The sequence below is a fragment of the Bacteroides sp. AM07-18 genome (assembly GCF_003602695.1).
In the GTDB taxonomy this organism is placed as follows: domain Bacteria; phylum Bacteroidota; class Bacteroidia; order Bacteroidales; family Bacteroidaceae; genus Bacteroides; species Bacteroides uniformis.
In genome coordinates, this window is record NZ_QTLM01000014.1 from 1 (window position 1) to 57,671 (window position 57,671).

Genomic DNA, 57,671 nt, shown 5'->3' on the forward strand with positions numbered 1-57,671 from the left:
GCAAGAAGGACGCTGAAGAGCTTAGTTGCGGATTTGAGGATAACGAGACTTCCCGCAATAAAATGTTGGCTCAAGCTTATACAATGAGGGCTTTCATGTATTTTGTGATGACTCGTACATGGGGGGATTTGATAATCCATACAGATCCTATTGAAAACACAAATTCAGAAGTCCTTTATAAAGAAAGAAGACCCCAAACGGAAGTTTTCCAACTGATAAAAGATGATTTGGAGAAAGCTTTGTCTTTATATCCGGATGACAATTTCGGTGATCAAAGAGCTATGTGGTCAAAACCGGCAACATTGGCTTTGAAAGCTGAAGTATATCTTTGGAGTGGAAAAAAAATGAATGGTGGAAGCAGTGATATTGAAACTGCATTAAATGCTTTGAATTCAATTAAAACGGATAAGCTTCGTTTACAGCCGGATTTTGCTGATGTATTTGCTTATGATAATAAGGGTAATGATGAAATCTTGATGAGTGTTAGATTTCAGGATTTGGAATCTGGTATTAACTATTTCAGATATATGTGGATACATGCGAGTGCTGTTCCTGGAGATGCTCCTCAAGAGGTAAAGGATATAGTTTATCCGATAGGGCCGGGACAAGGTATTATAGTAGCTTCGGACGAGTATAGAAAGCAATATACAGAAGATGATACTCGAAAAAATGCTTCTTTTCTTGAGATTTATTCTAAAGATCAGGAAACTGGAGAAAATAAATTTTATGTTAGTGTAGTATTAAAAGGTAAAGGCTTGGTGCGAGATGGTGATCGTATTTTTGCAGATGATATCATATTGTACCGTTATGCTGATATTTTATTAATGAAGGCTGAGGCTAAAAATGCTTTGGGACAAGATCCTTCTGCAGAAATTAATGAGGTCAGGAAACGTGCATATAAAGACAAGTATGAAGAGCATATTTATGTGAATAGCACAAAAGAGGCGAATGATGCAGCTATCTTGAAAGAAAGACTTTTAGAATTGGCTTTTGAAGGTAAAAGGTGGTGGGATTTGGTACGTTTTGACAAAGCCTTTGATTTGGTTCCTTCTTTGAGAGAGCATAAGGGGGAAGATTATATGATGCTGTTCCCCATTCCTTTGTCAACAATAAGCGTGGAGCCGAAAGTTACTCAAAATCCTGGTTGGGATAAATAAAGTATATTATTGAAATCTTTCCAATATGTTGTAACTTTACAGCATATTGGAAAGATTGATAAACGAACATAATAAAATTATATATGAAAAAGTCTATATTTCTCTTTTATTGTCTGCTTGTCCACTTGTGTTCTGCGACAACATTGTTTGCTCAACAGAATGACGTTTTGATACCAGGTGTCAAGAAAATAAAGGATGTAATAATATATAAGGATACCATGTTTTACTCCGCTTTTCCTTCAGCTGTAAAATTATCGAATGGAGAGATACTGGTATCGTTCAGAAGAGCTCCAGACCGTAAAGTCTTTAAGGAGAAGAAGAATAATCATTTGGACCCGAATAGTTATCTGGTAGTAGTGAGATCCAAAGATGGCGAACATTGGACCAAGGAACCGGAACTGCTTTATGCCCATCCGTTTGGAGGCTCACAAGATCCATGTTTGTTGAAGTTGAAAGATGGAACACTGCTATGTGCTAGTTATTTGTGGACATTTATTCGTCCGGATGGTTTAGCTGTTCTTAAGAAACCGTTCGTACAGAATACAGACGCTGTTTTTGCAGGAGGATATTTGCTCCGTTCTTATGATGATGGTAGAACTTGGAATGATTTGATTATACCTTGTAGCGTTCCGTCTGAAATAAATTATAGTGGATTGGGAGGTAAATTGCCGGCTTATAATCGTGGCGCTTTGTATGAAGGAAAAGATGGACGTATTTTTTGGGCAGTAGTAGCTTCTGATACAGAAGCTTTAAGAAATACGTCGGTCTATTTGCTTATATCCAAAGATAAAGGAAAAACATGGGAATACGGTACGAAAATTGCTAAAGATAAAAAGGTCTCGTTTAATGAGACTTCCATGTATGAAACGCCTAATGGGGATTTGATTGCTTTTATGCGTTCGGAAGCGTTTGGTGACCAAGCTTGTATTGCACGGTCCATAGATGGTGGGAAAACATTTGGTGAATGGAAAAGTATGGGGTTCAAAGGACATCCTCTCCAGGCAATGAGGCTGCCAGACAATAGAGTTTTGTTGACATATGGTTATCGTCATGAACCTTGTGGAGTTAGAGCCAGAATTCTTAATGCAGAATGTACAGATTATGCCACGGCTCCTGAGATTATCATAAGAGATGATGCGGATGATGGAGATGTCGGATATACATGGGCTGTACAGCTGGATGAGAAGAGGGTATTGGTGGTATACTATATAAACTTTGACAGAGCCAAAGGTACTAGACATATACAAGGCTCTATTTTAGAGATTGAACCGCAAGGATAATTGTTAATACATAATATGATGAAGAGAAAACAAATTCCGGGCAATATGGATTCCAGCCCTCAAAAGATGTCTCGTCGTAAAGCATTGGCTACTATGGCAGGGGCCGTAGGATTGGCAGCATTACCTGGTGTAGGGCATGCATTGAATCCCATCAAGAAAGAACGGAGAGACATTCAAACCTCTGCTTTTACATCTATCCATACTATGCGTAACGCTGTATCTCGTCAGTTTACGACTTTTGACTTGAATACTAAGATTAAAGCCCATTTGGTTGGACCGGGTGAGAAATCTGTACTGGTAGATCACACTTCTCCTGGTGTAATTACCCGTATGTGGTTTACTATTAATGGTTGGTTTTGGGAAAATTGGGATTTAAGTAAGGAGCGGTGGCCTGATCCTACTATTTTGAAAATGCTGATTTTGCGTATTTATTGGGATGGTGAGGACTATCCTTCTGTAGAATGTCCGATTGGTGACTTCTTTGGTATAGGGCATTGTGAATATAAGCATTATATGTCCAAATATATAGGTATGTCCAGTGGAGGTTTCTATTGTTATTTTCCGATGCCATTTAAAAAGGTAAGGATAGAAGTGGAAAATCTTCATCACCGTTTGACTACAAGCGTTTTCTTAAATGCCAATTATGATCAATTGGAGAGTTTACCTGAGGGTATGGGACGATTCCATTGTTTATATAATGCTGGTACCAATCCTGGTTATGAACCATTAACCATATTGCAGACTAAAGGACATGGACATTTTATTGGCTGTTCCTTGTCCATGCAGAGTTGGCTTCCAAACTACTTGGGATATTTGGAAGCACCCGAGTTTATTTATATCGATACGGAAGACAAAAGTGTACCGACTATAGTTGGTTCTGGACTTGAAGATTATTTTAATGGTGGCTGGTATTTTAGGGAAGGTGAATTCTGTGGAGAGTTGCATGGAGTTCCTATAAAGGATCCGCTCCGTTCGATGGTGAGTATGTATCGTTATCATGAGCAAGATGCAATCTGTTTCAATGAAAGTTTTATTTTTGATTTTATAAATCCCCGTAAACCGGAGCAGACCCGGCCCTTTAAATTCTCTTCGGCGGCTTTCTGGTATCAAGACAAAGCTGTACCTCTGGCGTTCAAATTACCAGAGAAAGAAAAGTTGGTTGATTGGTATAGAATGCGTGATACAGACCATCAAGCTATACCATAAGATTGATATTTATATTTACTTTTTGAATTACTGAAATATGTTACTTGAAGATAGGATTTTGAAAAAATGGTTATTACCTTTTATATTGTCGGTTCTTATTGCCGTAGATTCCATGGCTCAATGCATTCCGGTGTACAAGGATTCTAGTATGTCTGTTGAACGACGGGTTACAGATTTATTGGGCAGAATGACATTACGAGAAAAAATAGCACAATTAAGTCATTTGCATGGTTATCAATTATACAATGGTCAAGAGGTGGATTACCAAAAATTAAGAGATGCAGCTGGTGATATTAGTTACGGCTGTATTGAGGGATTCAATCTTACTGGTGAAAATGTGCGGAAAGCATTTCATGCAATTCAGAAATATATGGTTGAAGAGACACGCTTGGGAATCCCAGTTTTTACAGTAACTGAGTCTTTACATGGCTCGGTACATGATGGTTCTACCATTTTTCCTCAATCTGTAGCCGTTGGTAGTACTTTTAATTTAGATTTGGCTTATCAGATGACTAAAGCAATTGCTACAGAATTAAGGTCCCAAGGGGTAATTCAGACTCTTTCACCAGGATTGGATGTTGTTCGGGATTTGCGATGGGGGCGTGTTGAGGAATCGTTTGGTGAAGATCCTTGGCTAGTGGGACAGATGGGGATTGCACAAGTGAAAGGTTATATTGACGGAGGAATATCTCCAATGTTGAAACCTTTTGGACCGGGAGGAGCTCCTTTGGGAGGGCTGAACTTGGCTTCAGTTGAGAGTGGAGAACGGGATATACGTAATATCCATATCAAGCCGTATGAGATGGCTGTTCGGAATACGGAAGTGAAGGCGGTGATGACCTCCTATAATTCTTGGAATGGCATCCCTAATTCTGCTTCTTCTTATTTACTGACGAATATTTTACGCAATGAATGGGGATTCAAAGGATATGTATATTCCGATTGGGGGGCAGTGGCTATGTTGAAGGATTTTCAGCATACAGCTAAGGATGATAGTGAAGCGGCTATCCAAGCCTTGACTGCGGGGGTGGACTTGGAAGCTTCCAGTAATTGCTATTGGGCTTTGGAGCAATCGATAGAGCAAGGCAGGTTTGATGAAAAATATGTGGATTTGGCTGTTGGACGTATCTTACGTGTTAAATTTGAATTAGGATTGTTCGAGAATCCATATCAGGGCGCTGACATGCCGGGAGTAGCCATGCGTACTAAAGAAGCGGTGGAGCTATCGCGCAGAGTGGCTGATGAATCGATTGTTTTATTGAAGAATGAAAATACTCTTTTACCCTTAAATTTGAATAAAATAAAATCATTAGCAGTGATTGGGCCGAATGCTAATCAAGTACAGTTCGGGGATTATACATGGAGCCGGAGTAATAAAGATGGGGTTACTCCACTTGAAGGCCTAAAGAAACGGGTTGGAAATAAGATAAAAATAAATTATGCGGCAGGATGTGATCTTATTACAGATAATAAATCCGGATTTGATGAAGCTGTAGCTGCTGTAAAAGCGAGTGACATGGCTGTTGTATTTGTTGGTTCTTCTAGTGCTTCACTGGCACGTGACTATTCAGATGCTACATGTGGGGAGGGGTTTGACCTCTCTTCTCTGGATCTGACAGGTGTACAAGAAGAATTGGTGGAAGAAATCTATGCAATAGGAAAACCTGTTATAGTTGTATTGGTTACAGGTAAGCCTTTTTCTATTTCTTGGATAAAAGAACATATTCCAGCCATAGTTGTACAATGGTACGGTGGTGAGAAAGCTGGAGATGCAATAGCTGATATGTTATTGGGAAATATTAATCCTTCAGCCAAACTTCCATTCTCGTTTCCGCAGAGCGTAGGACATTTACCGGTTTTTTATAATCATTTGCCAACGGACAAAGGATTCTATCGTCGTCCTGGTAGACCAAATGAACCTGGACGTGATTATGTTTTTTCTTCACCAGCTCCGTTATGGTCTTTTGGGCATGGATTGAGTTATACTACATTTGAGTATTTGAATGCTCATTATTCTGCAGAGTTATTACATCCATCTGATACCTTGATTGTCAGTGTATCTTTGAAGAATACGGGTAGTGTAGCGGGAAAGGAGGTAGTACAGCTTTATGTTCGAGATGTGGTCAGTTCGGTTGTGACTCCAGTCAAGCAACTGAAGGCATTCTCAAAACCATTCTTACAACCAGGCGAAATGCAGACAGTTGTTTTGAAGCTACCAATACAAGAATTGGCCTTATATGATTTGAGCATGAAAAAAGTAGTAGAAGAAGGGGAGTATGAAATACAGATAGGAACAGCCTCAGATGATATCAGATTACGAAGGACAATCTTTGTTGGCAGACAGCCGGTGACTAGTAATAGTCTTGGTCATAACGACTTCTGCATGGATGAAATTGTGAAGAATCCAGGAAGAAAGATAAAGGTTGCTGGTTGTGTCAGAGATGTACAAGCAACCCCTATAAGTGGAATTGAAATCAAATCTAATTATTCTGGTAGAACGGTTATAAGTAAGGAAGGCGGAAGATATTCCATTCTGACTGTAGAAAACGATGTGCTAACGATTTCTGCCAAAGGATTCGAGACAGTAAATATCAAGGTGAATAAACAAAAGGATATAGATATAAAATTGAATTACAGTCATGATTAAACACGAAATCAGATGGGAATACATATTGGTAATATGTATTATTCTCGGTACGTTACCTTGTAATGCACAGTCAGTAATTCCTATGCCAAAAGAAATGGTGATGGGAGAAGGTTCTTGGGATGTATCTGCCGATACACGTATAAATTACAGTAATGATGCGCTTACCAAAACAGTCAGTCTCTTTAATAATTATTTAGATGGACGGTTTGGGGTGACTTTGAAGAAAGGATCGAAAGGAAAGAATGCCATTCATTTGCAGATAGACAAGAAAATGCCTTTAGAGGCATATTCATTAGTTGTGGATGATAAGGGAGTAACAATCAAGGGAAGTGAAGCTGGAATATTTTATGGAATTCAGACATTGCAGCAGTTACTTGTTGATAAGGGAAATGGATGCATACAGCTTCCGTATATTATGATAAATGATGAACCCCGTTTTGGTTATCGTGGTTTGATGTTGGATGTTGCACGTTATTTTTACTCAGTGGAATATGTAAAAGAGTATATAGATTTAATGGCTCGTTATAAAATAAATAGATTCCATTGGCATTTGACAGAAGATGCCGGGTGGCGTATTGAAATAAAAAAGTATCCAGAATTGACCAAAATTGGGGCATGGCGTAATAGTACTCAGTGGGGGCATAATCCGACAGAACAAGATCGTATTCCACATGGAGGATTCTATACTCAGGAGCAGATTAAGGAGATTATCCAATATGCGGCAGATAGGTACATCACTATTGTTCCGGAGATCGATTTACCAGGACATACAATGTCTGTTTTAGCTACATATCCGGAGCTGTCTTGCACGGGCGGACCATTTCGGATACCGGAAACTTGGGGTATTAAGGAGGAAGTTCTTTGTCTCGGTAATGATAAAACCTATCGGTTTGTAGAAGATGTTTTATCTGAGGTGATAGATTTGTTTCCCGGTGAGTATATTCATATAGGCGGTGATGAGGCACCTAAAAGACGTTGGAAAGAATGTCCGAAGTGTCAACGACGCATTAAGGAAAATAAATTGAAAGATGAACATGAATTACAAAGTTACTTCATCCATCATTTGGATGAATTTGTAACGGGGAAGGGGCGAAAAATCATTGGTTGGGATGAAATCTTAGAAGGTGGTCTGGCACCGAATGCTGCTGTAATGAGCTGGAGAGGAGAAAACGGTGGAATTGCTGCAGCGGGAATGGGGCATAAAGTGGTGATGGCTCCCAATAACTATATGTATATTGATTATTATCAGAGTGAGGATTATACTAATGAGCCTTTAAATATAGGAGGACTGGTTACGTTGGAACATATCTACAGCTATGAACCTTATACGCCTAAGCTTACAAAAGAGCAATGCGGTTATATAATGGGGGTACAAGCTAATGTTTGGGGAGAATTTATACATCATCCTGATAAAGTGAACTATATGGCATATCCTCGGGCTATGGCCCTTTCAGAAATAGGTTGGTCACCTGCGGAAAAGAAGAATTATGCAGATTTCCGTGAAAGATTAGCGGGATGTTTGGCTGAACTGGATAGACAAGGGGTTACTTTCCGTATTCCCGAACCGATTGGTTGGGATAAAGCTATTGTTAGAGGCGGTAACGCGATAGTGGATTTGAAGCCGTCAGTAGAGGGTGCTGATATATATTATACCACAGATGGTACCGATCCTCGTTTATATGGAAAACTCTATACGGATACATTGCAGTTACCTTTATCTTTCAGTGGAGTAAATATAAAATGTTATCTCCGCCTTTCTTCCGGTAGAAGTAGTGCTGTTTATACAGTTGTAGCTCCTGATACAAAATAAAAAAATGATAATAAATACAGTATTTATGACGAAATATTTATTAATATGTCTGGTAGTTTGTGCACTGATTTTTCAAGGGTGCTGGCATCATGAGAGTGCGGTTGAACGTGGCTATAATGAGAAGTATATAGGTGAATATACGCGTAAAATAGCTTTCCCTATAGGAGGTATAGGCACGGGCATGTTCTGTATTGAAGGAACAGGAGCATTGAGTAATATGTCTATACGTCATAGACCGAATGTTTTCAATGAACCAACGATGTTTGCTGCAATTCATGTGAAAGGTTATGAGTATGGTACACGCATTCTGGAAGGGCCGGTTCCAGAATGGAAAAAATTTGGTGCTCCTAATTCCAGCCGTGGAGACGGCGGCTCATGGGGAATGCCCCGGTTTAAGGAGTATAGTTTCCAGTCACGTTTCCCTTTTGCGGAGGTAGAGTTGGCAGATCAGAATGTCCCTATAGATGTGAAACTGGTTGCCTGGAATCCATTTATACCAACGGATGAAGATAATTCAAGTCTACCGGTTGCTGGGTTTGAATATGAGTTTCATAATACCAGTAATGAGGAAGTACAAGCCGTCTTTTCATATAATAGTATGAATTTTATGCAAACTCCGGGTAGAGGTAAAGCGTATATAGATGCAGCAAAGAATGGATTCATTCTAAGACAGACAGGCACAGAGAATGAACCTTTCTGTCAAGGTGATTTTATGATTTATACTGACAATCCCCAGACGGTAGTTAATCATAACTGGTTTCGTGGAGGTTGGTTCGACCCATTGAGCATTTGTTGGGATAACTTGGAAGAGGGCAGAATGGAAGAGAATCCAGCAGGCTTGGAAGGAGCAGTGGGAGCTTCGTTATATGTGCCGTTTACTTTAGCACCTGGTGAGACTCGTAATATAAGGTTGTACATGGCTTGGCATGTCCCTTATTCACAAGAACGAATAGGTGGAATCCCACGTACAGATACTGATATCCCTGATGCACCAGTTTGTCCAGATGAATTGAGTAACTGTTATACTTATGAGAATAATTTTGAAGGGAATTACCGCCCTTGGTATAGCAGTAGGTTTGGCAGTATACAAGATGTTGCAAACTACTGGTTGGATAATTATGATGCATTGAAAAAGAATACTCAGTTGTTCACTGATGCTTTCTATGATTCTACTCTTCCACCTGAAGTTAAGGAGGCTGTTGCTGCTAATTTGAGTATATTGAAATCTACTACAGTACTTCGCCAATACGATGGGCGTATGTGGAATTGGGAGGGAAGTCATGATAATTGGGGCTCTTGTCATGGTTCATGCACGCATGTTTGGAATTATGCGCAAGCTGTATCTCATCTTTTCCCAAAATTAGAACGTACATTACGTGAAACAGAATTTTTTGTGAGCCAGGATAAAAGGGGACATCAAGTGTTCCGTACGAATCTGCCTATCAGTCCTACTGTCCATGATTTTCATTCGGCGGCAGATGGGCAATTAGGAGGTATAATGAAGGTATATCGTGAATGGAGAATTATGGGTGATATAAATTGGCTGAAGATGATGTATCCAGCTGTGAAGAAAAGTATGGATTATTGTATCCGTACTTGGGATCCGAGAGAGGTTGGAGCTGTTGAAGAACCTCACCATAATACGTATGATATAGAGTTTTGGGGCGCGAATGGGATGATTACCAGTTTTTATGTAGGAGCATTACAAGCTATTTGCTTGATGGGTAAAACGGTAGGCGATGATATTTCCCGTTATGAAGAATTGATGAATAAAAGTAAAGCATATTTGGAGAGCAAACTTTTTGATGGAGAGTATTTTATTCAGAACATTCAATGGACTGGATTGGACGCTCCAGACCCAGTTGATGCCCAATCGTTTGTGACCCATTATACGCCAGAAGCTTTAAAAATCCTACAAGAAGAAGGTCCGAAATATCAGTATGGTAAAGGTTGTTTGTCTGACGGAATATTGGGCTCTTGGATGACATTGGTATGTGGAATGCCGGAGGTGGTCGATCGTCTGAAAGTAAAAAGTCATTTGATTTCTGTCCATAAGTATAACTTTAAAAAGAGCTTAAGTAACCATGTCAACCCTCAACGTTCCACCTTTGCATTGGGAGAGGATGGGGGATTATTACTTTGTACCTGGCCGAAAGGTGGTAAGCTAAAATTGCCTTTTGTATACAGTAACGAAGTGTGGACTGGAATTGAATATCAAGTGGCTGCTCATCTTATGTTTGAAGGAGAAGTGGAAAAAGGGCTTGAAATAGTGAGAACTTGCCGTGATCGTTATAATGGTCGTGTTCGTAATCCGTTTAATGAATATGAGTGTGGAGCATGGTATGCTCGTGCAATGGCCAGTTATGCTATGCTAGAAGGCCTTACGGGAATACGCTATGATGCAGTAGACAAAATTTTGTATATAGATTCGCGGATTGGAGATGATTTCACTTCATTCTTGTCTACGGAAACGGGTTTTGGTAATGTTGGACTTAAGGAAGGAAAGCCGTTTATAGATGTGAAATATGGGGTAATAGATGTACAGAAATGTATCGTTTCCGGTAAGGAAATTCAATTATAGTTTGGATAAGGTTCTTGATTATATACAAATTGTGAAATTTGTAGTATTGTAAGATTTACATGTATAGATTAGATGGTTTTATGAGAGTTCTGTGGGGCTGTGATTGTTCCACAGAACTATTTTTATGTTATTTGCAGATTTTTGCAACCAAACTTCATCTTTCTGCGTCTAATAAATAAAAAGAGGAGATTATGAATATGAAAATGAATTTTTCTATGGACGAGATTCGTCTTAAAGTAGAGGAGTATATAAAGAAAGGTAGTCGGGCAGCTGGTCGTCCCGTACTGACAGCTTATTATGTCCTGACTGCTGATTCTACTCCAGAGAGTGAAAGGACAAATATCATGATTGCTTTGGTGGCCATTGTGTTTCCTGCCGGTATAGAAGACCTCTTGGGACAAGTCTTTATGGTAGGGAAGGGATTTGCTGCAATCTATGCTTATAAGAAAATGAAGAAATACATCACTCCACAGATAAAGGATAAGGTAGAGGCAAAATTGGATGAGTGGTTCCATGAGAATGTGATGGAAGTAGTGGAACCGCTTTATCTGGAATAACAGTTCGCCACAAAGATCATACTGATTTGCGCAGATTGAATTTATATCGGGAATTTGTATCTGTGCGAATCAGCATAATCTCCGTGACGGACTGTTTATTGTTTTTTGCTCAAGAAGCGTCTGGCCAGATATTTCCGTACCGGTTCATCATAGAATTTTAAGCATAGATAAGCCAATAATATGTTCCATGCGTAAACACACAAGGCAACCTGCCAAGTCTGCTCCAACGTGAAGAGCTGGTTCTTGATGAGCCATGCATAGAACAAGTACATAAATGGATAATGTATCACATAGACTGGATAGGATATATCTCCCAGGAACTTGCATATCTGGGTCGATTTTTTATCCGTTGTGGTACCGGAAGCTCCTAACCAGACGAGAACCGGAAAAGCGATGATTACACAGAACGCTTCATAAATGCCATTTGTACAGACCGGTGTTGCACCTTCCAAGTAGGGCACTGAAAACAAGGTAACCAATGCAATGGCACATATCCAGAAAGCACCTTTCACCTTGATAGGCTTGAAGTTGCGCGACAAAAGCATGCCCATGGAGAAAGGAAAAAGCATCCTCAGCAATCCGCCGCCAAAGTTTATTCCGTCCAGTGTCCAGCCTACCCCCATATTTCCGTATCCGGAGATGTCGAAAATGGCGAATGATGCCAATGCCACTCCCAGCAATATTGTCAGTACGGCAAGGGCTTTGTTTGATAAGCGGTGGATAAACAAGGCATAAAGGATGTTGCCTAAATATTCAAAAAACAAGGACCAGCATGGACCATTCAAAGGAAACATTTCGCCATTACCACGGACTTCATAACCTGCACCTGGCATTGCGGGAATAAAAAATATAGTGCAAAGAAGGGACAGCATAATCATGGAGAGGGCAATATGTGTTCCGTCCCATTGTACGCATCCTTGAAGACAGAAAGTAATGGCACCCAGGACAGCTCCCATAATGACCATCGGATGGAGACGTATCAGGCGCCGTTTAAAGAAGTTTTTCATTGTGAGGTTCCTGCCCCAACGGTCGTCATAAGCATACCCGATAACGAATCCCGATAGTATAAAGAAGAAATCTACAGCTAAATAGCCGTGGTTGAAGGTTTCGATAATGCTACCACCGGCAAAAGCATAGCCTTCGAATATATGATACCATATAACCATCAAGGCTGCTACGCCACGGAGCCCGTCGAGAAGGTCATAATGTGCTTTGGTGTCTGAAAAGGCAGAAGATGAAATGTGCGACATCTGTTTTTTTTCTGTTGTTTGGTTAATGTTTTCGGATCTCAAAGATACGCCATGCGAAGCGAAGTTCTTTTGCTTAAAAGCAAAAAAGAACGGCAATCTTCTATTTTTTTGCGCGTACCCGGCTGAGAGTATAGATGGAAATACCCAGGAAGGCTGCCACATATTTTAGCTTCACCCGATTTATCAGTCTGGGGTAACGGCGGTTAAATTGTTCATACCGCTCTTTGGGAGGCAGTTGGAGCCTTTCCACAAACATATGACTGAGCTCTTTGTTTACGTTCTGATGCAGTATTCTGCCCCAGTTGGCTATATCAATATATGTTTCGTAGAGAGCATTTAACTTGTCTATGTGGATGACGTAGATTTTGCAGTCCGAAAGAGTTTCAATGCTTTCTACTGACGGCTGCTGATAGTACAGTGAATCCATTCCGAAGGTTACATCACCTTCCTGGCTGAACCAAGTGGTGGTATCTTGTCCGTCGTGATGAAATACGGAACGGGTGACCCCTTCCTCAATGAAATAAACCAAACGGTCTGTCACTCCTGCTTGTACTATATAAGTTCCTTTAGGGTAGTGTCTTACCTGCATATTCATCAGCAATGCCTGAAGAGCTTCTTCGGAAACCGGATAAATCTGCCTGATTTTATGAATGATGTTGTTCATTGGAGGGGAGCTTTTTATTCGTTTACAAACTTACATAATTTTATTAACTAAAACTGAACTTTGATATACAAATGTGTGCGTTGCCTTATAAGCGTTTATGGTATAATGGAATTTTTCTTGTAAAAGAGATGTTTGTTCTTTGAATATTGTATCTTTGTAGAAAACGGTAGCCTATGAATAAAATATTGGTAACATTATTGGCTCTAATCGGAGGCAGCTGCATTTCATTCGCACAGATGGAGACTGGAAGAGTTTCCGATACAGCTGAGGATACATTGAGAATAGAAAATGAAATTGTCGCTGTTGATACCGGATTTTACCAGTCAGTAGTCCGCTATGATACGGTGCGCTATAATTTGAAAATGCAGAGTGTTTACAAAAAGGCTTTTCAACTAAAGAATGATGTTTTTGTGGAAAAGATGAAAGAGCCGTGGTTAGATGATATTCTCAGAAATATCTTATTTAAATAACCATGAATTTGTGCTTTGCGTCATTCGGTTGACTTCCTGGTTTAACTCACTCGGTTAAACCACACTAAATTCAGCATTCTCTAAAAACAAAAATCAGATAGAAATCTTGCGATAACTATCTGATTTTCAGAAGAGCGGAAGACGGGGCTCAAACCCGCGACCCTCAGCTTGGAAGGCTAATGCTCTTCTGCGGCTGCCAAAAGCTGCGCTTTCGTCAGCAACCAACTGAGCTACTTCCTTTTATGATAGCTATCTTTAGAATCTGATTCTATTTAGAAACTATTGGTTGACGTCTTGGTTGACTTTTAAGGTCAAGTGCCAAGAATGGTTCATAATAAATAAATTAATAATCTCTTTTGCAGAATAAACCTGCATTGCAAAAATAGCAATTATAAAATGAAGTTTCAACTATCTATATAGTTATTCAAAGTAATCATAGTACTTTTTTGAATTGGGGTCTATAAAACTAACTTTTACTAAAAAAGGTACTACTATTGATTGAAACACATTATAGCTGTTATATACTGCTAATTCATGAAAGCGCATAAACAAAGGCGACAAAGATAATCAATGCCGCCTAATGTCTGATTTTTATTTACTTTCTTACTTTTTACGTGTGTAATTCATTATTCCGTCCTCACTGAGATATGATAATTTACTTTCTGTAATCTCTAAGATTTCCACAATGTCTGATTCAAAAATGTTATTATTTAAGGTTAACCTTTTTTTGCTACTGTCATAGCTGTATGTCCCTTCACCCCATTTTTCTGTTTTTTCATTAGGGTAATTTGTTCCGGTGTAATAATCTATTCCAGTCCATGTCATATCTGCCTTGAAAGTAAGAACCTCAGTCGTTGAACTAACAACATTTCCATTTACATCAGTAAAAGAGTCAAGTTCATTTTCCCAACTACCAACTAATAAAGCTAACGTTTTATCGTCTTGCTGTTCTTCATCATCATCGCTACACGCTGTAAAGTTTACAGTCAACATGACCATTAACAAGGTCATTCCAATTAATCTAAATGTTCTCATTTTGAATTAAAATATTTATTGTAAGTAGAAATATATTCTGTAATTTGCCTAAACACATCACCTGCCATCAATCCACTACTTGCAGGTAGTCTCTCTTTATGGATGGAAACAATGATAGAATATTGGGGAACATTTGTAGGGAAGTAACCACAGAACTCTACAATATAGCTTCCATCTTCAAGCTGTACTGTTCCTGTTTCACCTGCAATTTGTACCTTATCAGACTTGGCAGGTTGTCCTAAGCCATCAGTTACCGCATATTCCAATGCCTGTTTCAGACTGTCAATGTTGGTTTGACTTGCTATCTGTGGATTGATTACTGTTGTACTGTCTTTGTAAAGTTGAGGTTGTACCATCTTTCCACTATTAGCAATAGCATTATAAAAGGTTAGCATTTGTATAGGGGTAATAGTTTGATTATATCCAATGCAGAACCATGCAAAGGCTGTATCACTCCAACCACTATCTTTAGGAGTAACAAAGTATGCAGGTTTCAGATTAGCTATTCCTGCGATACTGTCTGGTTTACCATAATTCACCTTATTCAACAGATTGAAGTATGCTTGTGCATCATCTCCAAATGCTTTCTCCATTGTTTTATAAACAGCAATGTTTGAACTTGAAGCTAAACCTTGCTTGATAGAGATTTTACCATATCCACCTCTATGCCAATTATGGTCTTTTAATTCTCTATCCTGTATAGAATAGCTTCCATTGCCCACATCTACCATATCAGATAGTTTCACCTTTCCTGTTTCCAATGCTGCCAATATGGATATAGGGTGCATCAGTGCTGATTCGTGTGCTTGGGAAAAGTTCTCACAAGGTTGGTAGTCTGTACTGTCTTTCCTTTCAAGTCCAACCATAGTCTTTATATACCCTGTCTGAACTTCCATAATGATAATTTGCCCGGATAAAGCATTAAGTTCAGATAGCTTATTCTCTAAGATAGAAGTAGCTTTGACTTGTAAAGTACTGTCTATATAGCTACTTAGTTGTTTATTTTTGTATTCTTTATATTTACATGAATATAAAAATGTACACATTATTACCAATAGTGTAAATGTTATTTTAGTCTTTCCCATATTTGTAAGTTCTATCAAACAAATTACTCTTTATTCTTGTCTTTTAATGCCATGAGTAGTGGTATTATTATAGCACATAGCAAAGCGAATATTATATCAGTAAAAGAAAATGGTTCTTCACGCGATAATTTATCTCCAGCATAAGAAGCTAAAGGACATATTATAAATAGTGTATTAAGTAAAATTCGTTTCATTAGATAAAAAATAAGAAGTAATCAATTTCTCCTTCACGTAATAAACTGATGTATTTATCACGTTTAGCTAAAGTATTATAACTTCTATCAATATAATCGGGGATAATAATCTTCTTTATATTAATAGGAGTAAATGTGCTATTCAATAAGCTTGCCGTATTCCATTTGTTTTTAAACCTATAATATAATTCTTCATTCCATGGCAATGCAGGGTTTCTGCTGAGTGCATCCCAATCTAAACGTTCTTTATATCTATCAATAAGTTTTTCATTCCATTTGATTTTCTTATTTAAGCTTAGAACTTCGAATATGATAAGATTTTCATTTTGATATATATAATCATCGCTCAAAGGAGCATTACGACAAAATGATTCGTAAAATTTCCCAGCATTATAATAACTGTATTTATCAATCCAATAATCTTTATAAATGGTAAACATGGCTTCATTCCATTGTAGAGATTCATTTTTTGCTAAACTTTCAAAGTTCCATTTGTGAACAAATTCCTTAAATAAAGCATAGGAAAATGGGAATATTGGGATTGCTACTCAAAAGTTCCCATCCCATGTCACACCTATCTATATATGAGGAGTACTTATGTAAGAAATTTATAGACCAAGGTATGGTTTGATGCAAAGAACTACCGTAATAATCTCCACTACAAAATCCCCATTGCCAATGTATCCTATCTTTGAAAAAATCAATTAACTGATTGGTGGCATTGTGCGCAATATTTATGCTTAAATAATGCCAATCCCAGTTGTCAATGAATGAATTGATTAATTCAACAGATAAAGGTAACGACTCATTTGAAGATAAAGCTTCCCAATTCCATTTATCTTTAAATGTTGTAATCATATCAATAGATAATTGTAGCGATTGGTTTTTTGACAAGACTTTCCAATCCCAGTAGTTATAAAAAGATATAATTGTTCCAGAAGATAGGGATAACGATTTGTTTGATGATAAAGCTTCCCAATCCCATTTATCACTAAAACTACGGATAAATTGGATAGACCATGGCAACGATTCACTTAACGATAGAGCTTTCCAATCCCATTTATCTTTGAATTTTTTTATAAATTCGATAGACCATGGTAGAGAGGGATTCCGCGATAAATTATTCCAATTCAATTTAAATTGAAATTTTTCTATGAAGTCTTCACTCCAATCAATTCGTGTATTACTACTTAATTCATCCCAACATACTGTTTGTGAGTGGTATGTAACCAACTTTACAGTTAAACCACCACTCTTGAATAGATTCTTTTTAAATCCCTCTGTATCTACTCTTATTTGTTCATAAAGAAAATCAAAATCAACACTTTCCTTTTTAAGAAAGACATAGCTACAAAATGGGCATTTATCTACTTCTTTGGAAGAATACCATTCACTTCCACATTGAGGACATTTCATAGTGATAATTTATATGCTCACTTGTTCCCTGCGGTAAGCCATAAATAAAAAAGATGTGGGAACACTATTTGCTTTATCCTTGTAACTGGCTCTCGCATTGCCTTTGCTGTGGATAAAACAATAGCGACCCACACCAAAGGGCATATAGAAACCTCACAAAAATGAGGTAGGTATATATCCAAGTGCGGGTGCTACTGCTATCATCTTCACAGCGTTTCAAATTTGCGAGATTTGTTACAAGAAGATAATTTCAATAACACCTTTCGTTAAATATGTCCTTCCAACTCCCTAACGCATTAGTTCATTGGAATTGGTGCAAAGATAACGAAAGGTTTTAAATCAATAAGCATGGAGTGAGGATTAATAGTGAATATCCTGCCCTCAAACATGAAATAATTTAAATCAAGAGTATTCAAGGGAATATAAATCAAAGTTTTTATCTGTTGTGTTAAAAAACGGCTTATTGTTTTGTTATGAACATTTGTTCATTATATTTGCAGTCGAAAACAATAAATATTCAATGTCACCACGTCCAAAAAACATCCGTAAAGTCAATAATATGCCTTCTGTTGCAGGTTTTAAACCGATAGCCTCAAACATTTGTCGCAAGGATGCTATATTCTTGCATTTCGAAGAGTATGAAGCGATACGGCTATGTGATTATGAAATGAAAACTCAACAAGAGGCTTCTGTTTCAATGGGGGTATCACGTCCTACTCTTAGCCGAATATATACCAGTGCAAGGCAGAAAATTGCCCAAGCATTGGTTCGTGGTGTTGCTATAATGATAGAAGGTGGAGTAGCGTACACTGATAGTGAATGGTTCCATTGCGGAGTATGCGGTTTTGTATTCAATAATATCAAACCTGCACTTAAAATCCGTAAAATGGAATGTCCAGTGTGCCACTCTAACGACATAAGCATTAATAATATTAACATTAATAAGAATGAGATTATGATGAAAATTGCAATTCCAACCAGAGAAAATGCAGTTGACAACCATTTCGGTCACTGTGAGTATTACACAATCTTGACAGTAGGGCAAGACAATCAGATTCTAAGCAGCGAGACTATTCCTTCTCCACAAGGATGCGGATGTAAATCCAATATCGCAGGAGAATTAGAAAACATGGGAGTCAGCGTCATGTTGGCAGGGAATATGGGGCAAGGTGCTTTGAATGTACTTACAGCCCATCATATTAAAGTAATAAGAGGTTGTTCCGGTAATATTTTGGATATTGCCACTGACTACTTAAACGGGAAGCTTACAGATTCGGGAGTGGGCTGCTCATCCCATGAACACCACCATGAATGCCATGGACACAATCATAAAGAATGATGTTTAGGAAGAACAAAATGCTACTTAACATTGTTGGAAAATCCAGTGTAAGCTGCCCCCTAAAACCAAGCGATTCTGCCCCCTTAAAACATTCAACAATGCCCCCTTAAAAAGTCTTGACCGATGGGGTTATTATTATTTTAGTTTATTTCCCTCTGTATGCAGCCATTTTACGGACACTTTCTCCTGTCAGCTCAATCCGGTGCGCCGTATGTATAATACGATCCATAATGGCATCTGCTACTGTAGGGTCTCCGATTGCATCATACCAATTGTCCGTTGGCAGTTGCGAGGTGATGATGATGGACTTGCGCCCATGTCGGTCCTCTATTATATCGAGCAGGATGGGTCGTTCCTTGGCATTAAGGTTCACAAGGAAGAGGTCATCCAATATGAGCAGCGTGCTCCGTTCGATTCTCTTGAGTTCCGATTCCAGTGTGCCTTTTACTTTTGCCACCTTAAGCGTACCCATAAGTTTCGGAGCATTCGCATAATATGTCCGTATGCCCTTCTTGCAGGCTTCATACCCCATTGCTGTGGCAAGGAAGCTCTTCCCGGTACCGGATGACCCTGTGATGAAGAGGTTCTGTCCCTTGCGGATGAACTCCAGCGATGCAAGCCGCTCCATCTGATTGCGGTCAAGGCCACGCGGGATTGCATAGTCTATCTGCTCGAGGCAGGCCTTGTAGCGGAACGCCGCCCCGCGTATAAGGCGTTGGATGGCTGCATTGGCACGGTAGTCCCATTCCCTGGCAAGTAACATGTGCAGGAAAGAGTCGATTGTCATTGTTTCTGCCATAGTGGAGGTTAGGCTTTCAGTGAAGGCGGCGGCCATGCCGTGCAGCTTCATACGGTTCATCAGTTCGATTGTCAACGTGTTGCGGTCTTTTTCGACAGCTATCGGTGCGGTAAGATTATTTGTTTCCATTGTTGTCTCTATTTAAATGTTTTAATTGTGCGAAGTAGGCTGCTCCGCGGATGTTTTTGTGGATAGATGTTACGGGGACCTCATCGTCAATGTCGTCTTTTGACAGGAAGTCTGCATCATCCCCGCGTTCAAGGATCCGCCTTATCTCCTGATATCCGTATAGGCGCAGTTGCGTGGCGCATGCGCTTGCCGCCACCAACCGTTCCAGCCCGAAGGTCTTCTCCAACGCCATGATGCCTCTGCATGAACGGAACGCCGCGGGAGGATACTTCTTGAGTTCCGCCACCTTGCGCAGATACAGCAGCAGGACGTTATCTGTCTGGCCGGCCCGTTCGTAAATCTGTTCCAGATCCTTTTCATAACTTCCATGACGTCCGGGCAGTCCGTGGGCATCCTTGGTCGTATAGGAGTATGGCGTGTCATCGCGCTGGTGTGTGGTCACCAGACGCAGGCCATGATATATTTCCAGCGTGTCCGCATCATAGACAATCTCGACACGTTTGCCTATATACTCTTTCGGTACGCTGTAATGGTGAAGCCTGAAGGTGACATAGCCGTTACGCATTACTGTTGCGGAGCGTCGCTCTTTCATCTGATGGCGTATGGCGGGAAGCGGGCGGAGGCAGTCGGACTCAATCTGCTCGAACTGTTCCCGTCTGGACTGGGGACGCCCGCTCATCCTGCGTCCGTTGAAGGCCGAGAGCGATTCGGATATGGCCGCATTCAGAGACTCCAGCGAGTGGAATACAAGACCCTCGATGTCAGCGTAGACGGATCGGTAAAGTAGCTTCACGGCATTCTCCACCAAGGCCTTGTCCTTTGGATGACGTACCCGTGTGGGGTATACGGTACATCCGTAGTGTTCGGCAAATGCCGCAAACTCCTCGTTGATTACCGGCTCGTTACGGTCGCTGCGGGTTACCGCCGATTTGAGGTTGTCTGGTACGATCGCCATCGGAACCCCGCCGTAAAAATGAAGCGCGTTCTCACACGCCTTAATCAAGTCCTGTCTTGACTGGGACCAGACCGCCTCACAATAGGTATAGTGGCTGCACGGAAGTATGGCCACGAACACTTCAACGCTGCGACATTCACCGCTTTCACTGTCAACGACTTCCAGTTTGTCACCGGCGAAGTCGATATACATCTGGTCTCCGGCATAATGCTCGACATGGCCTACGACATGTGTCACCATACGGTAACGCATGAGATAGTTGCCGAAACTGGCATGTCTGTATCCGTCAGGATGGGTCTCGCGGTACTCTTCGTACAGGGTTTTCACTGTTACGCCTCGGCGGCTAAGCCGGGCAGCATACTCAGGAAGGAGTGCCTCAAGCTCAAGCTGGCGTTGTGACGGTTCCCTGTTACGGCCAACACCTTCAGAGAACATTTCCTGGATGCGAGCGGAAGGCATGGCGGCCAACTCCTTTATCGGTATACCACACTCTTGAAACAGGCGCACATATCTGCGCACCGTGTTGCGGGAAAGCTCAAAGCTCCTGCTTATCTGCTTTATCCCCATCCCCAATGCGTAACATTGGAGGATGTTTGCTATCTTTGTTGTCATAGTAGAAATGATTTTATCCCACCGGTCAAGACGGGAATCAAATCTACGAAAAATCCCCTGCCGGGCATTGCCAAGCAGGGGTATTTTTATATTGGAATCAAGGGGGTAGGATTATTTTAGCACAAGGGGGCAGAATCGCTTGGTTTTAGGGGGCAGCTTACACTGGATTTTCCAACCGGGTAGTTTCTCCGTATGGAAAATCAAATTGGGTCTTCCCATTATATTTGATTTGGATAGAATCATGTTTTTGGATGCCGTATAAGAGTTTAACAAGTCTCGCCAAGTCAATAACTTTAGAGCTTTGGTATCTTCTGATGCGTTTAATGGTAGTTGTTATAATATCTAAAAGAGTTTCTTGGTATTCTGTTTGTGAGAAAAGTTGGGACAGTTCTTTATATCTCGTAGAACATTGAATAAATTGTGGTAATGCACTCTTTGCTTGTACGAGGTCATATCCATTGATTATGTTAGAATTGTTGGTGCTCATCTTTTTAACTTTGGATTTGAAAGCAAAATTAAAAAAATAATCTCCACCTGCATTGCTACAAATGGAGATTTATTCATTACAGCAAATTCTTCATTGCTTCATCTACTTGCTCGTTGTCGAAGCTATCCAAATATATTTGAGTAGTCGCCAAGTCTGAATGACCCAATGCTTCACTTATCAATGCAATGTTTACTCCCGATTTCTTAAGAACACTCGCGAATGAATGGCGAGCGACATAGGTTGTTAAGTTGGCTTCAACTCCAAGCTGTGCGGCAAGTAGTTTTAGATTCTTATTGACCTTTCCTAATATCTTATGTATTCTGTTCTGCTTTTGTAGGGCGGTCTTGTGTATCTTGCTATCCAAAATAGGAAAAAGATAGCCTTTACTCTCTTTTGAGTATTTTTCAATTATTAGCATGGCCTCTTGTGGTATTCCTATTTTAATCAGTTTCTTTGTTTTTTGACGAATATAGTGTAATCTGCCATTCTGAATATTCTCGTTTGTTAGATTAGCTATATCAGTGAAATTGATTCCACCGCATAGATAACTGAACACGAATATGTCTTTGCTCAACTCCATGTACTGCTGTTTTCCAATAGGCTGCACCTCTGTTGTGAATTTCAGCACGTCTGTTTTGGCAATGGCTCTCTTTTGAGTTGTGGTATCGAACTTGTTGACTTTGTACTCATCAAACGGATAATCGGACTTCCGGGCGCACTTAGCTTTGATAGCTTTATTATATGTACTCCGGAGCGTGCGAAACATTAGGCTTATGGTAGTTTCTTTGTTGTCTTTGGAACGTAGCCATTTCTCATATTTGTTAAGCCAAGAAGTATCTATATCACTGAAAGGTATATCTATTTTGCCTTTCGTGAACACTTTAAGCGAGTTGAAAGAACTTTTATAGATAAGACGGTTGCCGCATTTATCCTCACGTGTGTATTGCTCTATCAATTCGTGGTAGAATTCACTAACGGTTTTCAGTTCAAACTTGGTATGCTCATTATTGAGTAGGGTAGTAGTGGTATATTCTTTCTGTTCGATATTCAACTCTAACATTCGCTGTTGAAGTTCCCGTTGCTTATCCAAGATAATCTTTTGGATATATTCTTTGTTAGGGCAGTTCGGTTTAGGCTTGTTTCGTGTAAAGTCCCAATATTTAGGATTGACGGATATGCCTAAACTCTGCATAGTCCGTTTGCCGCTTTTGGCTACTCTTACCATTAAGGGGGATTCTCCATTTGCTAAAGTTTTCCACTTGTAGCACACTACGTTGATTACTGCACTCATAAAATTTTTGGTTGACTTCTTGGTTGACTTCAACCGCATAGTTTCGTGCAGATTCAGCATTCTCTAAAAACAAAAATCAGATAGAAATCTTGCGATAACTATCTGATTTTCAGAAGAGCGGAAGACGGGGCTCAAACCCGCGACCCTCAGCTTGGAAGGCTAATGCTCTATCAACTGAGCTACTTCCGCAATTTTTTGTGGGCAAAGATGGATTCGAACCACCGAAGGCGTAAGCCAGCAGATTTACAGTCTGCCCCATTTGGCCACTCTGGTATTTGCCCTTTTGCACTTAAGATTCTATCTCAATTCTCTCATTGAGTAGGTTTGTTTCTCAATTGCGGTGCAAAGATACGACTATTTTTGTAAACTCCAAGCAAAATCTATCATTTTTATTGCAGTAATTGCACATTCGTCTCCTTTATTACCCAGCTTGCCACCGGCGCGGTCTTCTGCTTGCTCCATAGTATTGGTAGTAATTAATCCGTAAATTACTGGTACATCGCCACTTGCGTTTAATTGGGTAATTCCTTGGGTAGCACCCATGCAAACATAGTCAAAATGTGGAGTATCTCCTCTGACTACACAACCAATTGCAATAACTGCATCGACTTCGCTGTATTCGATAAGTTGGTTGGCGCCGAAAGTCAGTTCAAAACTGCCGGGTACTGTTTTTACCAGAATATTTTCATCTTTGGCTCCATGTTTTTTTAAGGTGTCTATGGCACCTTTTAGGAGAGCGCCGGTAATATTATAATTCCACTCAGATACAACGATGCCGAATTTCATTTTTTCCGCGCTGGGTACAGAACTGAAATCGTAGTCTGAAAGATTGTGATAAGCTGTTGCCATAAATAAGGAATTAAGAATTAATAATTGAAAATTAAAGGGAGAGGAGAGATAAAAGAGGCACGGACTACACGGATTCACGGCTATTGTGTCTTTCCGTGTTTTCCGTGTAATCCGTGCCTGAGATATTTTTATAATAAGGTATATTACTTCTTCAATAGTTTGGCTTGTTCGATATACTTATCGATATCCATTGCCTGGTATGAACGGAAGTATTTATCCTTGATAGTGGTATACGCCTGGATTGCATCGTCATACTTACCTTGCTTTACCAGGATTTCTCCAGCTTGCAGCAGGTAGATGGGGCTGAGGGAGTTGTTGTCGGCTTCGTTGGCGGCTTTCAGCAGCATGGAAGCGGCTTTGTCCAGTTGGCCGAGCTGCGCATAGCAGTTACCCATAGCACCTTTCATGGCAGGAGCTACCATTTGGTCGTCTCCGTCAAAGCTGTCCAATGCTTTCACTGCTTCGTCATATTTACCGAGGTGTGCATAGCAGAGACCCATATAGGCTTTTGCAAGATTGGCTGCTTTTGTGCCGCTGTATTCGTCTGCCACTTTTACAAATCCGGCAAAACCGATGCTGTCACCGTTCAGTGCTTGTGCATAAGCGTCTGCTTCGAAGTATTCTTGTCCTTTGAATAAGGCAGCTTGTGCTTTTTCTTCACGGGGGTCTGCATAAAGGTTCTTGTACATCACTACACCGGCAATGATGATGATTACTGCTACTACAGCGCCGATGATTGCTTTTTTGTTCTTAATGAAAAAGGCCTCCGATTGTGTCAGTGCATCCTCCACGTTTAAGGCTTCATTCGTCTTTTTTTGTTCTGCCATTTTTATATAATCTTTTTGTTATTATTCTTATTTATCTATTTCGACCCGCAAAAGTAAGTTTTTTATAGCTATCAACGAAATTTAGCGGCATCTTTTTTTGTTTTGTATCAGAAAACACCGAAATTATTTCTACTTTTCAATAAGCCGGGCTTCACCTCTATATTAAAAATAAGCAGGCTTATTTTGTACTGCTTTCGGTTTTGCATTATCTTTGTAACCGAACTCATCGTTACTATAATGATACTGAAACGTATATCTATACTCAATTATAAGAACTTGGAGCAGGTGGAGCTTTCATTCTCGCCCAAGTTGAACTGCTTTTTCGGACAGAACGGCATGGGGAAAACGAACCTGCTGGATGCGGTGTATTTCTTGTCTTTCTGTAAAAGTGCCGGTAATCCCATTGATTCCCAGAATATCCGCCATGATGCCGACTTCTTTGTTATTCAAGGGTTTTATGAGGCTGCCGATGGGACTCCTGAGGAAATCTACTGTGGTATGAAGAGGCGCCAGAAGAAACAGTTTAAGCGAAACAAGAAGGAGTATACGCGTTTGTCGGACCATATCGGCTTCCTGCCTTTGGTCATGGTCTCGCCTGCCGATTCGGAGTTGATAGCAGGAGGCAGTGATGAACGCCGACGTTTTATGGATGTGGTTATCTCGCAGTACGACAAAGAGTATCTGGATGCTTTGATACGATACAATAAAGCTTTGGTGCAGCGGAATACCTTACTGAAGAGTGAACAGCCGGTGGAGGAAGAGCTCTTTCTGGTCTGGGAGGAGATGATGGCACAAGCCGGTGAAGTGGTGTTCCGCAAACGTGAGGCCTTTATCCGTGAGTTTATTCCTATTTTCCAGTCTTTCTATTCATTCATTTCGCAAGATAGGGAGAAGGTGGGATTAAGCTATGACTCTCATGCCCGCGATGCCTCTTTGCTGGAAGTGCTGAAGGAAAGCCGTGCTCGCGACCAGATTATGGGCTATTCGTTGCGCGGTGTGCACAAGGACGAGCTGAATATGCTTTTGGGAGATTTCCCCATCAAGCGTGAAGGGTCGCAGGGACAGAACAAGACTTATCTGGTAGCGTTGAAGCTGGCACAGTTTGATTTCCTGAAACGTACCGGGACCACTGTTCCCTTGTTGTTGTTGGACGATATCTTTGACAAGCTGGATGCCTCGCGTGTGGAGCAAATCATCAAGTTGGTGGCAGGCGACAGTTTTGGACAGATTTTTATAACCGATACCAACCGCGAACACCTGGACCGTATTCTGCATAAAGTGGGCAGTGATTATAAGATGTTCCGTGTGGAGCAGGGAACGGTTGCCGAAATGAAGGAGGAAGAGGCATGAAGCGCAATAATGCCGAACAGATAGGTGAACTTATCCGTCATTACCTCAGGCAGGAAAGTCTGGAGTCTCCGCTGAATGAACGGCGGCTTATCAGTGCGTGGCCCGAAGTGCTGGGGCCTACCATTGCCTCCTACACCCGTGAACTTTATATAAAGAACCAGGTGCTTTATGTGCACCTCACTTCTGCTGCTTTGCGCCAGGAACTGATGATGGGGCGCGAGTTGCTGGTGCGCAACTTGAATCGTCATGTGGGGGCCCAGGTCATAACGAATATCATATTCAGATGAGCATCCTCAGCTCATCTATTCTTTCAATCTTCAGTTCCTTCAATTCCCGGACTGCCCGGTCATAATACATCGGAGTTTCCAAATCCTTGTTGTCATGCGCATCCAGTCCGATGATAGCTGTACAGCCTTCATTGGCAGCGATTCGCCAGAACTCCGGGCACGGGTAGGTGGATAAGCCGTGCGCTTCATTGTAGGCTACATAGCCTATATTGTATTCCAACGGGACATTCAGGCGTGCAGCAGTACGGCAGATGTGCCGGCTGATGGTAGTGCAATGGTGGTCGAACTTCGGATAGGAGCGCATGAACAAGTCCGGATGGGCAAGGCAGGAGAATAATCCGCTTTCCATACCTTCGATGGCGCTCTCTTCGTAAAGTTCGAGCATGTCGCGGCTGTCTGTATGATGGCCGAAGTAGGGGAACTTTTCATCGGTGTGGTAGTGATGGTTTCCGAAGATGATATAGTCCAGTTGGTACTTCTTGGTTTGCTCTTTCAGCCAATGGATATATTGGGGGAAGTATTCACATTCAAGTCCTATTCTGATGTCTATCCGGTCGTGGTATTTCTCACGGAGCGTCTTGAGACTCTCCACGTAGCCGGGGAGCTCCTCGGGGAGCATCCGCATGTCGGCTACGTAGTCGGTACGGTATTTCCAGGGAGTATGGTCTGAAAACCCGAGTATCCGGTAACCGCCTTTGATGGCACTGAGCACATAGTCTTCGTCATCTCCGGTGGCATGCATGCAGCGTGTGGTGTGTGTATGATAATTAGTTTTCATTGCGTAATGATTTCATCCATGCGTATATCAAACGGTTCCGCAGGAACTTTTTCTACGAGTTGAAACGGGAAGCAGATGCCGGCTTTGTAGGCTGATGGGATGCGGGGCAGAAGCCGGTCATAGTAACCTTTACCGCGCCCCAGGCGGTTGCCGTTACGGTCGAATGCCACGCCGGGAACCACTATGAAGTCTATGTCTGCATAGTCGGTAAATAGCTCGCCGGTTGGTTCTTCGATGCCGTATGCGCCAGGTTTCAAGTCTTCGGGTCCGGTGTACAGCCGCAGTTCCAGGTCGTCACCTACAACTACCGGAAGCAGTATCCGCTTTTCGCGGCTCCACTTCCGGATAAATTCGTGTGTGTCCACTTCGTCTTTGAGAGAGTGGTAAAGCAGTACGGTGGTTGCCGCCCTGAAAGCAGGATGTGCCTCGAGGGCGGCAAGTATTTCAGCAGACTGACGCGTAGTGGAAGAGCTGTGTCGGGTCTTCAACAAAGCTACCTGCCTGCGCAGTTCTTTTTTCCTTTCCATCATCTTTTGTATCCTCTATGATTGGTGTCGCTTCCGGGGCTTTTGGGAATGCCTCGCCACGTTCCAGAATATCCAATGCCTTCTTGACGGTAGCATCGCTCTGGTTGATGTAGCGGATGTATTGCTCCCTTCCCAGTATGTTATAGATAATGTTGCCGTAAAGACTTCTTTCCAGTAGCTTGTAGGACTTGTGGATAAGCAGGTTGCGCCGCTTTACTCCCTTGGAGTCTGCAAAACGTACAAACTGCTCCACGATACCTTGGTGGCGAAGGTACTTCAACAAATCTTCTTCATTGTCGTATTCACTCAATTTCGCACGGTTGCGGTCGGTATACTGGAAGCTGAATTGCAGAATCAGTCCCTTGTTGCTTACTTCTATCAGGTAAGAAGATACTCCGGTTGTGTCTTGCGGAACGAATACGTCCGGCATAATGCCACCGCCGCCGTATACGGGTCTGCCCAAACCGGTAGAGTAACGCAGGTTTTCGTCCAGTTTGATGCTGTCTTTGGAGAAGAACTCGCCGTGTTCGTAACGGGTAATCCAGTCCATTTCGTATTTACTGTCCTTGCCGTTCTCGTAGGGGCGCTGGATGCAACGGCCCGATGGGGTGTAATAACGGGCAATGGTCAGGCGGATGGCGGAACCGTCGCTGAAGTCGATGGGTTGCTGTACGAGTCCCTTGCCGAAGGAACGGCGTCCTACAATGGTTCCGCGGTCATTGTCCTGAATGGCGCCCGCAAAGATTTCGCTGGCCGAAGCGGAACTCTCGTTTACCAATACCACTAGCGGCAGCTTCTGGCAACTGCCGGTACCGTTGGCATATTCCTCCATGCGGGGGTATTTGCGGCCGTGGGTATATACTATCAGCTTTCCTTCCGGCAGGAATTCGTTCACCATGCGCGTGGCGGCTTCCATGTAGCCTCCGGTATTGTCGCGCAGGTCAATAATCAGGCCTTTGCACTTCTCGTGGCTCAGTTGGGCAATCGCATTCAGCAGCTCCACGTGTGTGGTACGTCCGAATTTGCTGATTTGTATATATCCGTAGTCATCGTCGAGCATATAGGCTGCATCAATGGTGTTTTGTGGGATGTCACCGCGTGTGATGGTGAAGTCGAGCAACTCCTTTTCCGTGGCACGCTTGACGCCTAACTTCACTTGGCTTCCTTTCGGACCTTTCAGGTTGCGCATGGCCTTTTCGTTTGTCAGGCCTTTGCCTGCAAACAGACTGTCGTTGACCATTACAATGCGGTCGCCTGCCATCAGGCCCACTTTCTCGGACGGTCCGCCGGGAATCACGCTGTTTACGTGTATCGTGTCTTCTTGAATGGTGAACTGGATACCTATACCGCTGAAGCTGCCTTCAAGTTCGGAGTTTACCTCTTCCAGCTTCTGTGCGGGGATGTAGGTGGAGTGGGGGTCGAGTTCCGCCAATATCTGCGGCATGGCCTTCTCTACCAAATCGGTCATGTTGACGGTATCCACATACTGGTCATCAATAACACGCAGCAAGGCATTCAGCTTGTTGGACGAGCTATTGATGATTCCCAGTTTATTACCGGCAAAATGCCTGGCATAAAACGTTCCGATAAGGATTCCCGCGACTACGCTGATTGCGATGATGAGCGGCATAAAGCGGGAAGTATTTTTTGTACTCATGATGTTTATTTACTATTAGACTATTTACAATTTACTATTTGGCTGCGCATGCAACTTTCAACTTTCCATTTTCAACTTTTCATTATCCATTGAAATAAACACTACCTCGATGCCTGCCCGTTTCAAAAGTTCGATACCATCTTCCAGGCGGTATTTCTCGGAGTAGACCACCCGCTTGATGCCTGCCTGGATAATCAGTTTGGAGCATTCTATGCAGGGGGAGGCAGTGACGTACATGGTGGCACCGTTACTGCTGTTGTTTGAACGGGCTATTTTGGTAATGGCGTTTGCTTCGGCATGGAGCACGTATGGTTTGGTGACGTTATTCTCATCTTCGCATACATTCTCAAAACCGGAAGGGGTACCGTTGTAGCCGTCAGAGATAATCATCTTGTCTTTTACAATCAGTGCACCGACCTGGCGGCGTTGGCAATACGAATTTTCGGCCCAAATGCTTGCCATACGTATATAACGCCTATCCAATGCTTCTTGTTTGTCTTTTGTAGAATCGTCCATCATATTTATGCTTTATCGTTGCGGGGTGAATCCCATGACTCTGGTTGTCGGTCCGTCTTTAAAATAGAGGGTCAGTGAATTGGCATCCCCTTCATACTTGTACACGTTTTGCAATCCGGAGATGAATGCCTTGGCCAGTGCATCGCTTTCTGCAGCCCCCGTAACCTTCACACTGATGCTGAGCGAGCCTGAAGCTCCGTCGGCTTTCCAAGTGCCGTTGACGCTTGAGTTGATGCCTTGTCCGTTGACGGTGGTGCCCATCAGTTCTCCATCCAGTTCGGTACCTTCAAAATTGAGGGTGAAGGTGCTTTTCTGATTATATAGCTTGTCCAGACTCTTCTTCATCTCTTCCTCATTGTTGTTCCAAAGGTTTGGATAGAATTGGGCATTGCTGCCTTTATTGGTGAGTCGGCTGAGCTTCCATGTCTTCCCGGTGAATATTCCGATAACATCGTCCTCGTTGTCGCAACCGCTTAGCAGGGGGAGCAGCGAAAACATGAGCAACATGCAAAAGATGTTCCTTATAAGTCTCTTCATTTCTTTATTCCATTTCTGATTAATAATGCGTCGATTGTAGGCTCTTGTCCGCGGAAGCGTTTATAGAGCGTCATCGGATGTTCCGTTCCGCCTTTGGAAAGGATATTCTCTCGGAAGGAGGCGGCAGTCTCCGGGTTGAAGATGCCCGTCTGCTTGAATAGCGAGAAAGCATCTGCATCCAGCACCTCTGCCCATTTATAACTATAGTATCCGGCAGAATATCCTCCGGCAAAGATATGGGAGAATTGTGTGCTCATGCAGGCTTCTGCCACAGAAGGCAGAATCTGTGCTTTTTCCCAAGCCTTCTTTTCATAGGCTTTCACGTCACCTTCAAACGGGGTGTTACGTGTGTACCAAGCCATATCGAGCAGGCCGAAGCTAACCTGGCGGAGGCAGGCGTATGCCGCGTTGAAGTTGGAGGAATCCACAATGCGCTGTACCAGTTCGTCCGGTATCAGTTCTCCGGTTTGGTAATGGCGGGCAAACGTATGCAGGAATTCCTTTTCGATGGCGAAGTTCTCCATGAATTGGGAGGGGAGTTCCACAAAGTCCCAATATACATTGGTTCCACTCAGGCTCCCGTAGGTGGTATTGGCAAACATACCATGCAGGCTGTGGCCGAATTCGTGCAGGAATGTCTCCACCTCGCCGAAGGTAAGCAGGGCAGGCTTGTCCTGTGTCGGTTTGGTGAAGTTCATCACAATGGATATGTGGGGACGGCTGTTCTCACCGGTCTTTTCGTCAATCCACTGTTCCTTGTAGCTGGTCATCCAGGCTCCCGAGCGCTTGCCTGCTCTGGGGTGGAAGTCGGTATAGAACACGGCAAGGAATTTCCCGTCTTTGTCGAAGACTTCGTAGGCATCCACATCCTTGTGATAAACGGGAATATCCGGATTCTTCTTGAAGGTGATGCCATACAGTCTGGTTGCCAGGCCGAATACACCTTCCTTCACGTTGTTCAGCTCAAAGTAAGGGCGGAGCAGCTCATCGTCGATATTGAACTTCCGGTCCTTCAGTTTATGGGAATAGTACGCCCAGTCCCACGGCATTAGGACGAAGTCTTCTCCTTCCGCTTGGCGTGCCAGGGCTTGCACTTCTGCATATTCTTGTTTGGCGGTGGGCGTGTAAGCCTCCAGCAGTTGGTCCAGCAGCTTATACACGGACTCACTGTTTTGTGCCATGCGCTCCTGGAGGTTGTATTCGGCGAAGTTGTCATAGCCTAGGAGTTGGGCAATCTCCATACGGACATTGGCCAGTTTCTTTACGATTTCCAGATTATTGCTGGCGTTGTCATGCGTACACTTCGTATTGTAGGCCATATACAGCTCACGGCGCAGGTCACGGCTGTCTGCATAGGTCAGGAAAGGGCCATAGCTGGGAGCCTGCAAGGTGAATACCCAGCCTTCGACGCCTTTTTCCCCGGCTGTCTCTGCAGCGGCTTCTACCGCGCTCTCGGGTAGCCCGGCCAGTTGTGACTTGTCGGTGATGACAAGCTTGTAGTCGTTCGTTTCTTTCAGGTTGTTTTCACTGAACTGCAGCGTCAGCAGGCTGAGCTCTTTGCATAAAGCCCGGTATTTCTCCTTGGCTTCTCCCTGGAGGTTGGCGCCGTTGCGTACAAAACCATTGTAAATATCTTCCAGCAGCTTGTGCTGTTCCGGGTTCAGCGTCTCTTTGTCTTGCTGCTCGTAAACCGCTTTGATGCGTGCAAACAGCTCTTCGTTCAGGCTGATGTTGTTTTCATGCTCGCTCATCATCGGCATGATTTCCTTGGCCAGTTCCTGTAGGTCATCGTCCGTTTCGGCACTGAGCAGATTGCCGAATACAGTGCTGACACGGTGGAGCATCTCACCGGACTTCTCGTAGGCCAACACTGTGTTGGCAAATGTCGGGACTTCCGGATTGCGGATGATGGCCTCTATTTCCGCATTTTGGCGGCGGATGCCTTCGCGGATGGCGGGTACGTAATCTCCGGTCTTAATCTTGTCGAACGGGACAGTGCTGTGCAGCGTGGAGTATGTTTCAAAAAAAGGATTTTGAGACGATATAGTGTTCATAAAGCAAAGCAATATTAGAGTTAGTATAATCTTCATCATGTTTAAAGGGTCTGATAAAAAACGAACTAGCTGCAAAATTGCAAAAAAAATAGGCGACTTCTGCAGAAGTCACCTATTTTTTATTATTTTCTAACTGTATATTAGCAGTTAACTGATGCCATGTGAGCAATCAAGTCAAGAACCTTGTTAGAATAACCGATTTCGTTATCATACCAAGATACAACCTTAACGAAAGTATCAGTCAAAGCGATACCAGCCTTAGCGTCGAAGATAGAAGTGCGAGTGTCACCCAAGAAGTCAGAAGAAACAACTGCATCTTCAGTGTAACCCAGAACACCCTTCAATTCGCCTTCAGAAGCTTCCTTCATGGCAGCGCAGATTTCAGCGTAAGTAGCGGGCTTAGCCAAGTTAACTGTCAAGTCAACTACAGATACGTCCAAAGTCGGAACACGCATAGACATACCAGTCAGTTTGCCGTTCAATGCCGGGATAACTTTACCTACAGCCTTAGCAGCACCGGTAGAAGACGGGATAATGTTGCCGGAAGCAGCACGACCACCTCTCCAGTCTTTCATAGAAGGACCGTCAACTGTCTTCTGAGTAGCAGTTGTAGAGTGAACAGTAGTCATCAAACCGTCAGTGATACCCCATTTGTCGTTCAATACCTTAGCGATAGGAGCCAAGCAGTTGGTAGTACAAGAAGCGTTAGATACGAATTGAGTACCCTTAACGTAAGTCTTTTCGTTAACACCGCAAACGAACATCGGAGTGTCGTCCTTAGAAGGAGCAGACATTACAACATATTTTGCGCCGGCTTCGATGTGAGCTTGAGCTTTGTCTTTGCTCAAGAACAAGCCAGTAGATTCAACAACGTATTCTGCCTCTACTTCGTTCCATTTCAAGTCAGCCGGGTTTCTTTCTGCAGTGATGCGGATAGCCTGACCGTTAACGATCAGCTTGCTGTTTTCAACATCAGCTTCGATAGTACCGTCGAACTGGCCGTGCATAGTGTCATACTTCAGCATGTAAGCCAAGTAATCTACCGGGCAAAGGTCGTTGATACCTACGATCTGAATATCGTTTCTCTTCATTGCAGCGCGGAATACGAAACGTCCGATACGTCCGAATCCATTAATACCTACTTTAATCATTTTGTTTAAACTTTTAAGGGTTTTATAATGTTTAAAAATAAACTTTCGCTTACTAATTGCAATTCTTTCTGATTTGCGGTGCAAAAGTAAGAAAATGTTTTTATATTCGTAACCAAAATCATAATTAAATAATTGAAAAGATGGGAAAAAGTTCATTTTTACAGGAATTTAAGGCTTTTGCCATGAAGGGCAATGTGATAGACATGGCCGTCGGTGTGATTATCGGTGGGGCATTCGGAAAAATCGTCTCCTCCATTGTGGCAGATGTGATTATGCCTCCTATCGGGCTGCTGGTGGGCGGTGTCAACTTTACAGACTTGAAGTGGGTGCTGAAACCTGCCGAAATGGTGGACGGAAAAGAAATTGCTGCCGTGACCCTGAATTACGGTAATTTCTTGCAGGTCACCTTCGACTTCCTGATTATAGCATTCTCTATCTTCATGTTCATAAAGTTGTTGACCAAGCTGACTGAAAAGAAGAAAGAAGAGGCACCTGCCGCTCCTCCGGCTCCCCCTGCCCCGAGCAAGGAAGAGGTGCTGCTGACCGAAATCCGTGATTTGCTGAAAGAAAAGTAATATCGAAGCGGAACTTCATAGGGATGTCAAAACCCTCTTGACGCTTTTTTTAGGCGCGGAATTCTAAGACCTACACAAGTTTTTGCACAGGAAACTTGCGTAGGTCTTAGAATTCCGCGCCTAATATTATAACATGATGAAAGCGTTCATGGCTTTTGATACATTCCCTAATGCATTTAACTCTCCCCGGTACCGCCGGAAACTGTCCCTTTTTATACTAAGCAGTAATCTTACCACAGCCGTGGTAAGAAAATAACATTGCTGTGGTAAGCAAGTTGCATAGCTGTGGTAAGAAAACAGCACGGTTGTAGTAAGAATAGCTTTTAGTATCCTTGTGGATAGTTCTAGCCTGAAATTAAAGCTGTTTTTAGTAAAAAAACGTTTTTCTGTCACATTATCCCTGATAATTCCTTTACTTTTTCTACTTTTGCAAATCATTTATTAAAGTCTATACGGATTTATATGCAAGAGAAGATTATTATTCTTGATTTCGGTTCGCAAACCACGCAGCTCATCGGCCGCCGGCTGCGCGAATTGAATGTCTATTGCGAGATTGTACCTTACAACAAATTTCCATACGGAGATGAGAGTGTAAAAGGAGTTATCCTTTCGGGTAGCCCCTTTTCTGTTTATGATAAGAGTGCATTCAAGGTAGATTTGAGCGGGATTCGTGGGAAATACCCCATTCTGGGTATCTGCTACGGTGCGCAGTTTATCTCCTACAGCAACGGTGGACGGGTGGAGCCGGCAGGAACCCGCGAGTACGGACGTGCCCATCTCGGTTCTTTCGATTCGGAGAATGTCCTTTTCAAAGGGGTAAGGAAGAATACCCAAGTATGGATGAGCCATGGAGACACGATTACAGCCATTCCCGACAACTTCAAGATTATAGCTTCTACGGACAAGGTAGCGATTGCTGCTTACCAGGTGTCCGGCGAGGAGATGTGGGGAGTGCAGTTCCATCCGGAAGTATTTCATAGCGAGGACGGTACGCAGATGCTGCGCAACTTCGTGGTGGACGTATGCGGTTGCAGCCAGAGCTGGAGCGCCGCATCGTTTGTAGATACTACTGTGGCCGAACTGAAGGAGCAGCTTGGCAACGACCGAGTTATCCTGGGACTGAGTGGCGGTGTGGATTCTTCGGTAGCCGCCGTGTTGCTGCATCGTGCCATTGGCAAGAACTTGACCTGTATCTTTGTGGACCACGGACTGCTTCGCAAGAATGAGTTCAAGAATGTGATGCACGACTACGAATGCCTGGGACTGAACGTGATTGGCGTGGATGCCAGCGAGAAGTTCTTCAAGGATTTGGAGGGAGTGACCGAGCCTGAGCAAAAGCGTAAAATCATCGGCCGCGATTTTATCGAGGTCTTCGATGCCGAAGCGCACAAGATAACCGATGCCCGTTGGTTGGCACAAGGCACCATTTATCCCGACCGCATCGAGAGCCTAAACATTACGGGCAAGACCATCAAGAGCCATCACAACGTGGGCGGTCTGCCCGAGGAGATGAACCTCCGTCTGTGCGAACCGTTGCAGTGGCTGTTCAAGGACGAAGTACGCCGCGTGGGACGCGAATTGGGAATGCCCGAACATTTGATTACCCGTCATCCTTTCCCCGGTCCGGGACTGGCTGTCCGCATCCTGGGGGATATAACACCGGAGAAGGTGCATACTTTGCAGGAAGCCGACGATATTTTCATTCAGGGCTTGCGTGACTGGAAAGTGCAGGATGCCGACGGCAACGAGACATCGCTCTACCATCAGGTCTGGCAGGCGGGCGTCATTCTTCTGCCCGTACAGAGTGTGGGCGTGATGGGCGACGAACGCACCTATGAACGTGCAGTGGCCTTGCGTGCCGTCACTTCCACCGATGCCATGACAGCCGACTGGGCGCATCTGCCCTACGAATTCCTGGGTAAGGTGTCCAACGACATTATAAATAAGGTGAAAGGTGTGAACCGCGTGACCTATGACATCTCTTCAAAACCACCCAGCACAATAGAATGGGAATAAGACCTACTGAAATTATTAACTTAAAAACAATATAGAAGAATGAAGCAGGATATGATTGTGATTCTGGATTTGGGAAGCCATGAGAACACAGTGCTTGCCCGGGCGATTCGTGCGTTGGGAGTATATAGCGAAATCTACCCGCACGACATTACTGCCGCCGAACTGAAGGCCTTGCCGAATGTGAAAGGCATCATCATCAACGGCGGCCCCAACAATGTGGTTGACGGGGTGTCCATCGACGTGTTGCCCGAGATTTACGAAGCGGGATTCCCCGTAATGGCTGCCGGACACGACAAGGCGCTGTGCGAAGTGAAGCTGCCGCAGTTTACGGATGATGTGGAAGCCATCAAGGAGGCTGTGAAATCTTTCGTATTCGATACTTGCAAGGCTGAGGCGAACTGGAACATGACGAATTTCGTCAACGACCAGGTGGAGTTGATACGTCGTCAGGTGGGCGACCGTAAGGTGCTGCTGGCACTGTCCGGTGGTGTGGATAGCTCCGTGGTGGCCGCTTTGCTGCTGAAAGCCATCGGAGACAAGCTGGTTTGCGTACACGTGAACCACGGACTGATGCGTAAGGGCGAATCGGAAGCCGTGGTGGAAATCTTTGGCAAGGAGCTGAAAGCTAACTTGATATACGTGGATGCTACAGACCGTTTCCTCTCCAAGCTGGAAAACGTGGCTGACCCGGAAGAAAAGCGCAAGATTATCGGCGGAGAGTTTATCCGTGTCTTTGAGGAAGAAGCCCGCAAGCTGGACGGTATCGACTTCCTGGGACAAGGTACCATCTATCCCGATATTGTAGAGAGTGGCACAAAAACAGCCAAGATGGTGAAGTCTCATCACAACGTAGGCGGTCTGCCCGAGGATTTGCAGTTTGAATTGGTGGAGCCGTTGCGCCAGCTGTTCAAGGACGAAGTACGTGCATGCGGTGTAGAGCTTGGATTGCCGTACGAGATGGTTTACCGTCAGCCGTTCCCCGGTCCCGGATTGGGAGTACGTTGTCTGGGAGCCATTACCCGTGACCGCTTGGAGGCTGTACGCGAGTCGGATGCCATTCTGCGTGAGGAATTCCAACTGGCAGGCCTGGATAAGAAGGTATGGCAGTATTTCACTGTGGTGCCCGATTTCAAATCTGTGGGTGTACGCGACAATGCACGTTCGTTCGACTGGCCCGTCATTATCCGTGCCGTCAACACAGTGGATGCCATGACCGCTACCATTGAGCCGGTGGACTGGCCCATCCTAATGAAGATTACCGACCGTATTCTCAAGGAAGTGAAAACCGTCAATCGCGTTTGTTATGATATGTCTCCGAAACCCAATGCGACTATCGAGTGGGAGTGAGATTGACCAATGATAATGATAGCCTCACCTTAAAAACGGTGGGGCTGTTTTTTTTATAACAAAACAACAAAGAATAGAACAATGAAACTTTTATGTATGATTGCTGTCTTTTTGTGCATCCCCTGGGTAGCCTCTGACGCACAGAAGCAGGACTGGGGAAATTTGAAACGCTATGCAGAGGCAAACAAGGAACTGGTACGGAAGGGAAAACAGAAGGACCGGGTGGTTTTTATGGGCAACTCCATCACGGAAGGATGGGTGGCAAACGATGCCGCTTTCTTTGAAGACAACGGTTATGTGGGCCGTGGTATAGGCGGGCAGACTTCTTCCCATTTCCTGCTCCGTTTTCGCGAAGATGTCATCAAGCTTGCTCCGGCGCTGGTCGTGATAAATGCAGGTACCAATGACATTGCGGAAAATGCAGGCGCTTATAATGAAGAATACACTTTTGGAAATATAGTGTCTATGGTAGAGCTGGCACGGGCCAATAAGATAAAGGTGATTTTGACGTCTGTGTTGCCTGCCGCTGCCTTTGGCTGGAATCCTTCGGTGAAGGATGCTCCGCAAAAGATAATGCAGCTGAATGCCAGAATCCGGAAGTATGCCCAGGAAAACAAGATTCCTTATGTCGACTATTACAGTGAGATGGTGGAAGGCGACAATAAGGCTCTGAACTCCTCGTATACCCGGGATGGGGTACACCCCACTCTAGAAGGGTATAAAGTGATGGAAGCCTTGATAAAGAAAGCGATAGACAAGGTGTTGTAGGAAATCTCGGTTCAGGTGGCCTATAAGAGCTTTTCTGCGTCGGGAATCATCATCTCGCCTCTGTGCAGTTCGAGCAGGCCTTTCTCCTGCATGCTGTTCAACGCTCTTGATACTCCCATACGGGTATCATTGACCACCTGAGCCAATTCTTCCATTTTTATTTTCAGTATTTTCCTGCCTGACGGACGTTCGATATGTGTCAGGATAAAGTTGCCGATACGTTTCTCAAGGTTGTCGGTGCTTTCTGCCCAAAGACGGCTGTTTAGGCTTTGGGCGCGGTTGCTGATGATATTCATGTAATTCAGGCGGAATATGTCATATTTGAACAATTCGCTCATGACGAAAGCCTTGCTGATGCTCACTGTGTGGGTCTCGGTTTGGGCGGTATAGGCCGAGACGTAGGAGGTGCTCATCCCGAACAGAGATTGTGGCTCGATGACATAAGGTGCCTGAAAATATTCCGTGGAGCTGTATGATGTATTCGCAGATGAAGTACATGAGGAGATTTCACCTTTCAATACGAATATCAGTTGACTGCATGTGTCACCGGCTTTCACGATAACTTCGCCGGCTTTATGCTTTGTAAAGCTCAGCTTGACTTTCCCCAGGATATTGGTAAAGTCTTCTTGTGCGAGTCCTTGAAAGAGTGGCAGTTGCAGTAATGTATCAAACATTGTATTCATAATGCTTTTTCTTCTTGTTTTGAAACAAAAGTAGATATTATCAAGGTGTACTGTAAACTCTTTGCCCCTCTTTTTGTTTTTTTTATTGTTTCTTAAACGTGCTATTCAATCCTTGTAGACGAATCCTCATCCTTCTCCTCTTCCTTCTTATCGTCCTCATCCTCATTGTTTTCCTCATCTTCGTCTTCCTCTTCGTCTTCCTCTCCGGCAAACGGATCGGGCCGTTGGGGACCGTATTCCATAAAGCCTATGGCGCATAGCGTGCCTGCTATGGCTCCGCTAAGGTGTCCTTCCCAGGAAGTGGTGGCTTTGGCAAATTGTGGGAACATATTCCATACCAGGCCGCCATATAGGAACGTTATCAACAGTGAAATGGCGATAAGCGGTACATGTTTGCGCAGAATGCCGCTGAAGAACAGAAAAAAAGCCAGTCCGTATATGATGCCGCTGGCTCCGATATGCCATCCCGGTTTCCCTATAAGAAAGGTAAGCGCACCGCATCCTATCCAAATGGCAAAGAAGATGTAGGGGGCTATATGCCGGTAGAAATAGAACAGACACCACATCAGGAAAAAGAGTGGAATCGTATTGGCGAACAGATGCTTGAAACTGCTGTGTACCAGTGGATGTGCGAAAATTCCGAACACGCCCCGCTGTTCCATCGGATATACTCCCAGTCGTGTGAAGTTCCAATCCATGCCTGTCTCCAAAAACTTTAAAATGTATAAAATGAATAGCAGGAATAGGGGTATAACCGCCGCCAATGCCATTCTGCGTATATCATGCTTCATATTTCGTACAGTGATTGCTATTTTTGTACAATACTACGGAATATTTGACGAAAACCGAAAAAAAACTGACTTTTTATTTTGCCTATAAGCTTTAATTCGTATTTTTGGGCATCGCTACATGGCTTGTAGCGCATATACCGAAATAATTAACCTTTAAATAATGCACAACTATGAGTTATTTACGATTTGACAAGACCCTGATGATTAATCTGCAAGAATCTTTGCCAAGGGAGATATTGCGGACGAATAGGTCGGGAGCCTATCATTGTACAACAATTGTAGATTGTAACACACGCAAATATCACGGTCTGTTGGTGATACCGGTCCCCAACCTCGATGATGAAAACCATGTGCTGCTGTCTTCTTTGGATGAAACTGTAATTCAGCACGGTGCGGAGTTCAACCTGGGGTTGCATAAGTATCAAGGAAACCACTTCAGTCCTAACGGGCACAAGTATATCCGAGAGTTTGACTGTGAAAATATCCCCACAACTACCTATCGTGTAGGAGGCGTCATCCTTCGTAAGGAAAAGATTTTCGTACACCATGAAAATCGGATTCTGATTCGTTATACCTTGGTCGATGCCCATTCGGCAACCACACTTCGTTTCCGCCCTTTCCTGGCATTCCGCAGTGTGCGCGAGTACACGCACGAAAATGCGCAGGCAAGCCGCGACTACCAGTTGGTAGAGAATGGCATTAAAACCTGCATGTATCCCGGTTATCCGGAGTTGTTCATGCAGCTCAACAAAAAGAATGAGTTCCACTTCCAGCCTGACTGGTATCGTGGTATCGAGTATCCCAAAGAACAGGAACGCGGATATGACTTCAACGAAGACCTTTATGTGCCGGGATATTTTGAAGTGGATATAAAGAAAGGGGAAAGCGTTGTCTTCTCCGCCGGTATCTCCGAGATTTCTCCCCGCAAGCTGAAGCAGACTTTTGAGTCCGAGGTGGCCGACCGCACTCCGCGTGACAGTTTTTACCACTGTCTGAAAAACTCGGCGCACCAGTTTCACAACAAGCAGGGGGAGGAGCATTATGTGCTTGCAGGCTATCCTTGGTTCAAGTGTCGCGCCCGTGACTTGTTCATCTCCCTGCCGGGTCTTACTTTGGCCTTAGGCGAGCAAGATGAATTTGAAGACGTGATGAAAACAGCCGAAAAGGCTATCCGTGAGTTTATCAATGGAGAACCTTCCTCCTATAAGATATACGAGATGGAGCATCCGGATGTGCTGCTGTGGGCTGTCTGGGCTTTACAGCAGTATGCCAAGGAGACTTCGCGTGAAAATTGCCGGCAGATGTACGGTAATCTTCTCGAGGAGATTGTTGACTATATCCATGAACGCAGGCATGACAATCTCTTCCTGCACGAAAACGGACTGTTGTATACCAATGGCACCGAGAAAGCGGTTACCTGGATGAACTCTACCGCCAATGGCCGCCCGGTTATTCCACGTACGGGCTACATTGTAGAAGTGAATGCACTGTGGTACAATGCCCTGCGTTTTGTAGCCGATATGGTTCGGGAGGGGGGCAATGAAATTCTTGCCGATACACTGGACGCTCAGGCAGAAATCACCGGAAAGTCTTTCGTAGACGTCTTCCGCAATGAGTATGGCTATCTGTTCGACTATGTGGATGGTTATATGATGGACTGGAGCGTACGTCCCAACATGATATTTACCGTTGCCTTTGACTATTCTCCGTTGGATAGGGCCCAGAAGAAACAGGTGCTTGATATTGTGACGAAAGAACTGTTGACTCCGAAGGGCTTGCGTACACTGAGCCCCAAGAGTGGCGGATACAATCCGAATTATGTAGGTCCTCAGATTCAAAGAGATTATGCCTATCATCAGGGTACGGCATGGCCGTGGCTGATGGGTTTCTACATGGAAGCATATCTGCGTATCTATAAAGTGAGTGGCGTGTCGTTTGTAGAGAGATACCTCATCGGTATGGAAGATGAAATGACTTCCCACTGTATTGGCGCATTGCCCGAACTCTTCGATGGTAATCCTCCGTTTGTTGGAAGAGGGGCGGTGTCATTTGCCATGAATACGGCGGAAATCCTGCGTATCTTGAAGTTATTGTCTAAGTATAATTTATAATAGGAGGAACGAAGATGAAAGTTTTAATGTTTGGATGGGAATTTCCTCCCAAAATATATGGTGGTCTTGCGGTTGCTTCTTATGGAATAACTAAGGGATTAAGTTTGCAGGGTGATGTGGAAACTACTTTCTGCATGCCCAAGCCGACGGGCGAAGAAGAGGACTTCTTGAAGATAGTGGGCATGAACCAGGTGCCTATCGTGTGGCGTGATGTCGATTACAATTATTTGAAGTCGAGGCTGACGCGCAACATGACGCCGGAAGATTATTATTCTTTCCGCGACCATATTTATTCGGATTTCTCTTATATGCACGTCAATGACATAGGCTGCATGGACTTTGCCGGCGGTTATCCCGGCAACCTGCACGAAGAGATAAACAACTTCTCGGTGATTGCCGGAGTAGTGGCTCGCCAGCAGGAATTTGATATTATTCATGCCCACGACTGGCTGACGTATCCTGCCGGAGTGCATGCCAAGATGGTGAGCGGAAAGCCGCTCTGTATCCATGTCCATGCTACGGACTTTGACCGTTCGCGCGGAAAAGTCAATCCTACCGTCTATTCTATGGAGAAGAACGGTATGGATTATGCCGACTGCATCATGTGCGTGTCCGAACTGACCCGCCGCACGGTTATTGAGCAGTACCATCAGAACCCCAAGAAGGTGTTTGCCATGCACAATGCCGTCTATCCTCTCTCGCAGGAATACCAGGACATTCCACGTCCCGACCATTCCAAAGAGAAGATTGTGACATTCCTGGGCCGTATCACCATGCAGAAGGGACCGGAATACTTTGTGGAAGCAGCTTCGCTGGTATTGCAGCGTGCCCGCAACATCCGCTTTGTTATGGCCGGTTCGGGAGATATGATGGATGCCATGATTAATCTGGCAGCCGAGCGGGGCATCGCCGACCGGTTCCACTTCCCGGGCTTCATGAAGGGGAAGCAGGTATATGAGGTTTACAAGAACAGTGATGTATTCGTTATGCCTTCCGTTTCCGAGCCTTTCGGTATCGCTCCGCTGGAAGCCATGCAGTGTGGGACTCCTTCCATCATTTCCAAGCAGTCGGGATGCGGTGAAATTCTTGATAAGGTCATCAAGACCGATTATTGGGACATTCATGCAATGGCCGATGCCATTTATTCCCTCTGCACCAATCCCGCTCTCTTCCAATATCTGCAGGAGGAAGGCAAGAAGGAAGTGGATGGAATCACGTGGGAAAAAGTAGGTTTGAGAATCCGCGCCCTCTACGAGGATGTGTTAAGAAACTATGGTAAATAACAAAAACAATAATAGAAATGAGAACTATCTGTCTTTATTTTGAAATACATCAAATCATTCATCTGAAACGTTACCGTTTCTTTGATATAGGTACCGATCATTATTACTACGATGATTATGCCAATGAAACCAGTATCAATGATGTAGCCGAACGCTCTTATATCCCGGCATTGAACACCTTGATTGAAATGGTGAAGAATTCCGGAGGTGCGTTTAAAGTGGCTTTCTCCATCTCGGGGGTTGCGCTGGAGCAGTTGGAAATATATGCACCGGCTGTCATCGACTTGTTGCACCAGCTAAATGATACCGGTTGCTGTGAGTTCCTTGCCGAGCCTTATTCCCATGGCCTTTCTTCTCTGGCCAACGAGGATTGCTTCAAGGAAGAGGTGATGCGTCAGAGCGCTAAGATGAAGCAAATGTTCGGTAAGGCGCCGAAGGTGTTCCGTAATTCCAGCCTGATTTATAATGATGAGATTGGTGCGATGGTGGCAGCTTTGGGATTCAAGGGTATGCTGACGGAAGGAGCCAAGCATGTTCTGGGTTGGAAGAGTCCGCACTATGTATACCATTGCTCTATGAATCCTAACTTGAAGTTACTGTTGCGTGATTTTAAGCTGTCTGACGACATCAGCCTGCGCTTCTCCAACTCCGAGTGGAACGAGTATCCTTTGTTTGCCGACAAGTACATCAACTGGATTGATGCTTTACCGCAGGAAGAGCAGGTCATCAACATCTTTATGGAGCTCTCTGCTCTGGGCATGGCACAGCCGTTGTCTTCCAATATTCTGGAATTCCTGAAGGCACTTCCATACTGTGCCAAAGAAAAGGGGATTACTTTCTCCACACCGACGGAAATCGTTACCAAACTGAAATCTGTTTCCCAGTTGGACGTTCCATATCCGATGTCTTGGGTGGACGAAGAAAGGGATACCAGCTGCTGGCTGGGTAACGTGATGCAGCGTGAAGCATTCAACAAGTTGTATAGTGTTGCCGAGCGTGTCCATCTTTGCGATGACCGCCGTATCAAGCAAGACTGGGATTATCTGCAGGCAAGTAACAACTTCCGTTTCATGACTACCAAGCAAAGCGGTGTCGGCTTGAACCGTGGCATTTATGAATCTCCTTTTGATGCTTTTACCAATTATATGAATATTCTTGGTGACTTTATCAAACGTGTCGATTCTCTCTATCCGGTGGATATAGATAACGAAGAACTGAATGCATTGCTGACCACTATCCAGAACCAAGGTGCCGAGATAGAGGAACTGCATAAGGAATTGGAGAAAGCACAGGCCAAGTTGGAGAAGATAAAGGCTGCAGAAAAGAAAGAGAGCAAGGCTACAGCTAAATCTGCCGCAGAAAAACCGGCAAAGGCCAAGGCTCCTGCCAAAAAGCCTGCCGCAAAGAAAACAACTAAAAAGGCTGCTGAATAATATCGGCAGCTTGTCCCATCAATCAAAAAAGCCTTCCGCTCTACAATGAGCGGAAGGCTTTTTTATGGAATATCTGTCAGTTACTTGTTGAAACTGGTGTATGTAACTTCTATTTTCAGCGGAGATTCCACTTCGCCTTTTGCATTCTCTTTCGGGCCGCCTTTTAGTTTGGCATATCCCGGCTTGAGGTCGTTTTGGATACCGGTTATGGTTTTGTTGCCGCTGCTGCTTGTACTGCTGTCATAGGTAATGGAAACCGGAATCAGCAATACCTTATCCCAGTCTTCATTTTCTTTGTTCCAAGTTTTTTCCCACTCTGTCTCATTCCAAGAACTGCCGGCCTTTTCTTTGGCGGCTTTCTTGGCAGCTTGTTTTTCGTTGATGCAAGTGGTAACCAACCGGGCTATGTTGCTGAATACATATTGATTGGTAGCAAATGCATTGTGGGTGGTTGTAAATGAGGTAATATTATCCCTGACTTTGTTCTCTTCAAAGAAGCTCTTCAACTCCTGCTTACGTATCAACAGCACGTCATTAGGAGCACTCATGCTATATTCGTAGTCACTGTTTATATTGTAATTCGTGAAAGTCAGTTTCACGGCATTCAGGGTGTCATTGGTCAGTTTGTTGTATATTGAATCGTATGGCATGATAGCTTCGGTGAAGATACCGGCAGGAGATTTAATGTAAGTGTGCTGAGGTTCGGCAGCCTTTTCCTTTATCAAATCTGAATTCAGGAACTGGTTTGCCTGGATAACCTCTTTGGTAGAAGCAAATATAGTATTTGTTATATATCTCAAGGAGTCAGTTCCGTCTTTCTTTTTTAGTGCTACACCGGTTGTGTCGTTTGTGTAGTGTGTACAAAGCTCCATTTCCAAAGCTACGTAGTCCACGTAAAGGATAGTTCCATCTCCCAAATCGCTCTTTACGTATACTCCTTTAAAGACCTTGTCTATGAAGGTGTCTGAATTCTTGAAGTATTCAGGATGTTCCCGATATACCTTTAATATTCTGTCTTCACCAAAAGTCTTCCTATCCAGCGGGAATGTTACATTGGGATAGAAAGTGTAATAACCGTTATTGTCCTTTTCAAATCTCACAGAGTCTGGAACAGACGTGTCGAAAGCTGAATAGGCCTTACGCCCGAGTAGGGATTTAGGGTCGTATTTATTGTAGTATTCTTCTGGATTGATGTTGGTATAGCGATTTTTATCCAGCTTTTTGTCCAATTCATAAATACTCATCCGGCATGCGTTCAAGGAGTCACCGAACCAACTGGAATAATAGACAGCCAGTTGTACTGAGACTACCGAGTCACCTGCCATTATACCAGTAGCTTTTGTCGGATTTCCTTCGCTGTCCCATTCGGTTTCTTTATACACTTCCGGAAGGGAGAAGTTCTCTGTACAGTTCAGCTCCGTAAGGAAACTTGTTTCGTAATAACCGAATTCCGGGTCGGAAAACTTGCCTATATAGCCGGTACTCGTTTTGGCAAATACGGAATCAACGGCAAATGAACGTGTTGTTACATTAAAAGTAGTAGTATGCGCTGACATGCCGTCAGAATCGGGCAACATACCCAGACCTAATGTACCGGTGTTGTCATCGCATCCAAAGAAAGTCAGGACTGCCAAAAGCAATGTTCCCAGGTATCTTACTTTCATAGTTTTAACTGTCTAAATCGATTTTATTTTTGTTCTGTTTCCCATACCTTGTCGTAGAAGTCATTGCAGGCTTCAGCAAAGTTCTCGGGAGATTGATATTCCAATACCGGTTTTCCGGATTCGCGGGCATAGTTCAGTACTTCCTCATTGACGTGTTCGCTTTGCTGGATAATGCCGTCGGAGAAGTCAGCAGCCAGTTTGCAAAGTGCTGTGTAGTCAATGGGTTCCTTCAATCCTGCAATATCTTTCTTGGCGATGCCTTTCAACAATAGCTTGTTAGAGAAGTCTGCGTGGAAAGGTTGTTTGAAGTCATCTTCATAAAGGGAAAATATGACTTTGGCATCTCTGAAGGAAGGTTCGTCTTTATAGGCTTTCTTGATGTACAGAGGCGCTAAAGCGGTCATCCAGCCGTGGCAGTGGATGATGTCGGGACACCAACGCAGTTTCTTCACCGTTTCCAGTACGCCACGGGCATAGAAGATGGCACGGGCATCATTGTCTTCATACTCTTCACCATTTTCGTCTGTTACCTGCAAGCGGTTCTGGAAGTAGTCATCGTTGTCGATGAAGTATACTTGCATACGTGCAGACTGGATAGAGGCAACCTTGATGATGAGCGGGTGATCGGTATCGTCAATGATGAGGTTCATGCCGGAGAGTCGTATCACCTCATGCAGCTGGTTTCTGCGTTCGTTGATATTTCCCCATTTGGGCATAAACGTTCTGATTTCTCTGCCTTTTTCTTGAATAGCCTGAGGTAGGTTTCTGCCTACGAGGGACATTTCGGATTCTGAAACGTAAGGGGTAATTTCTTGGGTTATAAATAAAACCTTGTTCGCCTTTGTCATAATAACAATGTTCTCAATTATTCTGCAAAGATATAAAAAAAATCGGGCAATAAAGCAAACGGAGCCCGTCTATAATTCCTTATGAATTGTTAACTGCTTGTTATTCAGCGAAACAGCTGCTTCTGGAATTGCCGGAAAGTGTACTGAGTTTTGCATTAATTTGCGATATTTCTTCTTTATATGCTAAATAATGGTTTATTTTGCACCGCTTTTGCGAACAACCAAGTTATTATATAACCAATTAAAATGGAAATAGTACATACTATCAAGGACTTGCAGGCCGGACTTTCGGCTTTGAGAGCCCAAGGAAAGAAGGTAGGTCTGGTACCTACGATGGGTGCCTTGCATGCCGGTCATGCCTCATTGGTGAAACGTTGTGTGGCAGAAAATGACGCTGCCGTAGTAAGCGTTTTTGTAAATCCGACCCAGTTTAATGACAAGAATGATTTAGTGAAATATCCCCGTACACCGGAGGCTGATTGCCGTTTGCTGGAGGAGTGTGGAGCGGCATTTGTCTTTGCTCCTTCGGTGGAGGAGATGTATCCGGAACCGGATACCCGCCGTTTCAGCTATGCGCCGCTGGACACAGTGATGGAAGGGGCATTCCGTCCGGGACATTTTAATGGTGTTTGCCAGATTGTGAGCAAACTGTTTGATGCTGTGCAGCCGGATCGTGCCTACTTCGGCGAGAAAGATTTCCAGCAGCTGGCAATTATTCGCGAGATGGTCCGCCAGATGAAGTATCCTTTGGAAATTGTAGGCTGTCCCATTGTCCGTGAGGAAGACGGGTTGGCTCTGAGCAGCCGCAATGCCCGTTTATCTGCCGAAGAACGCAAAAATGCACTGAGAATTTCGCAGACTTTATTTGAAAGTCGTACCTTTGGAGCCTCACATACGGTAGCTGAGACACAGAAGTTTGTGGAAGACACCATCGCAGCCGCCCCCGGATTGCGTTTGGAATACTTTGAGCTGGTGGATGGCAATACCTTACAGAAGATTACCGATTGGGAGGAAACTTCTTATGCTGTGGGTTGCATCACAGTATTCTGTGGGGAAGTCCGTCTGATTGACAATATCAAGTACAAAGAGCCTGCTGCCTTGTAATTTATAATTAGTAATTCGTAATTTATAAAGATATGATGATTGAAGTGTTGAAGTCGAAAATCCATTGTGCCCGCGTCACGGAAGCGAACCTGAACTATATGGGAAGCATTACGATTGATGAAGATTTGATGGATGCCGCCAACATGATTGCCGGCGAGAAGGTGTATATAGCCGACAATAATAACGGTGAACGTTTTGAAACCTACATTATTAAGGGCGAGCGTGGCTCTGGCAAAATTTGCCTGAACGGTGCGGCAGCCCGTAAGGTGCAACCTGATGACATCGTTATTATCATGTCCTACGCGCTGATGGACTTTGAAGAAGCCAAGTCGTTCAAGCCGACGGTGATTTTCCCCGACCCGGCAACGAACAAGGTGGTGAAGTAGTCTCTTTATTGAAATATGGAAATAAAGCCCCGCTTGCAATTTATCTGTAAACGGGGCTTTGTTTTTACTTCTGATTCTTCTCCGCAGGGTTCGTATGAGAATGAGGAGCCGATTTAATCTTGTCGAGTAAATACAGAATCTCAGTTTGGACATCAAAATTATATCTTTGGTAATCTTGATAGGTGGGTATCAAGTCTGGATAAAGTGTGTGGGCACACCGGTCTTTGCCCGGAAAGCATATTTGTATGGAGTTGGAGATAGAGCCTTGCATACCGGTATAGGGTAGCCGGAATAAGGTTTGTTCCATGTAGGTATTGGGGGCTTGTCCGCTGGGTATTCCTACAAGGGTAGCACCCATTTTCCACAGATAGAAAGTGTAGTGGAAAGCTGCACTGAAGGTACGTTCGTTGGTAATGACGTAAATGTGTTCCGGAGTATAGAGCGCCTTTCCTTGTTGCTTTCTCAGTTCTTCCGGCACACTGGACATGCAGTTCTCGATGAAGTCGGTCCGTCGCTGTTCTATGTTTGTGGTGTCTGCTTCGTCCGTACTAAAAGTGTAGTCACCGTAGGCATAGTCTGTTCCGTATGCTTGGTTGAAATCCTGTAAGTTTGTCTGTAGTTTTTGCATGTAGAGGGGAGAGATGATACGATAGAATTCTATATCCATATCCGTTTGCAGGAAGTGGTCACCGAACAGTTGGTAAAGTGTGGGTAGGACAATTGGAGTCCAGCCGCCGCTATTGTTGCGCAAATCTATGATGAGGGTGGAGGAGGCTTCCTTCTTCATCTCTTTCAGCATATGGGCGAAAACTTCGGAAAGGGACGGGAGTTGCCGAATGGCTTGCAGGGTATCGGCGGGCATATCTTGTTTCAGGATATCCCGATAATAGAATCCTATTTGCCGGTATAAATCTTTCAGCCCTTGTTTTTGCATATACTCAAAATTATCCCGTGCCATGATACTGTTGATATTGATGAGCATTATTTGCTTGTCGTTGTCTATGAACTGATAGGCCAGTTGTTTGTCTGTATAAGCTTTCCAACTGTTATTGTGTTGCATGGGTGTGTTTTGCACTTCCTGCCTTGACAATAAGGGAAGGGTTAATCCTCTTGATTTGCCGTCGGGAGTAAGAAGTGAGAGGTGAAGGTTGTCTTTCATTTCAGGGAAAAGCTGTCTCAAGAAATGTTCCGTAGGCATGGACCTGCATAGATTGGCATAACGGTCATATAGGTTTTCACTGGCTTGGATAGCGGCAGTGCGGGCCAGTACCTCTTCTAAAGAATCTCCGTTGATGGTTGTGATACGGCTACCTAACAAGTCTTTGTACGTTTCAGGGATTCCTTGAAGTATAATGCCGTCGGGGATGGTGCGTACTTCCAGTGCCAGGTAACGCTGATTTGCTTGTTGATTGGCTGTGGGAGGTAAAAGGTAGGTATGTCCGTCTTGCAGATTGGATAGGAAAATGCTTACCTTGTCAAAAAAGGTCTGTTTCGTACCGGGAGTCCGGCGTAACTCGTTCTCCAGATGGAAAGCTTGTTCGTAGAAGAATACTTTTCCTCCGAAGCCGCTGTAAGGGTCGGGATGGGTTGCTGCCAGTTCTTTTACCAGATACCGAAAGTCTGAGGCAAGGGAATCCCCGTTTAGGGGCTCTTGGGCGCTTGCCAATAGGTAAGCCAAACAGAGAAGGAGGGATAGATAAATACGTTTCATATTCTTGAAATATTTAAATTGTATGCTAGAAGGGGCAAGTAGAGGGAGAGGTTGTAGTAGAATAAAAAAGGTGGAGTTCGTATGTCTCCACCTTTCATGACAGATTCTTATTTTTTTAGCTGCTCGTTCATCGCTGCTGCTGCCTTTCGTCCGTCTCCCATGGCAAGGATTACGGTGGCACCTCCGCGGACAATGTCGCCTCCGGCAAAGATGGTCGGGATGGACGACTGCATGTTATCATTGACGGCAATCGTTCCCTTCCGGCCTAATTCCAATCCCTTGATGGAGCTTGGGACAATCGGGTTGGGAGATACACCTACGCTGACGATGGCAAGGTCGATGTCGATGGTTTCTGTGGCTCCGGGGATGGGTACGGGACTGCGGCGTCCGCTGGCATCCGGTTCACCCAATTCCATTTTCTGAAGCACCACTTGTTTTACTTTTCCTTGTTCGTCGGCAATGTATTCGATTGGGTTGTGGAGGGTCAGGAATTCTACACCTTCTTCCTTGGCATGTTTCACCTCCTCGATACGTGCCGGCATTTCTTCTTCCGAACGACGGTAGATAATCATGGCACGCTCTGCACCGAGACGGCGTGCGGTACGTACGGAGTCCATAGCTGTATTTCCACCACCTATCACGGCTACGCATTTGCCGAAAGGAACCGGAGTATCGGAGTCTTCACTGGCGGCATCCATCAGATTGACACGGGTCAGGTATTCATTGGACGAGAGGATATTGATGGAGTTCTCGCCGGGGATATTCATAAAGTTGGGCAGTCCTGCTCCGGAAGCTACGAATATGCCCTTGAATCCTTCCTCTTCCAGTTGTTCCACGCTGAGCGTCTTACCGATAATGCAGTCCTTGACGAATTCCACTCCCATTTTGGCAAGGTTGTCAATCTCCACATCCACCACTTTGTTGGGCAGGCGGAACTCCGGAATGCCGTATTTCAATACACCGCCAATCTCATGCAGTGCTTCGAAAACGGTAACGTCATAGCCATACTTTGCCATATCTCCGGCAAACGACAGACCGGCGGGACCCGAACCGATGACGGCAACTTTGATGCCGTTCTTTTCCTTGATTTCCGGTACGGAGATTTGCCCGCTCTCCCGTTCGTAATCGGCGGCAAAGCGTTCCAGATAACCGATAGCTACCGGCTTCTCGTTCATCTTCAGGTGTATACATTTGGATTCACACTGCTTTTCCTGCGGACAGACGCGACCGCAGACGGCAGGCAGTGCACTGGTTTCTTTCAGTGTCTTGGCCGCTTCGAGGAATTCTCCGCGCTCAATGTTCTTGATGAAGCGGGGGATGTCGATACCTACGGGACAGCCTTCCGTGCAGCCCGGATTAGCACAGTCCAGGCAACGCTTGGCTTCGGTCAGTGCCTGCTCTTCCGTCAAGCCTTGATTGACTTCCTCCTTGCGGCTGTGCGAACGATATTCCGCATCGAGTTCGTTCATCTCTACACGTGGAATGGCGGTACGCTCTTTGGCTTTCATGGACTTGCGTAGTTCTTGGCGCCAGGCGGCATTGCGGCTTTTCTCGTCCGCTTCCTGCACGTTCTCATGGGTGGCTTGGCAGGTCTGAGGTTCTTCCAGTTTGTGCATCTCTTCGCGTTCGATGCTCTTGAAGGCACCCATGCGTTTCAGCATTTCGTCGAAGTCCACTTGGTGCCCATCAAACTCAGGACCATCCACGCATACGAATTTGGTCTTTCCTCCGATGGTGATTCGGCAAGCTCCACACATGCCGGTACCATCTACCATAATCGTATTCAGGGATACATCCGTGGGGATTTCGTATTTCTTTGTCAGCAAACAAACAAATTTCATCATGATGGCGGGGCCGATACAGAAACATTTGTCTACCTTCTCGCGCTTGATGACTTCCTCCACGCCTTCCGTCACCAGTCCTTTGCGTCCGTAAGAGCCGTCATCGGTCATGATGATGACTTCGTCGGAGCTTTCGCGCATCTCCTTTTCAAGGATAATGAGTTCCTTGGTGCGTCCAGCCAGCACGGTGATGACGCGGTTACCGGCAGCTTTTAGCGCTTGCACGATAGGGAGCATGGGAGCTACGCCTACACCACCTCCCGCACAGACCACAGTACCGAAGTTGTCAATGTGCGTGGCTTGTCCCAACGGGCCGACAACATCCGTAATGTAATCGCCTTCGTTCAGTTCGCAAAGACGGGTAGAGGAGAGCCCGACTTCCTGAACCACCAGTGTGATGGTTCCCTTTACCGGGTCGGCTTCCGCAATGGTAAGCGGCATACGTTCGCCTTTTTCGCCCACACGTACAATGACAAAGTGCCCTGCCTTACGTGATTTGGCAATCAATGGTGCTTCAATGACTAACTTAAAGACCTTTTCAGAAAAGTGTTCTTTGCTAATGATTTTATTCATTATCTAATAATTTTGTTGGTGTAATTAAGCAATTACTGTCAGATTGATAGATTTTGCAAAGATAGGGGTTATTTGGTAATATCAAAAGAAGAATAGGGTAAAACTGCATGTTGTCACTGGATAACATTCCTTTGTCACTATAATTTGTTCACTTTCTACAGCCTGCCTACTTTTGAAATAAAAAATGAGGAAGAGTATGTATCGAAATGTTTTTTTAGGGGCAATTTTATTGAGTATGCCTTTGGTGGTTTGGTCGCAGCAGGATACGATTGCCGACCAGCGTTTGGAAGAAATTATGGTAACTGCTAAACTCCCGTTGGTAGAAATATCTGCCGGTAAAACAAGTTACCGGATGGATGCGTCAGTCACTCAAAGTACGGGAAGTCTTTATGATGTTCTTGCTTCCCTGCCGGGAGTCGTGATAGATTCCAATGGTAATATCTTGCTGAACGGACAAAGCGGTGCGACGATTCTGATGGATGGCAAGCCTACTTATCTTTCGGGAGATGAATTGATGAGTCTGTTGAAATCTACTCCTGCAACTAATGCTGATAAGATAGACTTGATAACCCAGCCTTCCGCACGCCACGATGCGGCGGGAAGCTCCGGGTTGATTGATATCCGTACAAGAAAAATCAGACTGCGCGGTGTGAATCTGGCCTTGAACGGCAATGGCAGTCTTGGACGGACGGGTAGCGGTTATGGAGGTGCCTCCATGAATATCCGGGAGAATAAGTTCAATCTTTATTTGAACTATTCGTATTATCAGGGGAAGGATGTCATAGACTTGTTTATCGACCGTGCGTTCGAACGGGATGGAGGAAGGATGATGCAGGACTCTTACCGGAAGCGTAGGAATTATTCGCACTATTTTCGTACCGGATGTGATTATTATCTCAATGAGCGGACAGTTTGGGGAGTCTCATTGGGTGGAAACTTTTCCCGGCAAAGGGAAAATGCAGGCATGTTTACGGAAATCCGAGAAACCGGAGTTGCGGGAAATACTTACAGCCATGCGGAGCAAAACCGGAATAATGTTTCTGCCGGAACCAGTATGGTGCACAAGCTGAAAAGAGAAGGGGGAGAACTCAGCGCTTCTTTTGATTATTTCCATTACTACCGTGTTGGAAACCAGTTGATGGATAGTTTTAAGCCCGATACATTGAAAGGGGATATGAAGGGAAATACCGACTTATATGTCGGACAGATAGATGCGGTTTATCCATTGAGTGAGGTTTGGAAGTTACAGGCCGGAGTCAAAACCTCATTTGTTACGATAGACAATACGGCAGGTTATATGCGTCCGTCGGTTTCCGGCTGGCTGCCGGATGGGGCACTTGGTTCCCGATTCGTATATGATGAGAATATCAATGCCTCTTATCTACAAGTCGGCTATGAGAAAGACCGCTTGAAAATCTCAGCGGGTCTAAGGTTGGAACATACCCATGTACACGGGGATTTTGGAGGAAATACACAACAGAAAGACTCTTCGTTTACAACGAATTACTTCCAATTGTTTCCTACTATTGCTTTGCAATACGGTTTGACTTCGGAACATCTGTTTCAGCTTTCGTATGGCAGGCGTATTACCCGCCCCAATTATGGTGATTTGAATCCTTTTACCTATATATTTGATGACTATACCCATGAAGGGGGAAATACGAAGCTGCATCCTTCTTTCTCTGATAATATAGAGTTGGGGTATGTGTATCGTGACTGGTTTCAGACAGTGCTCTTTTTCTCGCATACAGATGATGCTATCATGAAGAGCTATCGCGAACAGGAGGGGCGGCGTATCTATGTAATGCCCCAGAATCTGTCTTCCTATGTACAGACGGGTATGCGTGTACATGCCGCCAACCTCTCACCTGTTTCTTTTTGGAAGGTGAATCTGACCGCTATCGGTATTTATAATAATTATGGTTGGACGGAGCAAGGGCAGAAAATGAAAAACCGTATGTTTACCCCGATATTCGGCTGCATGAACCAGTTTGCTTTCACTTCCGTATGGTCGGCCGAACTTTCGGCAAATTATAATGGACGAATGGCCTACGGACAAGCCACAGTACATCCGGCGCTGGAAGTGAATGTCGGCATCCAAAAGAAGATGTTCCGTAACAGATGCACCGTTACCTTGTTTGCCAAGGATGTATTCAACACCAATTATCAAAAAGTAGATATTCAATCTCCCGGTGTGCAGGCGTTTGTTGACGAACGGCACAACAAACGTGTGCTGGGTATTGCTTTCGCCTGGCGTTTTCAAAAAGGCAGCGAGACAAAAGAAAGCAGAAGGAAAAAAGAAATAGATGAAACAAAAAGAGTAAATTTGTAACTGTTATGGGCAGACTGTGGAACAAGTGGCTGGTGCCGGCATTATTTGCCGTGATTCTTTTTCTGTGTATTCGTGTGGCGAATGATATTCCGAAACATGAATACTATTGGGAAAGTAATGAGTGGAATTTCATGCTGAAGGATATGCTTGTGGTACTCTTCATGTCTTATCCTATCTTTTTTCTATTGAAGTATTGGCTTCGTTTGTGCCGGAAGCGGAAGTTGGTATGGTGGCAGGAATACGGGGTAGTTGTCCTGACGGTTCCCGTCTGGTGTCTTCTGACGATGTGGGTCATCCGCTTTTTGATGGGGGTAAGTCTTGATTTATACGATGTGCCTGTTCCGGCCATAGTCAGTATGTTGCTTGGCGGCTTCTTTTATATATTCTTGCGTAATCAGATGATACAGAAGGAAAATGAAGCTCAACGCCTGCAGTTGGAGAAGATAAAAAATGACCAGCTCCAGACAGAACTGAAATTCCTTAAAGCGCAATATCATCCACACTTTCTTTTTAATGTACTCAATACGGTTTATTTTCAGATAGATGAGAATAATGAGGCTCCGCGGCATACTCTTGAGCAATTGTCCGATTTGCTTCGTTACCAATTATACAATGATGGGGAGAAAGTGCAAGTCCGTGTGGAAGTGGAATATCTGAAACAATACATCAGCCTATGTAAACTTCGTGCTACGAAGCGGCTGCAGTTGCAGGTGCATTTCGATGAAATGGAGGCGCAGGTTGAGATTTATCCATTGTTGTTTGTACCGTTGGTGGAGAATGCTTTCAAATATGTGGGAGGGAACTATTTTATAGCTATGGATATGTGTCTGAAAGAAGGCAAGTTGTGTTTTAGTATTGAAAATTCTATACCGGAACCATTAGTGCACCAGAAAGGAAAACATGGAATCGGCATAGAAAATCTGAGGCGCAGGCTGGAGCTGCTATATCCGGAGCGTCATACGCTGGACATAAATAGAGGAGATACTTTGTTTAGAGTAAAACTTGTGATAGAATTATAGGATGAAACAGGTAAAATGTGTAATAACCGATGACGAGCCTACTGCATGTGAAGGATTGCAACGCTATGTGGAAAAGGTGGATTTCCTTTCTTTAATGGGTGTATGTGAAGATACTATGCAGTTGAACACTCTTTTGCAGACTGAGCAGCCGGACTTGTTGTTTCTGGATATTGAAATGCCTTATCTTTCGGGGCTTGAACTCTTGGCATCTCTTGCCCATCCGCCTCATGTGATTATCACTTCCGCTTATGAGCAGTATGCATTGAAAGGTTATGAACTTGATGTTACGGACTATCTGTTGAAACCGATTTCGTTTGACCGGTTCCTGAAAGCGGTGAATAAAGTACATGGTCTTTTGCAGCAGGAGAAATGGCCGGATGAAGCTAATAATTTTATATTTGTCCGTTCAGACCGTCAGATGCATAAGGTGTTGTTTAAGGATATTCTGGTGGTGGAGGGGCTGGAAAATTACGTCTGTATTTATACGGAAAGCACAAAGCTGCTTGTACGTTCTACCATGAAGCGTATGATAGAGGCTCTTCCTGGTGGAGTATTTCAGCAAGTCCATAAATCATATCTGATAAATTTGGAAAAGATTGAGATGATAGATGGCAATCGGATTATAGTTGGGAGGCATACTGTTCCGGTGGCACGTAATTTCCGCGAGGAGGTGTTTGCACGTATTTTGAAGAATACTTTGTAGTTGCGCAGGAGAAGCTTGTCATGATAAAACTCCGGGCACGAATTACATGGATTTCACGTTTTTTGCTAACCGCAACTGTGAAATTCATGTAATTCGTGCCCGAAAGAAAGTGTCAAAGGCGTATTGCTGCACGTGACTATTATGGCCTTAGTCTATTATTTCAAATCCCGTATACGGAACCAATGCCTTTGGTATGCGGATTCCTTCTGGAGTCTGGTTGTTTTCCAGCAAGGCGGCAACAATGCGTGGCAGAGCGAGTGCGGAACCGTTCAGCGTATGGCAAAGCTCTGTTTTCTTTTCTGCCGTACGGTAGCGGCATTTCAGACGGTTGGCTTGATAAGTGTCAAAATTAGAGACGGAACTTACTTCCAGCCAGCGTTTCTGTGCTTCGGAATACACCTCAAAGTCAAAACAGAGGGCAGCCGTGAAGCTCATATCGCCACCGCAAAGGCGCAGGATGCGGTAGGGGAGTTCCAGCTTTTGAAGCAAACCTTCCACGTGGTCCAACATCTCCTGGTGGGATTGTTTGCTGTGTTCCGGTTTGTCGATGCGTACCAGTTCCACTTTGGAGAATTCGTGCAGGCGGTTCAAGCCACGTACGTCTTTCCCGTATGAACCGGCTTCACGGCGGAAACATTGTGTGTATGCACAGTTCTTGATGGGCAACTGCTTTTCGTCCAGAATCACATCACGGTAGATGTTGGTTACGGGGACTTCGGCGGTAGGAATCAAGTAGAGGTCGTCCACTTCGCAATGATACATTTGCCCTTCCTTGTCAGGCAGCTGTCCCGTGCCGTAGCCGGAAGCGGCGTTCACCACTGTGGGCGGCATTATTTCCGTATAGCCGGATTTGCGTGCTTCGTCCAGGAAGAAGTTGATGAGTGCGCGTTGCAGTTGTGCGCCTTTGCCTTTGTATACGGGGAAGCCGGCACCGGTAATCTTGACACCCAGGTCAAAGTCTATCAAGTCATATTTCTTGGCCAGTT

48 protein-coding genes and 3 tRNA genes (1 of these 51 running past the window's edge) are annotated in these 57,671 nt (G+C 44.2%); 23 read left to right on the forward strand and 28 right to left on the reverse strand.

Going from position 1 to position 57,671, the window contains the following annotated elements; all coding sequences use genetic code 11:
• From DW096_RS14945 to DW096_RS14975, 7 genes are all read left to right on the forward strand, one after another.
• Positions 1-1,157: RagB/SusD family nutrient uptake outer membrane protein (locus tag DW096_RS14945; RefSeq protein ID WP_147401833.1), on the forward strand; the 1,157-nt coding region annotated here is incomplete at its 5' end.
• 83 nt (positions 1,158-1,240) lie between these two features.
• On the forward strand, positions 1,241-2,437 hold the full coding sequence (locus tag DW096_RS14950) for a sialidase family protein (RefSeq protein ID WP_034533021.1): 1,197 nt from the start codon (positions 1,241-1,243) through the stop codon (positions 2,435-2,437).
• A 15-nt stretch (positions 2,438-2,452) separates the two neighbouring features.
• Complete coding sequence (locus DW096_RS14955; protein ID WP_005823641.1) at positions 2,453-3,643, forward strand: glycoside hydrolase family 172 protein; 1,191 nt, start codon at positions 2,453-2,455, stop codon at positions 3,641-3,643.
• A 37-nt stretch (positions 3,644-3,680) separates the two neighbouring features.
• Positions 3,681-6,290, forward strand: a complete 2,610-nt coding sequence (locus tag DW096_RS14960; protein ID WP_120028806.1) for a glycoside hydrolase family 3 N-terminal domain-containing protein — start codon at positions 3,681-3,683, stop codon at positions 6,288-6,290.
• Positions 6,283-8,100: a family 20 glycosylhydrolase gene (locus tag DW096_RS14965; RefSeq protein ID WP_005823636.1), complete on the forward strand. Its 1,818-nt coding sequence runs from the start codon at positions 6,283-6,285 to the stop codon at positions 8,098-8,100. Before DW096_RS14960 ends, DW096_RS14965 begins: the two co-directional genes overlap by 8 nt.
• 25 nt (positions 8,101-8,125) lie before the next feature.
• Positions 8,126-10,681 carry a GH116 family glycosyl hydrolase gene (locus DW096_RS14970; protein ID WP_008665489.1) on the forward strand — a complete coding sequence of 852 codons (2,556 nt, stop codon included), beginning with the start codon at positions 8,126-8,128 and terminating at the stop codon, positions 10,679-10,681.
• 191 nt (positions 10,682-10,872) lie between these two features.
• The gene (locus DW096_RS14975; protein WP_005823632.1) at positions 10,873-11,238 is read left to right on the forward strand and encodes a hypothetical protein; all 366 of its coding nucleotides are present in this window, start codon (positions 10,873-10,875) and stop codon (positions 11,236-11,238) included.
• A gap of 95 nt (positions 11,239-11,333) precedes the next feature.
• Here the strand turns inward: DW096_RS14975 and DW096_RS14980 are convergent, their stop codons facing one another.
• Positions 11,334-12,488, reverse strand: coding sequence for an acyltransferase (locus DW096_RS14980; RefSeq protein WP_008665488.1), 1,155 nt, complete (start codon positions 12,486-12,488; stop codon positions 11,334-11,336).
• A gap of 100 nt (positions 12,489-12,588) precedes the next feature.
• Positions 12,589-13,152 carry a Crp/Fnr family transcriptional regulator gene (locus tag DW096_RS14985; protein ID WP_005823628.1) on the reverse strand — a complete coding sequence of 188 codons (564 nt, stop codon included), beginning with the start codon at positions 13,150-13,152 and terminating at the stop codon, positions 12,589-12,591.
• 173 nt (positions 13,153-13,325) lie between these two features.
• On the opposite strand from DW096_RS14985, the gene DW096_RS14990 reads away from it, so the two are divergent.
• Positions 13,326-13,622 carry a hypothetical protein gene (locus tag DW096_RS14990; RefSeq protein ID WP_005823625.1) on the forward strand — a complete coding sequence of 99 codons (297 nt, stop codon included), beginning with the start codon at positions 13,326-13,328 and terminating at the stop codon, positions 13,620-13,622.
• A gap of 136 nt (positions 13,623-13,758) precedes the next feature.
• Here the strand turns inward: DW096_RS14990 and DW096_RS19315 are convergent.
• The 5 genes from DW096_RS19315 to DW096_RS15010 all read right to left on the reverse strand — a co-directional run bounded on the left by DW096_RS19315 (position 13,759) and on the right by DW096_RS15010 (position 17,352).
• Positions 13,759-13,862, reverse strand: a tRNA-Gly gene (locus DW096_RS19315).
• Between the two features lie 363 nt (positions 13,863-14,225).
• On the reverse strand, positions 14,226-14,657 hold the full coding sequence (locus DW096_RS14995; protein WP_117681719.1) for a hypothetical protein: 432 nt from the start codon (positions 14,655-14,657) through the stop codon (positions 14,226-14,228).
• Positions 14,654-15,742 carry a penicillin-binding transpeptidase domain-containing protein gene (locus DW096_RS15000; RefSeq protein WP_117681720.1) on the reverse strand — a complete coding sequence of 363 codons (1,089 nt, stop codon included), beginning with the start codon at positions 15,740-15,742 and terminating at the stop codon, positions 14,654-14,656. The genes DW096_RS14995 and DW096_RS15000 overlap by 4 nt, the downstream gene beginning before the upstream one ends.
• Before the next feature lie 193 nt (positions 15,743-15,935).
• A complete protein-coding gene (locus DW096_RS15005; protein ID WP_118930989.1) occupies positions 15,936-16,376 on the reverse strand; it encodes a hypothetical protein in 441 nt (146 codons plus the stop codon).
• A gap of 67 nt (positions 16,377-16,443) precedes the next feature.
• Positions 16,444-17,352, reverse strand: a complete 909-nt coding sequence (locus DW096_RS15010) for a hypothetical protein (protein ID WP_118930990.1) — start codon at positions 17,350-17,352, stop codon at positions 16,444-16,446.
• A gap of 520 nt (positions 17,353-17,872) precedes the next feature.
• Here DW096_RS15010 and DW096_RS15020 point away from each other — a divergent pair.
• Positions 17,873-18,691 (forward strand): DUF134 domain-containing protein, encoded by an 819-nt coding sequence (locus DW096_RS15020; RefSeq protein WP_117681725.1) that lies wholly within the window; start codon positions 17,873-17,875, stop codon positions 18,689-18,691.
• Positions 18,692-18,836: 145 nt separating this feature from the next.
• Here DW096_RS15020 and istB read toward each other — a convergent pair whose 3' ends face one another.
• The 7 genes from istB to DW096_RS15065 all read right to left on the reverse strand — a co-directional run bounded on the left by istB (position 18,837) and on the right by DW096_RS15065 (position 24,640).
• Positions 18,837-19,619, reverse strand: coding sequence for an IS21-like element helper ATPase IstB (gene istB, locus DW096_RS15025; RefSeq protein WP_117866261.1), 783 nt, complete (start codon positions 19,617-19,619; stop codon positions 18,837-18,839).
• Positions 19,606-21,186 (reverse strand): IS21 family transposase, encoded by a 1,581-nt coding sequence (gene istA, locus DW096_RS15030; protein ID WP_005829261.1) that lies wholly within the window; start codon positions 21,184-21,186, stop codon positions 19,606-19,608. The genes istB and istA overlap by 14 nt, the downstream gene beginning before the upstream one ends.
• A gap of 563 nt (positions 21,187-21,749) precedes the next feature.
• Positions 21,750-22,964, reverse strand: a complete 1,215-nt coding sequence (locus DW096_RS15045; RefSeq protein ID WP_117681426.1) for a site-specific integrase — start codon at positions 22,962-22,964, stop codon at positions 21,750-21,752.
• A gap of 116 nt (positions 22,965-23,080) precedes the next feature.
• Positions 23,081-23,153: transfer RNA gene (locus tag DW096_RS15050), tRNA-Gly, on the reverse strand.
• A 9-nt stretch (positions 23,154-23,162) separates the two neighbouring features.
• Positions 23,163-23,245, reverse strand: a tRNA-Tyr gene (locus tag DW096_RS15055).
• A gap of 73 nt (positions 23,246-23,318) precedes the next feature.
• Positions 23,319-23,813 (reverse strand): 6,7-dimethyl-8-ribityllumazine synthase, encoded by a 495-nt coding sequence (ribH, locus tag DW096_RS15060; protein ID WP_005823623.1) that lies wholly within the window; start codon positions 23,811-23,813, stop codon positions 23,319-23,321.
• Between the two features lie 143 nt (positions 23,814-23,956).
• A complete protein-coding gene (locus DW096_RS15065; RefSeq protein ID WP_057282025.1) occupies positions 23,957-24,640 on the reverse strand; it encodes a tol-pal system YbgF family protein in 684 nt (227 codons plus the stop codon).
• Positions 24,641-24,877: 237 nt separating this feature from the next.
• Between DW096_RS15065 and DW096_RS15070 the strand changes: the two genes are divergently transcribed.
• Both DW096_RS15070 and DW096_RS15075 read left to right on the forward strand, forming a co-directional pair.
• The gene (locus DW096_RS15070; protein ID WP_117749665.1) at positions 24,878-25,990 is read left to right on the forward strand and encodes a DNA replication/repair protein RecF; all 1,113 of its coding nucleotides are present in this window, start codon (positions 24,878-24,880) and stop codon (positions 25,988-25,990) included.
• On the forward strand, positions 25,987-26,277 hold the full coding sequence (locus DW096_RS15075) for a DUF721 domain-containing protein (protein ID WP_005823615.1): 291 nt from the start codon (positions 25,987-25,989) through the stop codon (positions 26,275-26,277). Before DW096_RS15070 ends, DW096_RS15075 begins: the two co-directional genes overlap by 4 nt.
• Here DW096_RS15075 and DW096_RS15080 read toward each other — a convergent pair.
• The 7 genes from DW096_RS15080 to gap all read right to left on the reverse strand — a co-directional run bounded on the left by DW096_RS15080 (position 26,270) and on the right by gap (position 33,497).
• Positions 26,270-27,055, reverse strand: coding sequence for a histidinol-phosphatase (locus DW096_RS15080; RefSeq protein ID WP_005835445.1), 786 nt, complete (start codon positions 27,053-27,055; stop codon positions 26,270-26,272). The genes DW096_RS15075 and DW096_RS15080 overlap by 8 nt on opposite strands.
• The gene (locus DW096_RS15085; protein WP_120028804.1) at positions 27,052-27,582 is read right to left on the reverse strand and encodes a 5-formyltetrahydrofolate cyclo-ligase; all 531 of its coding nucleotides are present in this window, start codon (positions 27,580-27,582) and stop codon (positions 27,052-27,054) included. Before DW096_RS15085 ends, DW096_RS15080 begins: the two co-directional genes overlap by 4 nt.
• Entirely contained in the window at positions 27,500-29,239 is a 1,740-nt protein-coding gene (locus tag DW096_RS15090; protein WP_008666099.1) for a S41 family peptidase, read from the reverse strand. Before DW096_RS15090 ends, DW096_RS15085 begins: the two co-directional genes overlap by 83 nt.
• 57 nt (positions 29,240-29,296) lie before the next feature.
• Positions 29,297-29,755, reverse strand: a complete 459-nt coding sequence (locus tag DW096_RS15095; RefSeq protein WP_005835453.1) for a dCMP deaminase family protein — start codon at positions 29,753-29,755, stop codon at positions 29,297-29,299.
• Positions 29,756-29,767: 12 nt separating this feature from the next.
• Positions 29,768-30,292 carry a DUF4847 family protein gene (locus tag DW096_RS15100; RefSeq protein WP_009037063.1) on the reverse strand — a complete coding sequence of 175 codons (525 nt, stop codon included), beginning with the start codon at positions 30,290-30,292 and terminating at the stop codon, positions 29,768-29,770.
• The gene (locus tag DW096_RS15105) at positions 30,289-32,346 is read right to left on the reverse strand and encodes a M3 family metallopeptidase (RefSeq protein WP_120028803.1); all 2,058 of its coding nucleotides are present in this window, start codon (positions 32,344-32,346) and stop codon (positions 30,289-30,291) included. The genes DW096_RS15100 and DW096_RS15105 overlap by 4 nt, the downstream gene beginning before the upstream one ends.
• A 140-nt stretch (positions 32,347-32,486) precedes the next feature.
• Positions 32,487-33,497: a type I glyceraldehyde-3-phosphate dehydrogenase gene (gap, locus tag DW096_RS15110; RefSeq protein WP_005835458.1), complete on the reverse strand. Its 1,011-nt coding sequence runs from the start codon at positions 33,495-33,497 to the stop codon at positions 32,487-32,489.
• 140 nt (positions 33,498-33,637) lie between these two features.
• Here gap and mscL point away from each other — a divergent pair, with 140 nt between their 5' ends.
• From mscL to DW096_RS15135, 4 genes are all read left to right on the forward strand, one after another.
• Positions 33,638-34,072 (forward strand): large-conductance mechanosensitive channel protein MscL, encoded by a 435-nt coding sequence (mscL, locus tag DW096_RS15115; RefSeq protein WP_005835461.1) that lies wholly within the window; start codon positions 33,638-33,640, stop codon positions 34,070-34,072.
• A gap of 462 nt (positions 34,073-34,534) precedes the next feature.
• On the forward strand, positions 34,535-36,088 hold the full coding sequence (gene guaA / locus DW096_RS15125) for a glutamine-hydrolyzing GMP synthase (protein WP_005823593.1): 1,554 nt from the start codon (positions 34,535-34,537) through the stop codon (positions 36,086-36,088).
• Between the two features lie 39 nt (positions 36,089-36,127).
• The gene (gene guaA, locus DW096_RS15130; protein ID WP_005823591.1) at positions 36,128-37,435 is read left to right on the forward strand and encodes a glutamine-hydrolyzing GMP synthase; all 1,308 of its coding nucleotides are present in this window, start codon (positions 36,128-36,130) and stop codon (positions 37,433-37,435) included.
• Positions 37,436-37,516: 81 nt separating this feature from the next.
• Positions 37,517-38,203, forward strand: coding sequence for an SGNH/GDSL hydrolase family protein (locus DW096_RS15135; RefSeq protein WP_005823589.1), 687 nt, complete (start codon positions 37,517-37,519; stop codon positions 38,201-38,203).
• A gap of 20 nt (positions 38,204-38,223) precedes the next feature.
• Here the strand turns inward: DW096_RS15135 and DW096_RS15140 are convergent, their stop codons facing one another.
• The gene (locus DW096_RS15140) at positions 38,224-38,886 is read right to left on the reverse strand and encodes a Crp/Fnr family transcriptional regulator (RefSeq protein WP_005823588.1); all 663 of its coding nucleotides are present in this window, start codon (positions 38,884-38,886) and stop codon (positions 38,224-38,226) included.
• A gap of 101 nt (positions 38,887-38,987) precedes the next feature.
• Positions 38,988-39,677, reverse strand: a complete 690-nt coding sequence (locus DW096_RS15145) for a rhomboid family intramembrane serine protease (RefSeq protein WP_005823585.1) — start codon at positions 39,675-39,677, stop codon at positions 38,988-38,990.
• A gap of 170 nt (positions 39,678-39,847) precedes the next feature.
• On the opposite strand from DW096_RS15145, the gene DW096_RS15150 reads away from it, so the two are divergent.
• Genes DW096_RS15150 through DW096_RS15160 form a run of 3 tightly spaced genes read left to right on the forward strand, consistent with a single transcriptional unit; the run spans position 39,848 to position 44,504 of the window.
• Positions 39,848-41,788 carry a glycogen debranching enzyme N-terminal domain-containing protein gene (locus tag DW096_RS15150; RefSeq protein WP_005823580.1) on the forward strand — a complete coding sequence of 647 codons (1,941 nt, stop codon included), beginning with the start codon at positions 39,848-39,850 and terminating at the stop codon, positions 41,786-41,788.
• 14 nt (positions 41,789-41,802) lie between these two features.
• A complete protein-coding gene (locus tag DW096_RS15155; RefSeq protein WP_008666090.1) occupies positions 41,803-43,071 on the forward strand; it encodes a glycosyltransferase family 4 protein in 1,269 nt (422 codons plus the stop codon).
• A 17-nt stretch (positions 43,072-43,088) separates the two neighbouring features.
• Positions 43,089-44,504 (forward strand): glycoside hydrolase family 57 protein, encoded by a 1,416-nt coding sequence (locus tag DW096_RS15160; protein WP_057256630.1) that lies wholly within the window; start codon positions 43,089-43,091, stop codon positions 44,502-44,504.
• 80 nt (positions 44,505-44,584) lie between these two features.
• On the opposite strand, the gene DW096_RS15165 is transcribed toward DW096_RS15160, so the two are convergent.
• Together DW096_RS15165 and DW096_RS15170 are read right to left on the reverse strand one after the other, a co-directional pair.
• Entirely contained in the window at positions 44,585-46,168 is a 1,584-nt protein-coding gene (locus DW096_RS15165) for a DUF4270 domain-containing protein (RefSeq protein ID WP_005823574.1), read from the reverse strand.
• Between the two features lie 23 nt (positions 46,169-46,191).
• Positions 46,192-47,016 carry a glycogen/starch synthase gene (locus DW096_RS15170; RefSeq protein WP_005823572.1) on the reverse strand — a complete coding sequence of 275 codons (825 nt, stop codon included), beginning with the start codon at positions 47,014-47,016 and terminating at the stop codon, positions 46,192-46,194.
• A gap of 246 nt (positions 47,017-47,262) precedes the next feature.
• Here DW096_RS15170 and panC point away from each other — a divergent pair, with 246 nt between their 5' ends.
• Entirely contained in the window at positions 47,263-48,120 is an 858-nt protein-coding gene (panC, locus tag DW096_RS15175) for a pantoate--beta-alanine ligase (protein WP_005823570.1), read from the forward strand.
• A 32-nt stretch (positions 48,121-48,152) separates the two neighbouring features.
• Positions 48,153-48,506: an aspartate 1-decarboxylase gene (gene panD, locus DW096_RS15180; protein WP_005823568.1), complete on the forward strand. Its 354-nt coding sequence runs from the start codon at positions 48,153-48,155 to the stop codon at positions 48,504-48,506.
• 64 nt (positions 48,507-48,570) lie between these two features.
• Here panD and DW096_RS15185 read toward each other — a convergent pair whose 3' ends face one another.
• On the reverse strand, positions 48,571-50,217 hold the full coding sequence (locus DW096_RS15185) for a S41 family peptidase (protein ID WP_005823566.1): 1,647 nt from the start codon (positions 50,215-50,217) through the stop codon (positions 48,571-48,573).
• A 107-nt stretch (positions 50,218-50,324) separates the two neighbouring features.
• Complete coding sequence (locus DW096_RS15190) at positions 50,325-52,631, reverse strand: bifunctional dihydroorotate dehydrogenase B NAD binding subunit/NADPH-dependent glutamate synthase (RefSeq protein ID WP_005823564.1); 2,307 nt, start codon at positions 52,629-52,631, stop codon at positions 50,325-50,327.
• A 196-nt stretch (positions 52,632-52,827) separates the two neighbouring features.
• Here DW096_RS15190 and DW096_RS15195 point away from each other — a divergent pair, with 196 nt between their 5' ends.
• The 3 genes from DW096_RS15195 to DW096_RS15205 are packed head-to-tail and all read left to right on the forward strand — an operon-like array spanning position 52,828 to position 56,685.
• A complete protein-coding gene (locus DW096_RS15195; RefSeq protein WP_034533151.1) occupies positions 52,828-54,963 on the forward strand; it encodes a TonB-dependent receptor domain-containing protein in 2,136 nt (711 codons plus the stop codon).
• Between the two features lie 5 nt (positions 54,964-54,968).
• The gene (locus DW096_RS15200; protein WP_005828900.1) at positions 54,969-55,982 is read left to right on the forward strand and encodes a sensor histidine kinase; all 1,014 of its coding nucleotides are present in this window, start codon (positions 54,969-54,971) and stop codon (positions 55,980-55,982) included.
• Position 55,983: 1 nt separating this feature from the next.
• Positions 55,984-56,685 carry a LytTR family DNA-binding domain-containing protein gene (locus tag DW096_RS15205; protein ID WP_005828898.1) on the forward strand — a complete coding sequence of 234 codons (702 nt, stop codon included), beginning with the start codon at positions 55,984-55,986 and terminating at the stop codon, positions 56,683-56,685.
• 147 nt (positions 56,686-56,832) lie between these two features.
• Here DW096_RS15205 and serS read toward each other — a convergent pair whose 3' ends face one another.
• Positions 56,833-57,671 carry the 3' portion of a serine--tRNA ligase gene (serS, locus tag DW096_RS15210; RefSeq protein ID WP_117962689.1) on the reverse strand. Its footprint extends 436 nt past the window's final position, so only the last 839 of its 1,275 coding nucleotides appear in the window; the start codon falls outside the window, past its right edge; it ends in the stop codon at positions 56,833-56,835.

What these genes read in the sequence shown, in the direction of transcription:
- DW096_RS14950 (WP_034533021.1), top strand. Translation starts at nt 1,241, where the DNA reads ATGAAAAAGTCTATATTTCTCTTTTATTGTCTGCTTGTCCACTTGTGT.
- DW096_RS14955 (WP_005823641.1), top strand. Translation starts at nt 2,453, where the DNA reads ATGATGAAGAGAAAACAAATTCCGGGCAATATGGATTCCAGCCCTCAA.
- DW096_RS14960 (WP_120028806.1), top strand. Translation starts at nt 3,681, where the DNA reads ATGTTACTTGAAGATAGGATTTTGAAAAAATGGTTATTACCTTTTATA.
- DW096_RS14965 (WP_005823636.1), top strand. Translation starts at nt 6,283, where the DNA reads ATGATTAAACACGAAATCAGATGGGAATACATATTGGTAATATGTATT.
- DW096_RS14970 (WP_008665489.1), top strand. Translation starts at nt 8,126, where the DNA reads ATGACGAAATATTTATTAATATGTCTGGTAGTTTGTGCACTGATTTTT.
- DW096_RS14975 (WP_005823632.1), top strand. Translation starts at nt 10,873, where the DNA reads ATGAATATGAAAATGAATTTTTCTATGGACGAGATTCGTCTTAAAGTA.
- DW096_RS14980 (WP_008665488.1), bottom strand. Translation starts at nt 12,488, where the DNA reads ATGTCGCACATTTCATCTTCTGCCTTTTCAGACACCAAAGCACATTAT.
- DW096_RS14985 (WP_005823628.1), bottom strand. Translation starts at nt 13,152, where the DNA reads ATGAACAACATCATTCATAAAATCAGGCAGATTTATCCGGTTTCCGAA.
- DW096_RS14990 (WP_005823625.1), top strand. Translation starts at nt 13,326, where the DNA reads ATGAATAAAATATTGGTAACATTATTGGCTCTAATCGGAGGCAGCTGC.
- DW096_RS14995 (WP_117681719.1), bottom strand. Translation starts at nt 14,657, where the DNA reads ATGAGAACATTTAGATTAATTGGAATGACCTTGTTAATGGTCATGTTG.
- DW096_RS15000 (WP_117681720.1), bottom strand. Translation starts at nt 15,742, where the DNA reads ATGGGAAAGACTAAAATAACATTTACACTATTGGTAATAATGTGTACA.
- DW096_RS15005 (WP_118930989.1), bottom strand. Translation starts at nt 16,376, where the DNA reads ATGTTTACCATTTATAAAGATTATTGGATTGATAAATACAGTTATTAT.
- DW096_RS15010 (WP_118930990.1), bottom strand. Translation starts at nt 17,352, where the DNA reads ATGAAATGTCCTCAATGTGGAAGTGAATGGTATTCTTCCAAAGAAGTA.
- DW096_RS15020 (WP_117681725.1), top strand. Translation starts at nt 17,873, where the DNA reads ATGTCACCACGTCCAAAAAACATCCGTAAAGTCAATAATATGCCTTCT.
- istB (WP_117866261.1), bottom strand. Translation starts at nt 19,619, where the DNA reads ATGGAAACAAATAATCTTACCGCACCGATAGCTGTCGAAAAAGACCGC.
- istA (WP_005829261.1), bottom strand. Translation starts at nt 21,186, where the DNA reads ATGACAACAAAGATAGCAAACATCCTCCAATGTTACGCATTGGGGATG.
- DW096_RS15045 (WP_117681426.1), bottom strand. Translation starts at nt 22,964, where the DNA reads ATGAGTGCAGTAATCAACGTAGTGTGCTACAAGTGGAAAACTTTAGCA.
- ribH (WP_005823623.1), bottom strand. Translation starts at nt 23,813, where the DNA reads ATGGCAACAGCTTATCACAATCTTTCAGACTACGATTTCAGTTCTGTA.
- DW096_RS15065 (WP_057282025.1), bottom strand. Translation starts at nt 24,640, where the DNA reads ATGGCAGAACAAAAAAAGACGAATGAAGCCTTAAACGTGGAGGATGCA.
- DW096_RS15070 (WP_117749665.1), top strand. Translation starts at nt 24,878, where the DNA reads ATGATACTGAAACGTATATCTATACTCAATTATAAGAACTTGGAGCAG.
- DW096_RS15075 (WP_005823615.1), top strand. Translation starts at nt 25,987, where the DNA reads ATGAAGCGCAATAATGCCGAACAGATAGGTGAACTTATCCGTCATTAC.
- DW096_RS15080 (WP_005835445.1), bottom strand. Translation starts at nt 27,055, where the DNA reads ATGAAAACTAATTATCATACACACACCACACGCTGCATGCATGCCACC.
- DW096_RS15085 (WP_120028804.1), bottom strand. Translation starts at nt 27,582, where the DNA reads ATGGAAAGGAAAAAAGAACTGCGCAGGCAGGTAGCTTTGTTGAAGACC.
- DW096_RS15090 (WP_008666099.1), bottom strand. Translation starts at nt 29,239, where the DNA reads ATGAGTACAAAAAATACTTCCCGCTTTATGCCGCTCATCATCGCAATC.
- DW096_RS15095 (WP_005835453.1), bottom strand. Translation starts at nt 29,755, where the DNA reads ATGGACGATTCTACAAAAGACAAACAAGAAGCATTGGATAGGCGTTAT.
- DW096_RS15100 (WP_009037063.1), bottom strand. Translation starts at nt 30,292, where the DNA reads ATGAAGAGACTTATAAGGAACATCTTTTGCATGTTGCTCATGTTTTCG.
- DW096_RS15105 (WP_120028803.1), bottom strand. Translation starts at nt 32,346, where the DNA reads ATGAACACTATATCGTCTCAAAATCCTTTTTTTGAAACATACTCCACG.
- gap (WP_005835458.1), bottom strand. Translation starts at nt 33,497, where the DNA reads ATGATTAAAGTAGGTATTAATGGATTCGGACGTATCGGACGTTTCGTA.
- mscL (WP_005835461.1), top strand. Translation starts at nt 33,638, where the DNA reads ATGGGAAAAAGTTCATTTTTACAGGAATTTAAGGCTTTTGCCATGAAG.
- guaA (WP_005823593.1), top strand. Translation starts at nt 34,535, where the DNA reads ATGCAAGAGAAGATTATTATTCTTGATTTCGGTTCGCAAACCACGCAG.
- guaA (WP_005823591.1), top strand. Translation starts at nt 36,128, where the DNA reads ATGAAGCAGGATATGATTGTGATTCTGGATTTGGGAAGCCATGAGAAC.
- DW096_RS15135 (WP_005823589.1), top strand. Translation starts at nt 37,517, where the DNA reads ATGAAACTTTTATGTATGATTGCTGTCTTTTTGTGCATCCCCTGGGTA.
- DW096_RS15140 (WP_005823588.1), bottom strand. Translation starts at nt 38,886, where the DNA reads ATGAATACAATGTTTGATACATTACTGCAACTGCCACTCTTTCAAGGA.
- DW096_RS15145 (WP_005823585.1), bottom strand. Translation starts at nt 39,677, where the DNA reads ATGAAGCATGATATACGCAGAATGGCATTGGCGGCGGTTATACCCCTA.
- DW096_RS15150 (WP_005823580.1), top strand. Translation starts at nt 39,848, where the DNA reads ATGAGTTATTTACGATTTGACAAGACCCTGATGATTAATCTGCAAGAA.
- DW096_RS15155 (WP_008666090.1), top strand. Translation starts at nt 41,803, where the DNA reads ATGAAAGTTTTAATGTTTGGATGGGAATTTCCTCCCAAAATATATGGT.
- DW096_RS15160 (WP_057256630.1), top strand. Translation starts at nt 43,089, where the DNA reads ATGAGAACTATCTGTCTTTATTTTGAAATACATCAAATCATTCATCTG.
- DW096_RS15165 (WP_005823574.1), bottom strand. Translation starts at nt 46,168, where the DNA reads ATGAAAGTAAGATACCTGGGAACATTGCTTTTGGCAGTCCTGACTTTC.
- DW096_RS15170 (WP_005823572.1), bottom strand. Translation starts at nt 47,016, where the DNA reads ATGACAAAGGCGAACAAGGTTTTATTTATAACCCAAGAAATTACCCCT.
- panC (WP_005823570.1), top strand. Translation starts at nt 47,263, where the DNA reads ATGGAAATAGTACATACTATCAAGGACTTGCAGGCCGGACTTTCGGCT.
- panD (WP_005823568.1), top strand. Translation starts at nt 48,153, where the DNA reads ATGATGATTGAAGTGTTGAAGTCGAAAATCCATTGTGCCCGCGTCACG.
- DW096_RS15185 (WP_005823566.1), bottom strand. Translation starts at nt 50,217, where the DNA reads ATGAAACGTATTTATCTATCCCTCCTTCTCTGTTTGGCTTACCTATTG.
- DW096_RS15190 (WP_005823564.1), bottom strand. Translation starts at nt 52,631, where the DNA reads ATGAATAAAATCATTAGCAAAGAACACTTTTCTGAAAAGGTCTTTAAG.
- DW096_RS15195 (WP_034533151.1), top strand. Translation starts at nt 52,828, where the DNA reads ATGTATCGAAATGTTTTTTTAGGGGCAATTTTATTGAGTATGCCTTTG.
- DW096_RS15200 (WP_005828900.1), top strand. Translation starts at nt 54,969, where the DNA reads ATGGGCAGACTGTGGAACAAGTGGCTGGTGCCGGCATTATTTGCCGTG.
- DW096_RS15205 (WP_005828898.1), top strand. Translation starts at nt 55,984, where the DNA reads ATGAAACAGGTAAAATGTGTAATAACCGATGACGAGCCTACTGCATGT.